Consider the following 56,658-nt stretch of genomic DNA (forward strand, 5'->3'; position numbering starts at 1 on the left):
TATGGCCACCCGCTGCGCGATATGGAAGCTGCGCGTGCGGCCATAACCTGTCGGCAGAACATGTTCCCGACGTGCTATGGCCCAGAGTTCATCGCCAAAGCCTTGAGAAAATGGATTGCGCTTGTTGGCGCCAAAACGGCTTACATCATGCCGGGCAGCCCTTGGGAGAACGGGCCTACTTGAACTCCGGCAGTAGCGGTCAGGCCGAGCATGTACTAACACTGAAACCGGATCACCCCTTGGGGGCAGGCCATGGTGCCGAAATTTTAGGTAGGTGCGCCTAATGGCCAAGGTGACGTTTGAGCCTGGCTACTCACCCAGAATGCCCAAGCTCCCGGCTCAGCTGAGCGAGAGAAGTTTGCGATCGCTGTATTGCAACTCTGACGGCGTGCGTGGTCAGAGGCACCCCCGTGAGGAACTTGTCCCATAATGCCTCTTCCATTCTTTCGAAAGGAAAGCACCATCAAACCATGAGATCAAACACCTAATTTTGCACCGCCGCTCTCATTAGCGGGCGGCAGGCCTCGCCATTTCCCGTTCCAGCGCCTTGCGGTCCTTTGTCAGGCGCTCCAGCCAGAGACGGGACTGTGGATCGGGGTAAACATCTTCATGGCCATTTTGAAGTGCAGCAACCAGAGCTGAGGCAAAGCTGCTCCAGGACAGCGTGCCGCCGGCAATGGAGTGATGTGGCTTGATGCCGAGTTTCGCCGGATAGGCAGCAACCAGGCTTGCGCCCTGTTCCTGCAGTCTTGCACGCAAGGAAGTCGCCAGAGCATGAGCCGCAGCCATCTGCGCTGAATGCAGCGGTTCCTCCGGGTAGGCGGAAAGCGCCGCGAAAGAGAGCGCTGAAATCCAGGTGCCTTTGCGGGCTGCCAGAGCAGGGGCAAGGCGGTCGACCAGTGCCAGATGCGCTTCGATGTGCCGGCCAAGAGAAGTGCTGTCTCCGGTCTCTGCATACCAGCCGGTATCAATCACCAGATCCATCTCGCTGTCCTTAAGGTCCGGCGAGGCGCTATCCCAGACATTTGTTGCGCCGGCCTCCAGCAGGACAGCCTTGCAGGCCTGCCCGAGCGGGATGTCACTGTCTGTCAGGTAACAGTTCAGTCCGGCAAGCGGACTCGGTGCTGATGTCATGCCGTAAACCTTTTTCTTGTCGTTGGCGGGTGGATCCGCCTGCACCACGACGCTGCCGCCGGGCGCAAGAACGTAAGACAGATGGACATTATCGCCCACGCGGCAGTGGTCGTTGAGAAATGTCACGAGCACCACGCCCGAAACATGCCTGACCAGCCCGGTGTGGCGAGCCGAGGCGTTGGTGAAAGCCGGTTCAAGACTGTGATAGACCGTGGCTTCGGCCAGCACCTCTCCCTGACGAGGCTGGTCACGCCAGACCAGAGCGCAAGACAGGCACGCCCGGCAGAACTCCTGAGGCGGATATTGCACGCTTGAGCAATCCTCGCATGTCTGAAGCGCGAAGCGTCCGGTGGCAGCGGGGCCGGTCATGCCAAGGGCAACGCGGCTCCTCCGGACGGGCGGCAGGGTGGGAATGTTTTTTTTCATCATGCCGCCGCCAGAATTGCAGCGCCGCAGCTCAATCCGCGGTCGTAGACGATCATGCCGAAGCCTGAAACCAGACCGACGGCGGCACCGGTGACCTGATGGCCGTCGGCAGTGCCAGTCAGCTGGCGCAGGGTTTCGGTGACACCAAGGAAGCCGCCGGCAAAGCCTGCCTGTCCTGCTGACAATTGCCCGCCTCCTGTGTTGACCGGAAAATCTCCACCGAAGCTCAAATCGTGCGACGCGACAAATTCGGCGGCAGCCCCTTTTTTGCAGAAACCAAAATCTTCGAGCTGCAGGAAGCTGATCACCGGATAGTCGTCATAGGTCTGAAAGCAGTCGATGCCGGTTCTTTCAATGCCGGCTGCTTGAAACAGGCGATCGGCATCAAGGGCCCATCCGGACCTGTCCTGCACCGGATCATCTGGAAAGCTGTTATGGCGCTCGGAAGAGGCAAGCAGGGTGCAATGCGCCAATTCCAGCCGCTCCGCCTCCTGCCGGCGCATCACCAGAAACGCCTCGGCGCCAGCGCAGGGCATGACGCAGTCAAACAGGCGCAGAGGTCCGGCAATCGGGCGCGCCGTCAGATAGGCATCCATCGTCAACACCTTGCGGATCATGGCCCGAGGATTGTTGAGACCGTTGTGTCGCTGGGCGATGCACAAGCGGCCGAAATCCTCCGCACGGGCACCGTAACGGTGCATGTAGTGATCGGTGAGGAAGGCAAAGCTCTGGTTGGGACCGCCTGCGCCATAAGGATAGACCGCGTCCTGGGAGGCTTGCGAAAACCGGGCAGTGTTCTCGCGAAAACCTGTTGGCGTGTTCGTGTCGGCTCCGATGCAGGCGACGATCGTGGCGTCGCCGCCTTGCACCGCTGCGGCCGCTCGCCTGATCGCGGCAATCGCACTGGCACCGCCCAGCGGTATTGTGTCGAGCCAGCCCAGTTCCAGGCCAAGGGCATTGGCCAGGCCGATGCCGCTGTCGGGCGCCATGGTGAAGCTGGAGATGCACATGCCGTCAATCCGGTCCCTGGCTATACCGGCCCCGTCGAGCAACCCGCGCAACGCCCGGGCAAAAAAGGCCGCGGCGCTGTCGTTGGAAAACCGTTCATACGGCACGGACACCGGAACGGTCAGAACAATGTCGTCATAGCTGCGTGCGCTCATGCCAGCGCCTGCCGCAAGGCCTGTTTGCGGGTGCGCAGATCGAAACACGCTGCAGCACTGAACGGGTCGTCCGCCAGCGGCTTCAACAAGGCTTTCTGGACTTTCTGCGTGGATGTGGTGGGCAGAGCGTCAACAAGGACAATGTAGCCGGGCACCTTGAAATAGGCCAAGTGTGCCGCGCAATGGGTGAATACAAGTTCCGCCAGTTGCTCTGCCGGCTTTTGGCTGTCCGTCGGCACAACCACTGCCAGCACTTCCTGTTCTCGCAGCGGGTCATCGGTTGCCAACACGGCAATTGCCGACACTTCAGCCAGCGAGGCGATGGCCGCCTCGACTTCGGCGGCAGCGATGTTCTCGCCAGAGCGGCGAATGATGTTTTTCTTGCGCTCGACGAAGAATAGCGCGCCACTTTCATCCTGGCGCATCACGTCGCCGGTATGCAGCCACCCACCGCTCCAAGCCGCCTCAGTCGCTGCCTCGTCCTTCAGGTAGCCGCTGAAAAAACCCAGCCGCGGATCGGGGCCGGGGGCACGCAACAAGAGCTCGCCGGCCTCTCCGTTTGCAACCACCGCACCATCATCGCCGATCAGTCTGACCTCAACCGCCGGACCAGGCCGGGACGGCCGGCCAATGCAGCGCTGCCCGACGTGCCGCGGTTCGGTTGTATCGCACATGGTTCCCGCGCCGCCGGTTTCAGTCATCGCCCAACCCTCCAGAAGCGGAACGCCGAACCGTTTTTCAAACCTGGCATGATGATCAGGATGCACGCCCCCTCCCAGCCCGAAGCGCATCTGATGGCTGCGCTCGAACTCGGTTTCAGGCAATTCATGCAGGATTGCCGGCATCACGCCGAGATAGTGGAAGCAGGTGGCTTGCGTCTGCACCGCATCCTGCCACCAACTCCGCGGGTGGAAACGGTCAATGATGATCTGCGCGCCGCCGCATGACAGCATGCCCATGAAGGAATGGCCCATCGCGTTGACATGGAAGGTGGGCAGCGGCGTCAGCAATCGTTCCCGTCCCGGCCGTAAGGCGACCAGCCCTTGCTGACGGCTGTACCAATCGGCCCAGTTGAGGAAATACCGGTTGGACAGAATGCACCCCTTTGGCCGTCCGGTAGTACCGGAGGTGTAAATCAGCGCGCATTCCGACTGCGTGTCAGGCACACCCGGCTGCTTGGGTTTCGCTCGCGGCGGAATTGCATTGCGCGGACCGCAGCAGGAGATGTTCAGTTCTGCCGCTATCGGATCCGTGCGGTCTGCGTATTCAGGCAAGCGTACCAGAAGGCAGGCCTCGCTGTGCGACAACAGGTAGCCCAGTTCATCGGCACTGGCCTGCGGATTGACAGGCACGACACTTATCGCAATCGCATTCAGCGCCAGCCAGTGCAGAAAATGCGCGGGGCGGTTTTCCAGCAGCAGCGCTATGCGGTCTCCGGCTCCGTATCCGGCCGAGACATACTGCTCCGACAGGCTGCTGACAGCGGCCTGCATCGCGGCGTAGCTGAGGCAGGCTGGCTCTGCGGGCCATAGCGCCTGCACCGATTTTGGAAGCACCAGCATGTCATGATCGGCAAATCGCTCCGCCTGTTGTCTCAGCAGCCCGGCAACACTCCGGCACGCCATGTACCGGTCGTCAATCGGCGGGGTGACTTGTTCTTCATCCATATTCTGGTATCGCCATGTTGTTTTTTGAATGGAGGGCCCGATCATGTCGACACAGACACCGAAACGCTCGGACGAAGAAATCCTCGCCGGATTTGAATATGCTCTGTGGCATCTCGGCGCTGCGTTCTCGCGCTGGCGGCGTGATTGTTTTGCGGCAGTCAGTGACCTCGGCCTCAGCGGCTCGGAAACCTCGATCCTTCATGCGGTGGAAATGAATGACACCGCAAAGGGCCTGATGGACATCAGCCGCCTTCTGCACCGGGACGATCTGCCCAATCTTCAATACGGGCTGAAAAAACTTCTGCAGATCAAACTGATCGAAAAGCGCGGCACATCGCGCAAGACAACCAACTACGTGATCTCCGACTCCGGCAAGGCGGTTGTCTTGGCCTACAAAAAAAGGCGCCAGGAAACGCTGCTGCGGCTTTTCAAGCAGTTGCCGCAGGATGCGTTCGACCTGGAAAACATGGTGGCGCTGATGCATGTGATGACCGGGATCTATGACCAGTCCGGTGACCTGCTGCTGCACCATCAGGACTGAACGGCGCCCGGGGGCGCCTGCTGCACTTGCCGCATGAGAACGATTGTCCGTCATTGCATGCGATAGCCCCCGTTGACATCCAGGGTGGTTCCTGTGACCCAGCGCGCTCCGGGGCTGACCAGATATCGCACGGCCGCGGCTATATCATCGGTGGTCCCTATCTTGCCAAGGGGGATCCTGGACGATAGCGCCGCGACGCTTTCCGGGGTTGTGGCTGCCTCCAGCATCTGGGTTCTGACCGGCCCGGCGGCCACGCAGTTCACCGTCACGCCATGGCTGGCTGCTTCGCGGGCGGCTATCTTGGTCAGGCCCAGCAGGGCCGCCTTCGACGCCACATAGGAAGCACTGCCACGGTATCCGCCCAGTTGTGCCGCGGCAGACGACATAAGCACAGCTGTGGCACCCGGGACAGGCGCCTGCTCGCGGCGGCGCAGGAACTCGCGCAGGCACAGGAACGTGCCACGGCTGTTGACTGCAAAGACGCTGTCCCATTCCTCCACCGTCATGTTTGAAATCCGCGCGGGTTCCGTGCCCGAAGGCATGATGCCGGCACAGGTGACGAGAACCGAAATCGGGCCGTTGAGGGCTTCGGCCTGATCGAAGGCGGTTGTTACCTGACCCTCGTCGGTCACATCCATGGCGTGAATACCCTCACCAGCCTGCATGTCACATCCAAAGATCGTCATGCCGTCTGCTGCCAGTGCCGTGGCTATGGCGCTGCCAAACCCGCCTGCCGCGCCGGTGACGAAGACTGATCGCATGTGACGTTCCTCCGGAATTCGTGGTTATGTTAGTCGCATTTTTTGCTAAAAAACAGTCTTTTTAAAATACATTTTTTGTTATAGCGTTTGGATGGAGCGTGGAACATCCTGCTTTCTGTTTGTTGTGGGCGGGGTCAATTACAAGTGGAAGGAACAGAGACAATGAGATCATCAGCATTTTTGCGGAGCCTGGCACTCGGCGCCGCGGCAGCCCTCGGCGCAACATTTGCCGGAACTGCGCATGCAGACACCGCCAACCTCACCGTACAGAGCGCCTGGCCGCTTACCCTGCCGGCAAGCGGGCGGGACGCACAACATTTCAGTGACGCTATCAACGAGGCATCCGACGGCCAAATCAAGGTTCGCCTGATGAACGCCGGTGCGCTGGTGCCGTCGCTCGAAATCTTCGATGCCGTGCGCAATGGCACACTCGACGCCGGTTACACGTCACCGCTCTATGTCGCCGGCAAGTTCCCGGCCGTCCAGCTTTTTGGCGGCGTGCCTTTCGGTCCGGACGCGATGGGATATATCGGCTGGATCTACAATGGCGGCGGCCTTGATATCTGGCGCGAAATCTATGCGGAGCAGGGCGTTGTCACCGTTCCTTGCGGCTTGATGGCCCAGGAGGCCGGCGGCTGGTACAAGACAGAAATCAACAGTGTTGAAGACCTCAAGGGTCTCAAACTGCGTTTCGCCGGTCTGGCCGGAGAAGTGATGAAGAAGATGGGCGCATCCGTCGTGCTGCTGTCGGGTGGAGACATTTTCCCCAACCTCGAGCGCGGCGTCATCGACGGCACCGAATTTTCCATGCCTGCCATCGACAAGCAGATCGGTTTCGACCAGATCGTCAAGAACTACTATCTGCCAGGCTGGCACCAGCCGGCCGCGATCAACGAGTTGATCATCAACAAGGCCAAGTGGGATTCGATGTCAGAAGGCCAGCAGGGCTTGATTGAACTGACCTGCCGCGAGACGATGCTCTGGGGTCTGACTTCCACATATGTGGAAAATGCCCAGGCCATCGATGCATTCAAGGCCAATGGCGTTGAGATCCGCCAGTTCCCCGAAGAGGTGCTGGCAGGCTTTCAGACCGCAACGAATGAAGTGATGCAGGAACAGTCGGCAAAGGACGAAAGCTTTGCCCGCGCCTGGAATTCGCTTCAGGCATACCGCGACAGCGCGGCAAGCTGGGCGGCTGTCCAGTAACCAACGACGAAAGGGGCAGGCAATGAACGGATTTCTCGATTGGCTGCCCCGCTCCATTGAACGCGTCACCGAAACCGCGGGCATCATCGGGGCGCTGTTCCTGCCGCTGCTGATCCTTGTGGTGGTCGGAAACGTGGTGCTGCGCTACGGCTTTGGCCTGGGGCTCGTGGAACTGGAAGAACTGCAATGGCATCTCAATGCCGTGACGATCATGCTCTGCCTTGGCTACGCATACCGGCATGACGCGCATGTGCGCGTCGATGTGTTGCGGGACGGGTGGAGCGCCAGCCGCAAGGCCTGGGTCGAGGTCATCGGAATCCTGCTTTTATTGCTGCCGTTCACCATCGGTATCCTTTGGTTCAGTTGGAACAGCTTTGCCTATTCCTGGAAGATCGGGGAAGGGTCGCCGATGCCGAGCGGTTTGCCTGCCCGCTATCTGGTCAGACTGTTGCTGTTTGCAGGCTTTGCGCTGCTTGCAGCCCAGGCGCTCGCTTCGTTGTGCCGGGCCATCCAGGTCATCAAGTCTGAAACGGCGGGGGACCGGACGTGACAACAGATGCTCTGCTGGTTCTGGCGATGTTCGCCACCTTCGCCCTTGGCCTTTTCGCCGGTTTTCCTGTGGCCTTTGTGCTTGGCGGCGTAGGGGTGCTTTTTGCCCTGCTGGGCGAAGTGCTGCCCCTTCTCGGCATTGACGTCTTTGCCGGGGTCAATTTCATCGGCTTTGCCAATGACCGGATCTTCAGCACGTTGACCAACTATTCGCTGATCCCGATGGCGCTTTTCGTGTTCATGGGATTCATGCTGGACCGTTCAGGCGTCGCCGAGCGCCTGCTCAATGCCATGGCGCGCAGCCTTGGCCGGACACCCGGCAGCCTTGGCATCTCCGTCGTTGTGATCGGCGTCATCCTGGCCGCCTCAACCGGGATCATCGGCGCATCGGTGGTGCTGCTGGCGACCGTTGCACTGCCGGCGCTGCGAAAGGCGGGCTACGACATGCCCCTCGGCCTTGGCACCGTGGCCGCCTCCGGATGCCTGGGGATCCTGATCCCGCCCTCGATCATGCTGATCGTCATGGGCGACCAGTTGCGGCTTTCCGTGGGCGATCTGTTCATGGCCGCGGTGTTCCCCGGCATCCTGCTGGCAACACTTTATGTCGCCTACCTGGTTGTCATCTCGCTGCTGCAGCCGCACAAGGCGCCGCCTTCCCCTGACGCCGGAAAGTTTGATCTTGCCGCCTTGAGGGACATCGTGGCCGCGCTGTTCCCGCCGATGGTTCTCATGGTGTTGGTGCTAGGCTCGATATTCTTTGGCATCGCATCGCCCACCGAAGCGTCGGGCCTCGGGGCGCTGGGGGCAACACTTATCTGCCTGGCAAACCGGACTTTGACACCAGGCGTGCTCTATGAAGCCTGCACCGCGACCGCAAAGACCGTGGCCTTTCTGTTTGCGATCATCTTCGGCGCCACCTGTTTTTCGGTGGTGTTGCGCGGCTATGGCGGCGATGCTCTCGTAGAAGAACTGCTCACCGGCTTGGGCTGGTCCCGCCTGTCGATCCTGTTGCTGGTCTTGGCGACGGTTTTCGCGCTCGGCTTCGTGCTCGACTGGATGGAGATCATCCTGATTGTCGCGCCCTTGACCGTGCCGGTCATCGTTTCGCTGGGATATGATCCGGTCTGGGTGGCGATCCTGCTGGCAATCTGCCTGCAGACCTCGTTCCTGACGCCCCCGGTGGGTATGGCGCTGTTCTATGTGAAAAGCGTTGCGCCGGCCGATGTGACAACCCGTCAGATCTACCGCGGCATCGTCCCTTTCGTGCTTCTGCAGCTGACCGGGCTGCTGGCAGTCGGCCTGTTTCCCCAGATCGCCCTCTGGCTGCCAAGAATCGCCTATTAGGGGCACGGCCCGCAACTTGCGTCGATTTGGCGAGGTGCGGTTCAGCGGGGCAACCGCTTAAGGATTTCGCCGCCATCCGAGATCCTGTCACATCTCCCAAGCCGCCAATGCTTGGGCACCTGTCCGGACTGCGGGCGGTCAAACCGAAGATTTCAAAGTCGGTATCTGCGGCGTCCAGCTTAGGGATGGCCAAGTTGTTCAGCCATATTAACCTGGCAAAGGGGGGAGTGCCTGAAGATACCGTCGTCAATGCAGCGCCTCAAGGGCTATCGCTTCCCCTTCGAATCACCATCTCGCGGTCTGGACGTACCATCGGTTCTCGCTGAGCGCGGCGGATATGGAGGATCTGCCTGCCGGGTCTGGCGTGAAACATTGGCAATGGCGGGCAGCAGACCCCAGCGGCGACGCGAGGAGATCATGGTGCGGATAAGTCGCCAAAGCGGTCACAAGGGTTGCTTGCCGCCCATGACCAGATCAACTCGATCTTACGCCCACGGCACTATCGCCTCACCGCAACATCCTGGCGACACTCCAGTGATCTGCCCCCATCAGGTGGTCCGGTTTGATTGTTAGTGCATCATGGGCCTCTGGTCCATCGGGACAATGCTTTCCGGCGTGGGCGGGCGGTAGCCCAGAGCGCTATGCGGCCTGATGGCGTTGTAGTAGACACGCCATTGCTCGATGAGGATTTGCGCCTCCCTTAGGCTGTAGAAGTTTTCGCCGTTCAGCAGCTCGTCGCGGAAACGGGCGTTGAAGCTTTCGCAGTATCCGTTCTCCCATTGTGAGCCTGGCTCGATGTAGGCCGTCTTGGCTCCGACAGCTGCAATCCAATCTCGCACTTTCTGGGTGATAAGTTCCGGCCCATTGTCTGACCGAATGTATTCCGGTGGGCCGCGCAGGATGAACAGGTCTGTCAGAGCATCCAGCACGTCCGTTGAGTTGAGCTTGCGGTCCACGCGGATCATGAGTGTCTCCCTGGTATATTGGTCGATGATATTCAGTGTCCGATAGACGCGGCGGTCAGCGGTTCGATCCTGGACGAAGTCGTAGGACCAAACGTGGTTTGGCCGTTCCGGTCTGAGACGCACACATGATCCGTCGTTCAGCCAAAGCCGCTCCTTTTTCTTCTGCTTTTGTGGAACTTTCAGCCCTTCACGCCACCAGATGCGCTCGACCCGTTTATGGTTCACGCACTGCCCGGCAGGCGATTGCGCAGCAGTCTGCCGAGAGGGGGCCAGCCCGCGTTGTTCAACAGGCCGGTGACCATCCGATATCCATAACGGCCGAATCTGTCGGCCAGTTCGATGATATCATCGGTCAGCCGTTCTTCATCAGCGCGGCAGAGTGTGCGTGGCAATGTCATTTTCGGAGGCGGGCAGGGGCATATCGATCCGGGCGGACTTCGCAGTCGGCCTGACGAAACAACCTTTGCCAGAACCCCCGCCTTGATGCGCAACCTGATCCCCGCACTCACTCATACCGCCCTGCTGCGGTCATGGACCGGGCTCGAGGCGAACACGCCGGACGGGCTGCCGGTGATCGGCACATCCGCAGGCCACGACGGCTTCATCCACGCCTACCGGTTTTCCGGCCACGGCTTCGCCACGGGGCGAGGCGTCGGCGGAGCTCATTGTCCGCGGGCAAACCCGGATTGATCTGACTTCCTTCCATCCCGACCGTTTCACCGTAACCGCGCGCCCAGCTGCCCTTTGACCCCGCCACGGAGCCACGCCATGACCGAGACCCTCGATCCCGCCAGGCACAGTCATATCTTCCACCGGTCGGCGCGGCACATACCGCCGCGCGCAAGCCACGGCGAGGGCGTGTGGATCTTCGACCAGACGGGTCGCCGCTATCTGGATGCTTGCGGCGGTGCAGCCGTATCGTGCCTGGGGCACGGCGATGCCGAGGTCGTCGGAGCTATCAGCGACCAAGCCGCTCGGCTGGCCTATGCCCACACCAGTTTCTTCACCACCGACGCCGCCGAAGACCTTGCAGATCTTCTCATCTCCGGCGCCCCGGAGGGATTGACGCGCGTTTACTTCCTTTGCGACGGATCCGAAGCAATCGAGACTGCGTTAAAAATGGCGCATCAATATCACAGGGAATGCGGCCAGCCGGAGCGTCAACACATCATTGCGCGGGAGCAAAGCTATCACGGCAATACGCTCGGGGCCCTGTCGGCGGGTGGAAACGCCTGGCGCAGAGCGACCTACCAGGGCGTAATGCTGCCCTCGACCTCGCATATCGCGCCTTGCTGGGACTACCGGCTCAGTGGCGTTGACGAGACCCCCGAAGATTACGGCCGGCGCGCCGCTGATCTGCTGGAGGCGGAAATCCTGCGCGTCGGGCCCGACCGAGTGTCGTGTTTCGTGGCGGAAACGGTTGTCGGCGCCACGCTTGGCTGCGTTACGCCTGCGCCGGGCTATTTCGCTCGCATTCGCGAAATCTGCGACCGCTATGGCGTATTGCTTATCCTTGACGAGGTCATGTGCGGCATGGGCCGTACCGGCACATTGCATGCGTGTGAACAGGAGCAAGTGCGGCCGGATATCCTGGTTGTAGCCAAGGGTCTGGGGGCGGGCTATGTGCCGCTCGGCGCAGTTCTGTGCTCGCAGCAATTGTTTGATGCCTTTGCACAAAGCTCCGGCGCGTTCATGCACGGCCACACCTTCGTGGGCCATCCCGTGGCCTGTGCGGCAGCTCTCGCGGTCCAGCGCGCGATCATGAACCGTGATCTTCTGGCCAATGTCCGGCTGCAGGGCGAACGATTGCGTGAGGGGCTGGAGGCGGCGCTGGGATTCCACCCGAATGTTGGCGACATCCGAGGCCGCGGTCTGTTTCATGCAATCGAACTGGTCGCCGATCGACGGACCAAGGCCTGCTTTGAACCGTCGCGGCGGATCCATGCCGAAATACGCAACGCCGCGATGGCCCGTGGACTGATGGTCTACGCGATGGGAGGCACACTTGACGGTCAGAACGGAGATCACATCCTGATCGCTCCACCCTATATCGCGACATCACAGGACATTGATAGAATCGTAGCCGAATTGGCGGATAGCGTCACAGCCATAGTGGGTTGAGCGAAGGTGCCGGATGGTGGAATTGGTGCAGGGATGAAGTTTCAACATTTTGCATCTCTCCACCGCACCGCAGGCGCAAGGGCCGTCTTTCCGCGGCGCTCGAACGCAGTTGAACAGCCCAACACCCAGGAAACCTGCCGGAGAGACGTCACTTCGCATCCATGCAAATGGACGGTCAGATCAAAAGACTGGCATCCAAAAGCTATGGCAAAATATTTTTGGCTGAAAAACGATGGGTCACTACAAAGGCGTCATTGGACCGCTTTTTCGCGCCCGGTCATTCCCCACTCAACAGACAGAAGCTGCTATCGGCATCGCGATTTACAACCGAACGCTTGCCCAGCCGTCGTGATGCATTCCTTGACGCGACGGCGCAGGACGCCGGCGCGCAGGCGAAACCAAATGGCCACTGATGAGCTATGAAAAACCCTGCCGTCACTCACCGGGATCCGGATCTAGCGTGAGGCTTCAGAACATGCGGCCGTCACGATGATCTCGACCTTGAGCGTATCGCGTGCCAGTCGCGCTTGCCCGCAAGCGCGGGCAGGCGCATGGCCGGACGGGACCCAGGCGTCCCATACCGCGTTCATCTCGTCGAAATCCCGCATGTCGGACAGCCAGATGATCGCCTGCAGGATACGGTCCGGGGAAGATCCCGCGCTGGCCAACAGCCGTTCGATCCGCGACAGGCAGTCGCGTGTCTGCTCGGCGACGGTTTCGCCATCTCCGACCTGCCCGCACAGATAGGCGACGCCGTTGTGCCTGACGATCCTGCTCATGCGTTGCCCGGTTTCCAGCCGTTCGATCATTTTCCCACCTCAACTGTTTCATGCTCCGCCAATGCGGCGATTTCGCCCAACGTCACCGGTTTGAGCGGCGGGCGGATCCTGTAATAGCCGGTCGCATCCGGCGGAATGCCGTTCATGTCCGACAGGATCCGCGTCACCGAAAGTCCGCAGTAGCGGCCCTGGCAGGGTCCCATTCCGGCGCGGACAAAGGCCTTGGCCTGGTTGGGACCGAGACAACCCAACCCGGCCGTGCGCCTGATGTCGCCCGCGGTGACTTCCTCGCACCGGCAGACAATGGTGTCGTCGGCCGGCGCGAGGGCGCCCGGATAGGGTGGGTAGGCGCTGTCAATGAAGGGGCGGGCGGCGCGCTCCGCACCGAGACCGCTTCGCAGCGGGCGGGCCTCGGCATCGCGCTCCTCCTCCGTCATCCTGCCGAGGTCACGGGCGATTTCCAGCGCGGAGATCTCGCCTGCGAGCGCTGCAGCCCTGGCGCCGCCGATCCCGGCGCCGTCGCCCGCGATGAAAACGGTCGAGACGGCCGTGCGTCCCCACTCGTCGCATTCCGGCGCAAAGCAGCCTTGTGCATCATCCCATCGATGCGGAATGTCGATGGATCGCGCAGCCTGGGTGTTGGGCACGACGCCGTGATGCAGCAGCACGGTGTCGCAGGCAATCCGGTGCCCGATGCCGCCAACGCGGAATGTCACGCCGCTTGCGTTCCGGTCGCCTTCGACAGCGATGTCAGAAGCACCAACATGGCGGGTTATGCCGGCGCGGCGCAATTCCCATAACATCCGGAGCCCCTTGAGCAGATAGGGCCAACCGCGCAACGCGCCGCCGAGATGGCGAAGCGATCTCGCCAGATCGGCCTTCGTTTGCGTTTCGACAAGGGCGAGAGGCGGAACACCGGCCCGCACCATCTGGGTCGCGACGAGGTAGAGAAGCGGCCCCGACCCGACCAGGACGGCGCGTTCGCAGGCAATGTCCGATTGCTTGAGCATGATCTGCGCCGCGCCGGCGGTCATCACGCCGGGCAAGGTCCATCCCGGCACCGGCATTGGCCGCTCCAGCGCGCCCGTGGCCAGCAGGATGCGCCTGCCTTCGGCGAGTTCAGCCTTGCCGTTCCGGGTGAAGTTGACGCGGGTTGCCTCCTCGATCTGCCACACGACCGCGCCTCTCAGGTGGGTGATGTTCTCGTGCGCCAGCCCCCGGGTGAGGGCCCGGCCGTCGGTGAAATCGCTGCCAAGAATGGCGCCGCGGGTTTTGCTGGCGCGATCCACATCGCGGTAGATCTGCCCGCCCGGCGTCGGCTGTTCGTCGAGCAGCAGGACAGACAATCCGGAACCGGCGGCGCGGCGGGCCGCCGACATGCCGGCCGGTCCGGCGCCAATGACGATCAGGTCGGCGCTATGCATTGCCAGCCCCCTTGATCGCTCGGTTGATCGATGGCCTTTCGATCTGCAGCCCCTCGGTCACCTGCAGCATGCAGGCCTGGCGGTTGATCCCGTCGATTTCGACCAGGCAATCGTAGCAGGCGCCCATCATGCAGAACGGGCCACGCGGCGCGCCCGATAAGGGCGTATGGCGAAACGGCATCACACCGGCCACCAGCAGAGCGCCGGCAAGGTTTTCGCCCCGCGGCAGGGAAAGCTCGGAGGATCCGAAGCGAACGGTCACCCGGTCGGTTTCCGGGTCGATTTCACGAAACGGTGAATCGGGTTTCACTGAACACCTCCAAATCGGGCGCGGCGTCCGCCCCTTCGAGCCAGGCCGGCAGGAACCGGGCATGGGCCGCGGCAAGGGTGACGCCGCTGTGGCAGGTCACGAGATAGGCGCCCGGCATGTCCGGGCTTTGCTGGTAGATCGGCAATCCGTCAGGCGACAGGATCCGCAAGGCCCCCCAGCTGCGCACGAGTTGGGCCTTTGCCAGCACCGGAAAGGCGGCAATCGCTTCCGCTGCGAGCCCGGACAGGCCGGGCTGCGTGACCGTGTCGTCAAGGCCCACTTCCTCGTTGGTGGCGCCGATCTGAATGCCGCCTTCGTCGACCTGACGCGCTATCAGCGAGGGGCGGTTGATGAGTTTTGGAAGTTTTTCGGTGACCATCACCTGCCCTCGCTGCGGCCTGATCGGTGCCTTGAAGCCCATCATCGGTCCCAGCGCGGCAGCGCCAAGCCCGGCGGAGAGAACCGTCTTGCGGGCCTCGACTTCAGTGCCATCGTCACAGGAAATGCGGAACAGGTCGGTCTTGTCGACGCGTGTCACCCGCTTGCCGTTGAGGATCACGCCGCCAAGCCGGCGGACATCGTCGGCCAGCGCGCGCAACAGCCTGAGCGGATTGGCATGGCCATCCTGGTGATGCAGGATGGCGCCGACGACCCTGGGACCGATTGCCGGTTCCTCAAGCCGCAGGGCGTTGTGGCCGAGCACCTCGTAGGGGTAGTTGCCGCCAAGTTTTTGCTTGAGGATCTCGTATTTCGCGACGGTGGCTTCGAGACTCTCCTCCGAGAAATGGAGGTCGTAACCGCCCCTTTGCTCAAGGCCCAGATCATGCCCTGTGGCATCGCCCAGTTCGGCGGCGAAATCGGCCCAGGCGGCGGCAGAGGCTTGCGACCATTGCGCATAGCGCGGCTGGTTCATGCCCTTTGACTGCACCCAGACGAGACCGAAGTTGCCCCGGCTGGCGCGGAAAGACCCGTCATCGCCGTCGAGGACGGTCACCCGGAGACCGCGCTTGAGCAGGCCCCAGGCTGTCGAAAGGCCGACAATCCCGCCGCCGATTATGGCATAGTCCGAAGTCATGGAATTTCTCTCACCGGTTCACCGGGGTGACGGCAATCGCCACCCCGGTATTGGCTGTCACTTGGAAGCAGCCGCGACTTTGTCCAGGATCGCCTGACCCCATTCGGCGCCGACATCCTCCAGCACGGACGGCCAGACATCGGCGCGGACCTTTGCAGACATCGCGGCAAGATCTTCGTCCGAGAGCTTGGCCACGGTGGCGCCCAGTTCGTCAACCAGACGCTGCTCGTTGCGGGCCTGATCGGCTTCGGCAACGGTCCAGCGGGTTGCCTCGAATGCAGCCGCCTGCTCCTTCAAGGCGGCCTGATCTTCCGCGGAAAGGGCCGCGAGGCTCTCATTGGAGATGATCATGTACCAGACCTCGAAATGTGTGTTGGCGGGAATGTAGGTCTTGGTGACATCGCGGAACGACGCATAGTAGCCTTCGGCGCCCGAGCCGATGACGCCATCCACGACGCCTGTCTGAACGGCGGTGAAGGCTTCGGAGAACGGGATCGGCGACGGGATGTAGCCCAGCGCTTCGCCGGTCAGCTGGAACGACTTGATGCCAGGCACTCGCACCTTGATGCCGTTCGGCTCGGTGCTCGCCGGATTGGGGTTTTCCACGTTGAGCGAAATGCCGCCGAAATAGACCGGATAGGCAGCCAGCATGGTGATGTCCTGCTCCGCATAAAGGCCGGTCATGACGTCGCGCACCACGCCACCGGGACCGTAGATCTTGCGCGCCTGCGCCCAGGTTTCGGCCATGTAGGGAAACGAGGAGATCTGCATGCGGCGGTCGGCGGCAGCCGCCGCAGGCTGTGTCGCCATATCGAGCGCGCCGACGCTGATCCGCTCCTGCACGGTGGTGTAGTCGCCAAGCGCCGAGGCCGGGAACAGCTGGATTTCAACATCGCCGCCGGTGGCCTCAGAAACCGAGGCCGCAAAGGCGCGCAGCTCGACATCGACGGTGGCGTCCTGCGGGCGCACATGGCTCATCTTGAGGGTTTCGGCCAGGGCGGGCGAAGCGGCCATCAGGGTCGCAAGGGCGGTGGCAAGGATTGCGGTTTTCATGAATTTCTCCTTTTGGTGGGTTGATGGGCTGAAGAAGGTCGGCCTCAATATCCGAACAGGCGCGGCAGATAGAGGGACAGGTCGGGCCAGAACGAGGTGAGGAACACGACGGGCACATAGCCAGTGACGATCAGGAACATCGCCGGCGGGATGACCTTGGTGACCTTGACCTTGCCGATCCGGGCGCCGAGGTAGAGGATCGAGGCATAGGGGGGCGTGACGCCGCCCATCGCCGTGTTGACACCCATGATCGCGGCGAACTGGACCGGACTGACCCCGATGGCGGTCATCAGTGGCAGCAACAGCGGCGCGATCAGGATTATCGCCGTCACGTCGTTGACGACCATGCCGACCAGGAACAGCAGGATGTTGATGAAGATCAGCAGCAGGACCTTGTTTTCGGTGATCAGGAAAATGCTCGACACGATCTGCTGCGGGATGCTTTCGTAGACGAACATCTGGCTCAGGATCATGGAAAAGAGGATCATGAACATGATCGCGCCGACGGCGGTGGCGGCCTCCTTGCCTGCGGCGAGGAAATTGGAGAGACGCAGGCCCTTGTAGACCAGGAAGCCAACCGGCACCGAATAGATCACGGAAACCGCGGCGGCCTCGGTCGGTGTCATGATGCCACCATAGATCCCGCCGAGAATGATGACGGGCATCAACAGCGCCGGAAATGCGTGAATGCCGCGCCTGGCGACTTCGGTGGACAGCTCACCGAAGGTTGGCTTGTCATCGAGGATCAGGTTGAACTTGCGGCTGATCCACAGGTTCATGATCGAGAAGCTGAGCATGATCAGAAGACCCGGCCCAAGCGTTGCAAGAAAGCAGGCAAGGATCGAGGTATCGGTCACCCAGCCATAGACGATCATCGTCACCGAAGGCGGGATCAGCAGTCCCAGGATCGACGAGTTGGCGATCAGCGCGGTCGCGTATTCCCGCGGATAGCCACGCTTTTCCATCTCTGGGATCAGGATCGGACCAATGGCGGCAATGCCGGTGAGACCCGACCCGGAAATGGCGCCGATGACGGCACAACTGACTGCCGCCACCACACCCAGACCGCCGCGGACGTGGCCGACGAATGCGTTGACAAATCGCAGGAGTGACGCCGCGATGCCGCTTTCGGACATGATCGTGCCAGCCAGCACGAACAGCGGGATTGCCAGCAGGATCGGGTTGCCGTGCTGCTGTACGCCCCACAGCATCATGCCCTTCATCGTCACATCGCCGATGAAATACATGACCATCAAGGCAGCCCCGAAGCAGTAGGGCAGCGGCACGCCGAGGGTCAGCGTGACCACCAGAACAGCGATGGCAATGAGCGCGATCTCGATCATGCGACAGTTCCGTTCTTCAAGGTGAGGATGTGCCGGATGAGATGCCAGGCCGTGTAGACCATCATCAAAGTGACGCCCACGAGCAGCGCGACATCGGAGTAGAAGGTCGGGATGTAGAGCGTCGGGCTTTCGCGCCAGACGCGCCATGCGTACCTGGTGTAGTCCCAGGCCCAGCCGAGAATCCAAAGGCCGACGGCCAGGCTGATGATTTCTCCGACAATGGCGAGGATGGTGTGGGCCCGTTCGGACTTGAGGAAGATCTCGAGCACGTTGGCGCGGATATGGGTGTTCTCGCGCGACGCATTGATCGCCCCGAAGATGTAGAGCCAGATCGTCGGATAGAGCATCGTTTCCTCAAGGCCCATCACCGGGATCTGGAAAACGTAGCGTGTAATGACCTGGACAAACTGTCCAAGCGCCACCAGACAGATCAGCCCGGTCAGCAAGACGGCTGCGAAACGATCCATCGTGTCCCCCCAATTGAAAACCGCAGGGAGACGATCATCCAGGACTAGCCATAAAGCCAAATCCAAAATATTGTTCAGGCTATAAATTGGATTTATATCGTGCTGCCCAACCTGACCATTCGGCAACTTCAGACCTTCCGCGAAGTGATGCGCAGCGGCTCAATCTCGGAGGCAAGCCGCACGCTTTTGCGCACGCAGCCTGCGGTCAGCACGATGATTGCCAATATCGAGAAGGAGCTTGGGTTCAACCTTTTTGTCCGCGAGCACGGGCGGCTTACGCCATCGCCGGAAGCGCACTACTTCCTGGAGGAAGCCGAGGAGGTTCTCGACCGGCTGGACCGGACCGTCCGGACGATGTCGGAGTTTGGAACGCTCGACCGGGGCAGCCTCCGGATAGCCTGCCACCCCGCATCTTCCGGCTTCTTCCTGCCCAAGGTGCTGGCCGAATTCCTCAAGGGCAGGCCCGACGTGAAAGCAGACCTCGTCATGCGCAGCTCGCAGGTCATCGAGGACATGATCGCCTCGCAGGAATTCGACATCGGGCTGGCCGAAACCCCGCGTCAGCGCAGCTCCATCAGGATCGAACCCTTCAGGCTTGAGTGTGTGATTGCGCTCCCGGAACAAGACCCTCTTGCAAGCAAGGATGTTCTCACTCCGGCCGATCTGGAAAACTATCCGATGGCGATGCTTTTCAGCGATCACCCCGACACGCTGGCAACGCAACGGGCGTTTGCCCAGTGTGGCGCGACGCTGAACCGGCGTTTTGTGCTCAGAACCTCTCTGCCCGCTCTTCCGCTTGTCGGTGCGGGCCTGTGCGGCGCGATCGTTGACCGGATTACGGCAGCCACCAGCCCGGCCCCGGGGGTCGTGTTTCGCAGATTTACGCCCGTGATCGCAAGCAGCATCGCGCTTCTGCTCCCGGCACAGCGGCCTGCATCCATCCTGACAACCGCATTCAGGGACTACCTGCGCCAGCACCTCGTGCAGGTCGAGAACACCTTGATCTCGACAGGTTGATCCATCTGCTCGACCAGCACGGACCGCACCGGGGTACCTGCGCCATTCGACCAGGGTCCGAATGCAAGCAGCGCCCCTGCGGGCGCTGCCGTGTGCGATGCATGCTGCTGGATTGGGTGTGGAGCCTGACGGTCCGGAGCTAGAGAGCCGCGATGCAGATGATCTCGACCTTGTAGTCGGGCGTCGCCAGCCGGGATTCGCCGGTGGCGCGCGCCGGGGCGTTGCCGGGCGAAACCCAGCCGTCCCAGACGGCGTTCATCTCGGCGAAATCGTCCATCGACGCCATCCAGATCGTCGCCTGCAGGATCTTGCTCTTGTCGGAGCCAACCGAAGCCAGCAGCCGGTCGATATTGGCGAGAACATCCTGGGTCTGCTGCGTGACGCTGGCGCCGGCAGTGCCGACCTGGCCAGCCAGATAGACCAGTCCGCCGTGGACAACGGCCTGGCTCATGCGCGGGCCTGTTTCGAAACGTTTGATGTCGCTCATGTGTTTTATCCCTGTTGAAGATTGAGTGCAGCCCGTCCTGGGCCGAGTGCTTCCAGTACGGCCGGGTCCAGCGACGATGGCCGCCCCAGGCACAAATCCGCGGCCAGCTGCGACAGCGCCGGCGCCGTCTGCATGCCATAGCCGCCCTGCCCAGCGAGCCAGAAGAAGCCTTCGGCGTCCGGCGCGAAACCGACCACCGGCGTCCTGTCCGGCGCAAAGGTGCGCATCCCGGCCCAGGAGTGCTCGACCCTCGTGACCGGCGTGGTCACGGCCTGTTCGTAGCGGTGCAGCCCCTCGGCAATCACCATGTCGTCGGCCCAGACGTCATGCGGTTCGACCGGGTCCTCGTCGGCCGGCGAGATCATCAGCTTGCCGGCTTCGGGCTTGGCGTACCACTGGTCGCCGGCATTGGCGAACAGCGGCCAGCGATTGATGTCATGGCCATCGGGCGCCGGGATCAGCGCCGCCGAGCGGCGCAAAGGGGTCAGTCCCAGCATTCTCAGACCAGCCATATGCGCGACAGCATCGGCCCAGCCGCCAGCGGCGTTGACCAGCACAGGGGCTGAAAACTCTCCAGCCGGCGTCACAACCGTCCACAGGCCATCGCGGCGGGTGATCGACTGCGCCGGTGCAGCGTTGACGATGCTGCCGCCACACCATCGCAACAGGCGGGCAAAGCCCTGCAGCATGCGATCGACATCGATGTCCTGCGCGTCCCATTCGATCGCCGCGGCGGCGATGGCGTCGGATCGCAGGATCGGCACCAGCTCCAGCGCCTGGGCGGGGGAAAGCCGTTCCAGCCCGTCGCTGCCATCGAGATAGGCGTCGAACTTCGGCAGATCATCATCCGTCGCCAGCAGCAATTCGCCGCGCGGCGACAGCAGGCTCGAGTCCGATACGCCTTCGGGTTGCGCCAGAAACGGCGCCGAGGCGGCATTGAGCGCCCGCAGGGTGGCATTGCCGTAATTGCGGATGAAGATCGCCGCCGAACGCCCGGAGGAGTGATGGCCGATCATCGGCTCGGCCTCGAGCACGGTCACCTTCGCCTCAGGCGCCAGCCGGGCCGCGGCACTGATGCCGGCAATACCGCCACCGATCACCAGAATGTCTGAGAATGTGCTCATCCTGACTGATACCCGTTGAGAAAGCTGGTCAGATTGTCGCCCAGGTCGGAGGACAGATAGCCGCCTTCCTGCACGATGACTGACGGCAGGTCCAGCCCCGCGATCGCGGATGCGATGCTGGCAAACCCTGGCGTTGTTACCTTGAAGCCATGGAACGGATCGTTCTCGTGCGCATCGAGCCCCAGCGCCAGCACCAGAACATCGGCGCCGAACGACCGGATCCGGGCGAGTGCTGCTTCCAGTGCGTCAAGATAGTCCGCATCTTCGGTGCCGCGAGGCAGCGGCAGGTTGAGATTGTATCCCATTCCCTCGCCCTCGCCGCGCTCGGCCGCATGGCCCCAGTAGAACGGGTAGAAACGGGCCGGATCGGCATGGATCGACACCGTCAGCACGTCGCGGCGATGATAGAAGATTCCTTGCGTGCCGTTGCCGTGATGCACGTCGATATCGAGAATTGCCGGACGGTGACCGGCGCGCAGCAGCGCCTGCGCGGCAATTGCGGAATTGTTGAGAAAGCAGAATCCGCCGGCCAGATCGCCAAACGCATGGTGGCCGGGCGGACGGCAGAGCGCATAGGCCGTGCGTTCACCGCCAAGCACAAGGTCGGCAGCGCTCAACGCCGTCTGTGCCGACCAATAGGCGGATTGCCAGGTTCCGGCGGCGATCGGGCAGGACGTGTCCGCCTGGTGGAAGCCGGCCTGGCCGGCCGCGGAACTCGGATAGCTGGCGGTGCGCCGGTCCGGATGGATGTTCGGGACCACCTCTTCGGAGGCGCCTTCGGTGCGCAGCCAGCGATCGTGGATGGTTTCGAGAAAGCTCAGATATTCGGGCGAATGGATCTCGGCGATCGGGCCGGCGCCGTGATCGGCCGGCGTGGCGAAGTCGCACCCGGCAGCCCGGGCGCCGCGAGTCAGTTCCGCTATCCGCTGCGGCTGCTCCGGATTGGCGGAAAGCCTGCCATTCGCCATGAAATGCTTCGGATCATGCGCCCATTGACGCTCGTCGAATATCGCCTTCATGCCTCGTCTCCCAATGACTCACAGGCCTTCATGCCGGCCGACAGATCGGCCAGCGCTCGATTCAAGCCAGCCACATCTGCCGGCACGGCGCGCCTGATGTTGGTGTCATCCATGTTCAAAATCTCACCCTGTCCCTGCCTTTCAGCTCCAGCATCGCACGCGCCTCGTCGGGCGTTGCCACCTCGCGGCCGGCCGATTCGACGATTTCGCGCACCATCTCCACCTGCTCGGCATTGGATTTCGCCAGTTGACCGCGGGCGATGTAGAGATTGTCTTCGAGACCTACCCGAACATGGCCGCCCATTGCGGCGCCGAGCTCGGCCAAGGCCATTTGCCGGCGGCCGGCGGCAAGCACGGAGAACATGTAGTCGGCACCAAACAGGCTGTCGGCGGTTTGCTTGAGATAGGCCAGGTGCTCGGGTTCGGCGGCGACACCACCGAGAACCCCCATGACGAACTGGATGAAGATCGGCGCTTGGACGAGACCGCGCTCGACAAAATGATGCAGCATATGCAGATGGCCGAGGTCATAGCATTCGAACTCGAACCGCGCGCCGCGCTCGCGTCCCATCAGCCGCAGCACGGTTTCGATGTCGCGGGGCGTGTTCTTGAAAACCAGGTCATCGGACTCGCGCAGGAAGGGCTCTTCCCAGTCATGCAGCCACTCGGTGCGCTTGCCGAGCATCGGGTAGAGCGCGAAATTCATCGTGCCCATGTTGAGCGAACACATTTCCGGCTCGGCGGCCATCGGCCCGGCGAGGCGCTGCTCCATCGTCATCACCGCGCTGCCGCCGGTGGTGAGATTGATCACCGCATCGGTCGCCGCCCTGATGGCGGGAAGGAACGTCATGTAGTCGGCGACGGCGGCCGAGGGTCGCCCGTCCCGCGGATCGCGGGCATGCAGGTGCAGGATGGCCGCCCCGGCCGCCGCCGCGCCGATGGCCTGTTCGGCGATCGCCTCGGGAGTTACCGGCAGATAGGGCGACATCGACGGCGTGTGGATGGAGCCGGTGACGGCGCAGGAGATGATGATCTTCGACATGCAGATCCCCGGTCAGACCGTCTCGACCGCAAGCCCGGCATTGGCGGCGAACCTGTCGAGTGCCGTGGTCAGCATGTCGATGAGTTCGTCGACCTGCCCTTCGGTGATGATCATCGGCGGACAGACCAGGAAATGGTCACCTTCGATGCCGCCGCGGGTGCGCCGCGAATAGATGATCAGGCCTTCGGCATAGGCGAGTTCCACCAGTTCGAGATAGGCATTGAGCGCCTTTGGCAGCGGCTGCATCGTCTCCCGGTCGGACACCAGCTCGAAGGCCAGCAGCAGACCTTCGCCGCGCACATCGCCAATAAAGGAAAACCGCTGCATCAGATTTTCAAGCCGGGTCTTGAGCAGGGCGCCCATGCGGGCGGCATTCTGCATCAGACCGCCGGTTTCGATTTCCTCCAGCACCGCCAGGCCCGCGGCACAGGCCTGCGGGTTGCCGGCATAGGTGTGACCGTGCAGGAACCCGCCGGCATCCAGCACCGGATCGATCAGCCGGTCCTGCGCAATCATCGCGCCCAGTGGTGCGTAGCCTGCGCCAAACCCCTTGGAGATGGCAATGATATCGGGCTCGACGCCGAAATGCTCCGCGCCCATGAACTTGCCGGTGCGCCCGCCGCCCGACATCACTTCGTCATGGATCAGCAGCACGCCGTAGCGGTCACAGATCTCGCGCACCGCCTGCATGTATCCGGCCGGTGGCACCAGCGCTCCGGTTGACGCGCCACCGATCGGCTCCTGGATGTAGGCCAGCACCGTGTCGGGTCCTTCTTCGAGGATCCTGGCTTCGAGCATGGCCGCGTAATGGGCGCCGGTCGCGGGATCCTCCATCGCCAGGCCATCGAGATAGGCGCGCGGCGCCGGGATCTTCGGCATCGCCTGCATCATCGGCAGGAACGGATCGGACAATGGCGCGTATCCGGTCAGCGCCAGGGCGCCAAGGGTGGAGCCATGGTAGCTCGGGTCGCGCGAGATCACCTTCCAGCGCGATCCCTGGCCGACAGTCACGGCATATTGCCGCGCCAGCTTGATGGCGCTTTCCACCGCCTCCGATCCGCCGGAGACAAAAAAGACCTTCTCCATGCCTTCAGGCGAGAGCGATGCCACCCTGGTGGCGAGTTGTTCGCTTGCCTCGGTTTCGAAATGCAGCCGGTAGCCGAAGGTCGACTTTTCCATCTGCCGGCGCATGGCCTCCAGAACCCTGGGATTGGAGTGGCCGATATTGGAAACCATGGCGCCGGACGAGCCGTCGAGATAGCGCTTGCCGTCGACATCCCACATGTAGACGCCGTGGGCTTCGGCCAGAACCGGGCGGCGGGCGCGGGTCTGGTAGAACAGATGGCTATCGGGTTTCACGAAAGGCTCTCCACCGGAAGCGCGGCGCAGTCCCTGGCGCGGAACTGCAAGGCCACCTTCGCTCCCGTGGCAAAGGGGCGGTCCTCGATCATGTTGATGGCCTGCATCTGATGATCGCCGACACGGACGAAATAGCGGGCGGACTGGCCCTGATAGTCGACGTTCTCGACAACCGCATCGACCGTCAGCATGCCCTCCGCCGGCGTACCTTCAGGTTTCAGATGCAGTTTCTCGGCACGGATCACCAGCCGCACCGGGCCGGGCCCGGATACTCGCGGCGCCCGATCCTTCGGGATTGCGATTTTCGGAAAGTCCGGCAGTTCGAGCGCGATGTCACCGCCCGCCATGTCCGAGCACCGGGCAGAGAGCAGGTTCGAGGCGCCAAGGAACTTCGCGACAAATTCGGTCGCGGGCGTGTTGTAGACCTCTTCCGGCGCGCCAACCTGTTCGACGCGGCCTTCGGACATGACGATGATCTGGTCCGACATTGCCAGCGCCTCGGTCTGGTCGTGTGTGACAAACACCGTGGTCACGCCGATGCTTTGCTGGATGCGCTTGAGTTCGACCCGCATGTCCTCGCGCAGATTGGCGTCGAGCGCCGACAGCGGCTCGTCGAGCAGCAGCACGTCCGGTTCGATGACGATGGCGCGCGCCAGCGCGATGCGCTGCTGCTGGCCGCCGGAAAGTTCCTTCGGATAGCGCGCCCCGAGATCGGGCAATTGCACCAGTTCGAGTGCCGCGGCGACCTTGCGCCTGGCTTCATCCTTTGGGACATTGCGATAATTCAGGCCGAAGGCGACGTTGTCGGCAACCGTCTTGTGCGGAAACAGCGCATAGTTCTGGAAAACCAGGCCGAGATTGCGCTTGTGGATCGGCACATCGTTGACCCGTTTGCCCTTGATGGCGATTTCGCCTTCCGTCGGATCCAGCAGGCCGGCGATCATGCGCAAGGTCGTGGTCTTGCCGCAGCCCGACGGTCCGAGCAGGGTGACGAAACTGCCCTCTTCTATCTCCAGCGACATCTGGTGCACGGCGGTGTAGTCGCCAAAGCGCTTGACGATATTGCTCAGGGATACGGCGCTCACAGCATCATGCCTCCGGGTTTGCAGGGAGCCGGCCCCGCCACGACGGCGGGACCGGGGGTTGGCTTAGTAGCCGCGCTGGACGCGGCCGAATTCCTTCGACCAGTCCGCCTCGTTGCCGTTCCAGTAGGCCGGATTGGCAAAGGTCAGGCCGGCAAGCGTGCCGGTCGGATCGAAGGCGGGAAGTTTCGGAATCTTGGTGCCAAGATCGACCTTGGTCGGATCGAGCGCCGGCGGATAGCTCTGGCCTTCGGCCACGGCAATCGAGGTATCCTTGTCGAGCATGAAGTTGAGCAGTTCCTCGCAGGCCGCCATCGGGCTGCCTCTCAACACGAACAGGCATTCCTGCCAGCCGAACCCGTTCGGCGGATCGTAGTAGCCGATGTCGTGGCCCTGTTCCTGCAGCGCGTAGATGCGGCCAGACCAGCCCTCGGTGACGTGGATTTCCTCCTCGGCCAGGAGGCTCATCAGCTCCGCGCCGGACGCCCAGTATTTCAGCGCCAGGTCGCGGTGCTTGCGCACGGCGTCCCACGCGGCTTCGGTGTCCGTGATGTTGTTGGGATCCTGTCCGGTCTGCAACGCCGCGTACCACATGCGGGTGCGCCAGTCGCTCCAGCCGCCGATCTTGCCCTTGTATTTCTCGTCGATGAGGATCTTTGCGCCCTTTTCCTTCATCTCCTCGTCGGAGATGAACTTGCGGTTATAGGCAAGACCCGTGGTGCCGTAATCGTAGGGCGCGGCACTGAGGCTGTCGGGCGTAATCGTCTTGAAGGCGTTCATCAGCGCCGGCATGACATTGGCCATGTTCGGAATGTTGGCGACGTTGAGTTCGCTGGTCAGGTCGAAGCTGGCGTAGCGGGCATAATCGAACACGCCTGACAAATGGGCGATGTTGTATTCGCCGGGCTGGCTTGCGCGCACCAGCGCGAGATACTCGTCGCCGCCCGGGAAGGTGCCGTCGATGACCTTGATGCCAGTCTTTTCGGTGTAGGGATCGAAGGCATATTTGCGGAAGGCTTCCGACACGACGCCGCCCCAACCGTCAAAGCGGACCTGGCTGACATCGGCCGCGGCAAAGGCCTGCCGGGCAAACGGCATCTGCAGGCCATAGGCAGCGCCGGCGGCGCCAAGCAGGCCAAAGAAATTGCGGCGGCTGATATCGCCGTTCTGGAACCGCTCGCGCAGTCGTTCATAGCGTCTTGTGTCGTCCATCTTGTTCTCCATCTGGTTCAGGTTCACTTGGCGGTTTACCCACCGCTTCTTGTTGCAAGGCTTCGGGCGATCGCCGCGCCAATCAGCGGCAGCCCGACCGTCAGCACGATCATGACCGTGCCAAGAGCGTTGATCTCGGGAGAGATCGAATTGCGCAGCATCGAGAAGATCTGCGTCGGCACGGTCTCGATCCCGCCCGGCTTCCAGAACAGCGTCCCGGTGATGTCGTCGAAGCTGATGGTGAAGGCGAACAGGCCGCCCGCCGCGACCGCCGGCATCAGCAGCGGCAGCGTGATCGCGAAAAAGGTCTGCATCGGCGAGGCGCCGAGGCTGAGCGCCGCCTCCTCGACATCGCGCTTGATGCTGACCAGCCGGGCCTGCACCACCAGGATGACGAAGGGCAGCGTGAAAATGACATGGCCGGCGAGCAGCAGCGTGAAGCTCTTGCCGATATCGAGGAAATTGAGAAACAGGAGCAGCGCCACCGCCAACACCACTTCCGGCACCAGGATCGGCGCGATCAGCAGCGTGGTGATCAGGTTGCGGCCCGGAATCTTGTATCGCACCAGAGCCAGACTGGCCAATACTCCGAGTACGGTCGAAATCACCGCCGTCATCAGGCCGAGAACGATCGAGGTCCGGAAGGCGCGCATGATCGCGCCGTTGTTCCACAACACCTCGAACCAGCGGGTCGACAGGCCGGTCATCGGGAAACTGCCGAACTGGTTGGCGTTGAACGACAACAGCACCACCACCGCGATCGGCAGGAACATGAACAGGTAGACCAGGATCGTGTAGGTGCGGATCAGACGCCAACCCATCAGCCAAGCCCCTTCGCCAGTTGCGCCATGCCGAGATAGCGGTTGTAGATCAGCACCAGGACGCCGAGGACTGCGAGCAGCAGCAGCGAAAGGGCTGAGCCGAGCGGCCAGTTGAGCTGGCGGATGATGGCCTCGTAGACAAGGTTGGCAAACATCGCGTCGCGCGGCCCGCCGAGGATGACCGGGGTGATGTAGGTGCCCGCGGCGAGGACGAAGCAGAGCAGCCCGCCGGCGGCGAGGCCCGGCAGCGACAGCGGCAGCGTGACCTGCAGGAAGCCCTGCCAGCGCGTCGCTCCCAGCGAGGATGCCGCGTCTTCGAGATTGGTGTCGATGCCGTCGAGGCTCACGAAAACATTGAGAACCATGAAGGGCAGCAGGAAATGGGTGAGGCCGAGGATCACGGTGGTCTCGTTGTAGAGCATCTGGATCGGCTCGTTGATGAGACCGAGCCAGATCAGCGCCGAATTGAGCGCCCCGGAGACGCCGAGAATGTTGATCCAGCTCATCGTGCGAATGATGTAGCTGATCCAGAACGGCAGCATCAGAAGCACGAGAAGCACCATCTTGTTGCCCCTGGACCGGGCGATAAAATAGGCCGCCGGATAACCAAGAAGCGCACAGGCGACGGTGGTTATGGCGGCAATCTTGAGGGTGTTGAGCAGGATGTCGCGATAGAAGGGATCGGTCAGCGTTTCCTGCCAGTTGTCGAGAAAGAAGCCAGGCGTGTCGGCGCCGGCCGCGCTCTTGAGCCAGAACGAATAGACGACGATGAACACCAGCGGCACGATCAGCAGCAGGCCAATCGCCGTCAGTGCCGGCGTCAGCAATATCCAAGGCTGTCGCGCCTCGCGTTGCTCGATGCTCATGTTCCCAACGCTCCCCGGCGTCTTTTTGTTGGGATCATGATGTTGGCTTAATTTACATTGATCAAATAGATAATTGATATTCCGAGCATTGATGATATCAATAATGAAATGACCAGCCTCACTCCACCCGAACGATTGGCCCGTGATCTTGACTGGAATCTGCTGCGCACATTCCTCGTGCTTGCCGATTCCCGCTCGGTCACGGAAGCAGCGGAACGCCTGAGTTTGAAGCAGCCGACCGTCTCAAGCGCGCTCAAGCGGCTCGAGGACCGGCTCGGCAAACGGCTTATCAACCGCAAGCCCGGGCGGTTCGAGCTCACCGCCGCCGGCCGGCTTCTTTATGACGAGGCAATCGATATCCACGGCGCCATCCTTCGGCTTGGCACGGCGATCAGGGATGTCGAAGACGAGGTCAGCGGCCATGTCCGCATCGTCATGGCGAGCCACGTCATCAGCCCCCTGTTCGACCAGACGCTGAACAAGTTCCACAAGGATCACCCGCGTGCCACCCTGTCGATCGAGGCGATGGCAAGCCGCAGCGCCTTGACGGCGGTTGCCGCGCGGCGCGCCTCGCTGGCCATTTGCCTGGTCATGGACCGAAGCCCGCAACTGGAGTACCGGCGCCTGTTCCGCGAGTATTTCGGCCTGTTCTGCGGGCCTACCCATCCGCTCTACGGCCGCGAAGGCGTGACCATTGCCGATCTCGCCGGCCATTCATCGGTCAGCTTCGTCACCGACCAGATGGATGACGCGCTCAGGCCGGTGGCGCAGATGCGGGCCGAGGCGCAGCTCGATGCCCGCATTGTCGGTACGTCGCCGAATCTCGAGGAGGTGCGGCGGATGATCATGGCCGGTCTCGGCATCGGCCCGTTGCCGCTGCACGTGGTGCGCGAGGACGTGGAGCGCGGGCGGCTCTGGCGGCTGCCGCCCTATGAGGCCCCCCCGGCCATCGATGTGCATGTGGTCTGGAACCCGCATGCCAAGCACAACCGCGCGGAAGCTGCCATGCTGACCGGCCTGACCGATCTGATCGCCCGCACCCCGATGGAAGAGCGCATCTACAATTAAGCTGTGTGTTCCGGTGTGACACTTACCCGGGAGTGCCCGGAGACCGGATCGGCTCCTGCGAACCGGCACTCCCAAATGGGATTCAGGTCCTGACGATGAAGCCCCTGGCGATATGGTTCCTGACGAAATAGATGACGGCAAGTCCGGGGATCAGTGACACAAGCGTCATTGCCATGACCAGGCCGATATCGGTTCTAAACCCGTAGAGCGAACTGATGGCCATCGTGATCGGCTTGCCGGCAGTGACTGTCAGGATGCGCGCGAAGACAACCTCGACCCACGAGAACATGAAGCAGAAGAAGGCGGCGACACCGACGCCGGGCGCAATCAGCGGCAGCAGTTGCCTGAGGAAGAAGCGCGGCAGGGAATAGCCATCGAGGAACGCGGTTTCATCGAGTTCCCGTGGAACCGCGGAAATGAAGCTTTCCAGGATCCAGATGGCGATGGGGATGTTGAAGACACAATGCACCAGCGCGATCCCGACGGGCGAATTCACCAGGCCGACCTTGGCAAACAGGATGAAGACCGGAAGCGTCAGCACGACCGGCGGGGTGATCCTGAACGCAATCAGCAGCAGGAAGAGATGCCTGTCTCCGACAAACCGGTAGCGCGCTATGGCATAGGCCGCGGGAACCGCGACGAGGATCGTTATGACCACATTCAAGGTGACATAGATCACCGAGTTGACGATCGAGCCCGACAGCAACGGCGACGCGACGATGTTCTGGAAGTTGATGGTGCTGAACTGCCCCTGGACGATGCCGTCTCGCGGCAGCGTGGAGGTGAAGCTCAGGATGAGCATCTGCAGGAACGGCAGCAGGATGAAGCCGGCGATGGCCGCCAGGAACAAGGCTGCCATCCAGGCTCTAAATCGGCTGGCTCGTGACGTGGCGCGCACCATCAGCGATCACCCTGCTGTGTCTCGTTCTGCCTGGCGTTCATGACGGTCTTGAATGCCCAGGCAATCGACAGGATGATTACGAAATAGATGATCGAGCGTGCCGCCGCAGGCCCGTAGTTGAAGGCGGCGATTTCCTCGCCCAGATCGAGCGACAGGAACGTGGTCTTGTGATCCGGACCGCCGGCGTTGACGCGAAATGCCTCGGTGTAGATCATGAAGCTGTCCATGAACCGGAGCAGCAGCGCCATCATCAGCACGCCGCTCATCTTCGGCAGTTCCAGAAAGCGGAAGACCTGCAGGCGCGACGCCCCGTCGATCGCCGCGGCCTGATAATAGGCCGGGGAAATGGTGGAAAGGCTGGAATAGCACAGGATGACCACCAGTCCGATCCAGTGCCAGGTGTCCATCACGACGAGCAGAATCCATGTGTGAATGGCGTTGAACTTGTAGCCGAGCTCAAGGCCGAGCAGCGCCAGCGCGCGGCCGCCGAAGCCTGCGTCACTGCCGATGAAGCTGACCCACATCGAGGGCACGGTGTTCCAGGGCACCATCAGGGGAAGCGCCAGGATCATCAGCATGGCCGTCCTGAACTGGCCCTGCCGCGGCAGCAGCAGGGCGATGTAGATGCCAAGCGGAATCTGGATCGACAGTACGATCATCGAGAACAGCAGGCTGCGCCCCAGGCTGTGCAGAAACCGTTCTGAGGAGAGGATGTCGCGATACCATTCCGTGCCAACCCAGAAGCGGCTTTCGAGCGTGAAGATATCGAAGAACGAATAGTTGAAGATCGTCACCAGCGGCAGCACGCCGACAAAGGCGAGCACGCACAGTGCCGGCATCACCAGCCACCAGGCCGCATTGGATCTTGTTCTGGACTGTGTGGAACTGGTCAAATCACGAAACCGGTCATGTCATGTCTGCGGCACTGTAGAACTTGCGATCGATAGCGGGCAATTGTCGGCCAGCCCCGAAAAACAGGGGCCAGAACGGTGTGTTCCGGCCCCCTTTATGTTCAGCCAGATGCAGGCAGGTTCCCGAGAGCTTATTGCCAGCTCTTGATCAGCTCGTCATAGGAGACGGTCTTGGGCTCTTCGTCCTCGTTTTCGAGCTTCGGATAGGGCGCACCCGGCTGTTCCAGCCAGTAGGAAGCTTCCCGTGGCTCGTTCATCTTCGGGCCGATGTCGCCCTGGACGCCTGCACGCTCAAGACGCTCCATGACCTTTTCCTGCGCTTCGCAGAGGCTGTCGAGGGCTTCCTGAGCGGTCTTGGCGCCGGACATGGCGTCACCGATGTTCTGCCACCACAGCTGAGCCAGCTTCGGATAGTCAGGAACGTTGGTGCCGGTAGGGGACCACTGAACGCGCGCCGGCGAACGGTAGAACTCGATCAGGCCGCCGAGCTTGTCGGCGCGCTCGGTGAAGTGATCCGAGTTGATCGTCGATTCACGGATGAAGGTGAGACCGACATCGGACTTCTTCAGGTCAACCGTCTTGGAGGTGACGAACTGGGCGTAGAGCCATGCGGCCTTGGCCCGGTCGACGGGGGTCGACTTCATCAGCGTCCAGGAACCGGCGTCCTGATAGCCAACCTTCTGGCCTTCCTTCCAGTAAACGCCGTGCGGAGAAGGCGCCATGCGCCACTTCGGCGTGCCATCCTCGTTCATGACCGGAAGACCCGGCTCGACGGTCGCCGCGGTAAAGGCGGTGTACCAGAACATCTGCTGGGCGACATTGCCCTGGGCGGGGATCGGGCCGGCTTCACCGAAGGTCATGCCTGCGGCTTCCGGCGGGGAGTACTTCTTCAGCCAGTCGATTGCCTTCTCGACGGCATAGACGGCTGCCGGCGCGTTGGTGGCGCCGCCGCGGGTTACGCAGGAACCCACGGGCTGCGAGTTTTCGTTCACCCGAATGCCCCATTCGTCGACCGGAAGGCCGTTGGGCTCGCCAACGTCGCCCATGCCGGCCATCGACATCCACGCATCGGTGTAGCGCCAGCCGAGCGAGGGGTCCTTCTTGCCGTAGTCCATGTTGCCATAGACCGCACCGGTGACGCCCAGGTGCGACAGATCGCGGCCGGTGAAGAACTCGGCGATGTCTTCGTAAGCCGACCAGTTCACCGGAACGCCCAGGTCGTAGCCGTACTTGGCCTTGAAGTCGGCCTTGTTCTTCTCGTCGTTGAACCAGTCATAGCGGAACCAGTAAAGGTTCGCGAACTGCTGGGTCGGCAGCTGGTAGAGCTTGCCGTCGGGACCGGTGGTGAAGGACGTTCCGATAAAATCGGCGACATCGAGCGTCGGGCTGGTGACGTCGGCGCCTTCGCCGGCCATCCAGTCGGTCAGGTTGCGGACCTGCTGGTAGCGCCAGTGGGTGCCGATCAGGTCGGAGTCATTGACGTAGCCGTCATAGATGTTCTCGCCCGACTGCATCTGGGTCTGCAGCTTTTCAACCACATCGCCTTCGCCGATCAGGTCATGGGTGACCTTGATGCCGGTGATCGCGGTGAATGCCGGGGCAAGCACCTTGGATTCATATTCATGCGTGGCGATGGTTTCCGACACCACCTTGATCTCCATGCCCGCGAACGGCTTGGCGGCATTGATGAAGAACTCCATCTCGGCCTTCTGATCGGCTTCCGAAAGAACCGAAAGTCCGCCGATTTCCTCCGCCAGGAATTTTTCCGCGGCAGCCATGTCGGCATGGGCGGAGCCCGTGGCCAACATGATCGCGGCGCATGCCGTCGTGTTCAGTAGCAGATTTCGCATATTATCCTCCCTTTAAAGACTATGCGCGTCCAAGAGATGCAGAAGATCCACATCTCCATTTCGATCGGAATCAGACTGTTCGAAACACGCCAACGGCGTAGACCAGAGAGATTCCAAGTGCCCACCACAGATTGGGTCCGACCAGACCCAGCCATGCGAGATGGATGAAGGCGCTGCCAAGCAGCGATATGAAAAGGCGGTCGCCGCGGGTTGTCTCGAACCGCAGGATTCCGACCCGCGGGTTGCCGCCCGGCGAGAAATACTCCCAGACGCCCATGGCGATCAGCAGCCCGGCGAGACACACCCAGAAGAGGCTTGTGGGCAGGGTCCAGGCCATCCATGACAGGTCCATGATCTTCCTCCCTATACCCGGCCCAGGGCAAAGCCCTTGGCGATGTAGTTGCGAACGAAATAGATCACCAGCGCGCCGGGAATGATGGTCAGCACGCCGGCGGCGGCGAGCACGCCCCAGTCGACGCCGGAGGCGCCCACTGTGCGGGTCATGATCGCCGAGATCGGCTTGGCGTCCGTGGTGGTCAGCGTGCGCGCGATCAGCAGTTCCACCCACGAGAACATGAAGCAGAAGAAGGCGGCGACGCCGATGCCCGATGCGATCAGCGGCATGAAGATCCTGACGAAGAACTTCGGGAACGAATAGCCGTCGATATAGGCGGTCTCGTCGATCTCCTTGGGCACGCCGGACATGAAGCCCTCAAGGATCCACACCGCCAGCGGCACATTGAACAGGCAGTGGGCCAGCGCCACGGCGATGTGCGTGTCGATCAGGCCGAAGGCGGAATAGAGCTGGAAGAACGGCAGCACGAACACCGCGGCCGGCGCCATGCGGTTGGACAGCAGCCAGAAGAACATGTGCTTGTCGCCCAAGAACCGGTAGCGCGAGAAGGCGTAGGCCGCAGGCAAGGCCGCGCAGATCGAAATCACCGTGTTCATGCCGACATAGATCAGCGAGTTGATGTAGCCCGAATACCAGGACTCGTCGGTGAAGATCACGGTGTAATTGTGCAGGGTCGGCTCGGCCGGGAACAGCGTGAATGTCGACAGGATTTCCTGGTTGGTCTTGAAGCTCATGTTGATGAGCCAGTAGATCGGCAGCATCAGGAAGAAGATGTAGAGGCCGGGCACCAGCCAGCGGGTGACGCTCTTCCTGGCAAAACGATTGCTGGCCCGCACATTGCTCGTGTCGATGACGTTTCCGCGCTGGTTCATCCGAGCCTCGCTTGCGTCCATGGGGTTTGGCTGACCGCTCATTAGTCTTCCACCCTCGCATCGGGTTTATCGACACCGACATTGCTCATGACCGTGAAGAAAACGTAGCAAACGGTGAGAACGATGAGCTGGTAGACCAGCGACATGGCCGCCGCCGGGCCAAGGTCGAACTGCCCGATTGCCTGCTTCACAAGGTCGATCGACATGAAGGTGGTGGAGTTGCCCGGTCCGCCGCCGGTCAGAACGAACGGTTCGGTGTAGATCATGAAGGAATCCATGAACCGGAGCAGGAAGGCGATGATCAGGACACCGCGGATCTTCGGCAGCTGGATATAGCGGAAGACCGACCATTTCGACGCGCCGTCGATTTTCGCGGCCTGGTAATAGGCTTCCGGAATCGAAACCAGGCCGGCATAGCACAACAGCACAACAAGGCTGGTCCAGTGCCAGACGTCCATCAGGATGATGGTCAGCCAGGCATGCAGCACGTTGCTGGCATAGTTGTATTCAAACCCGAGCTGTTCGATCGTGTGCCCGAGCAGGCCGATATCGGCACGGCCGAAGATCTGCCAGATGGTGCCGACCACGTTCCACGGGATCAGCAGCGGCAGGGCCATCAGCACCAGACAGACGGGAACCCAGATGCCCTTCTTCGGCATGGTCAGGGCGATGGCGATTCCAAGCGGGATCTCGATCGACAGAATGATGAACGAAAACAGCAGGTTTCGCGCGAGCGCGTCCCAAAACCGGTCCGACCTCAACACATCCTGGAACCACTCGGTCCCCGCCCAGAAGAACTGGTTGTTGCCGAACGTGTCCTGGAACGAATAGTTGATCACCGTCATGATCGGGATGACTGCGCTGAGCGCCACCAGGACGAAAACCGGAATGACGAAGAACCAGGCCTTGTTGTTGTAGGGCTTGTCCATCCTCAGCCTCCCGCTCTGACCAGGTGGGAATTCTCGTAAACATTGATCCGCGCCGTTTCGAAACTCAGCGTCGGATCGGCGGGGACGTTCTCGTGTTCCTTGAGCAGGGCATTGATGGCGTGCCCCTGAAGATTGGCCCTGACGATCTTGAAGCGGCCGATGTTTTCAACGGCATCGATCTGAACCGGAAGGCCGCTGCCGTCCGATGACAGCGAGACGAATTCCGGCCGAATGCCCAGTTCGCTCTTGCTCGCCGAGGTCTTGTAGCCGGCCGGAAGATCAATCCGGAGATCGCCCACTTTTGCGGTTTTTCCGTCGATCTCGCAGGGAATGACATTCATGCCCGGGGAGCCGATGAAGTAGCCGACGAAGGTGTGGGCAGGCTCGTTGAACAGCTCTTCGGGCGTTCCGATCTGCACCACTTCGCCTTCATACATCACCACCACCTTGTCGGCGAAAGTCAGCGCCTCGGTCTGGTCATGGGTGACATAGATCATGGTGTGGCCGAGTTGGCGGTGCAGGTCCTTCAGCTTGGTCCGCAACTGCCACTTCATGTGCGGGTCGATGACCGTCAGTGGCTCGTCAAACAGGATTGCGTTGACGTCGTAGCGCACCAGACCGCGTCCAAGCGAGATCTTCTGCTTCTCGTCGGCGGTCAGCCCGCGCGCCTTTCGGTCCGCCTTGTCGGAGAGATCGAGGACGTCGATCATGTCGCTGACGCGCCTGGCGATTTCATCCCGCGGCACACGGCGGTTGATGAGCGGGAAGGCCAGGTTTTCGCGCACCGTCATGGTGTCGTAGATCACCGGGAACTGGAAAACCTGCGCGATGTTGCGCTGCTCGGGCTGCAAGTGGGTCACATCCTGGCCGTCGAACCTGATATGCCCCTTGGAGGGGACCAGCAGGCCGGAAATGATGTTGAGCAACGTGGTCTTGCCACAGCCCGAAGGTCCCAGCAGCGCGTAGGCTCCGCCGTCTTCCCACTGATAGTCGATTTCCTTGAGCGCAAAATCCGCGTCCGTCTTCGGATTCGCGGAGTAGGAATGGGCCAGTTTGTCGAGTGTGATGCTTGCCATAACCGGGCCTCAATTCTGACGGTCAGAACCCGGTGCGGACACCAGGTTGTTGTCACGGTCGAAGACAAACAGCTGGTCCTGCTCGAGATAGGCGGGGATCTCATCCCCGATCCCGACCCGATGCACGCCGTGCATCAGGGCGACCATGTGAATGCCCTTGCTCTTCAGGTGGATGAAGCTCTCCGAGCCGGTTATCTCCGTGGTCGAAACAGTGCAGTCGAGCTTCATCGATTTACCATCGGGCTGATGCAACGACATGTGATGCGGCCTGATGCCGATCGTGTAGTCCCCGTCCTGGAGGCTCAAGACGGCGTCGGGAACATCGATGCGGTTGGCGTCAAAGACAAACTCCGAACCGGTTTTCCTGACAGGCAGGATGTTCATCGGCGGGTCCGAGAAGGTTTGTGCCGTAAGCAAGTCAGACGGCCGGTTGTAGACATCGATGGTCTGATCGAACTGAGTGACCCGCCCCTCGTGCAAGGTCGCGGTCTTGCCGCCCAGCAACAGGGCTTCCTGGGGTTCGGTTGTCGCGTAGACAAAGATCGCACCGGTCTCGGCAAAAATCCTGGGCAGCTCCACCCGCAACTCTTCGCGCAGCTTGTAGTCCAGGTTTGCCAGCGGCTCATCAAGCAGCACCAGTTCGGCATCCTTGACCAGGGCTCTCGCGAGGGCGGTGCGCTGCTGCTGCCCGCCGGAGAGGTTCAGCGGCGTCCGGTCGAGATAGGGGGAGAGCTTCATCAGGTCCGCAGCTTCGCGCACGCGGCGGTCGATCGTGGCCTTGTCCACTCCGGCTACCCGCATCGGGGAGGCGATGTTTTCATAGACCGTCATGGCCGGATAGTTGATGAACTGCTGGTAGACCATCGCCACGTTGCGCTTCTGAACCGGCATGCCCACGACATCGGCGCCGTTCATCAGGATCTGTCCTGACGTGGGACGGTCAAGCCCAGCCATCAGGCGCATCAGCGATGTCTTGCCGGACAAGGTCGGGCCGAGCAGAATGTTCACCGACCCTTTCTCAAGCGTCATCGACACATCATTGATGTGCAGGCTTCTGCCGACCTTCTTGCTGACGTTTTTCATTTCCAGCATCTAGAAATCCTACTCCGCTGCAATTTCTTGCAGTTGCTTGTGCTCGCGCATGAATGTGTCCAGACGGGCGGTCTGTTCCGGCGTAAAGCGTATGCCGAGCTTGCTTCTGCGCCACACCACATCGGCAGCTGTCCGGGCCCATTCGTTTTTCATCAGGTAGCGCACCTCAGCCTCGGTCAGCCCGTGACCGAAGTCTTCACCCAGGTCCTCGCTCGACCTGGCCTCACCGAACATCTCGAAGACCTTCAGCCCGAAGGAGCGCACCAGGCGCTCGCTTTGGGAGGTTTCCAGGAACGGATACTCGGCGCGCACTTTCGAAAGGAGAGCGGGGAACCCGGAGACACCGAACTCGCCGCCCGGAAGCACGCTTTTCCTTGTCCACGGCGCACCCTTGCCGCCGATTGCCGCCTCCACCTTTTCCAGCATCGATTCCGCCAGCCGGCGATAGGTGGTTATCTTGCCGCCAAAGACATTGATGACCTTCGGACCCGCGGCGCCATCAGTCCGTAGCACGTAGTCGCGGGTTGCTTCCTGGGCCTTGGAGGCGCCGTCGTCATAAAGCGGGCGCACGCCGGAATAGGTCCAGACGATATCGTCCCGGGTCACCGGCTCTTTGAAATAGTGGCTCGCGCCATCGCAGAGATAGGTGATTTCCTCGTCGGAAATCTTCACATTCGAGGGATCGCCATGAAAATCCTGATCCGTCGTGCCGATCAGCGTGAAATCCTGCTCATAGGGAATGGCGAAGAAGATGCGCTCATCCGAATTCTGGAAAAAATAGGCCTTCGGGTGCTCGAACTTCTTGCGAACGACAATGTGGCTGCCCTGAACCAGGCGGACATTGCGGGCTTCGTTGTCGCCGATCGATGTCCTGAGAATGTCATCGACCCATGGCCCGCCTGCATTGACGATCACCCGGGCGGAAACCCGGCGCCGGGCTCCCGTATCAGTGGACTGCAGATCGATTTCCCACAGCTCGCCGGCCTTCTTCGCCGAGACGACCTTTGTCCGCGTGGAAATCTCGGCGCCTTTTGCCCTGGCATCCATGGCATTGAGCACGACCAGCCGCGCGTCATTGACCCAGCAGTCGGAATATTCGAACGCCGTCGTGAACTCGTCTTTCAGCGGCCCACCGGCGGTGTCGCTTCTCAGATCCAGCACCCTGGTCGGGGGCAGGATCTTCCGCCCGCCCAGGTGGTCATAGAGAAACAGGCCAAGGCGCAGCAGCCATGCCGGCCTCATGCCCTTGTGATGCGGCAGCACAAACCGTAGCGGCCAGATGATGTGGGGCGCCATGTTGAGAAGGACTTCGCGTTCGATCAGGGCTTCGCGAACCAGGCGGAATTCGTAGTGCTCAAGATAGCGCAGCCCGCCATGAATCAGCTTGGTGGACCAGGACGAGGTCCCGGAACCCAAGTCGTTCATCTCGGCAAGGCAAACGGAATAGCCACGGCCTGCCGCATCGCGCGCTATGCCGCATCCATTTATGCCCCCGCCGATAACGAAGATATCGAAAACCTGAGACAAGAAATCCTCCCGGACCCGGCATCGCCTCCTCCAAAGCGAAACCGTTAACCAATGAAATCGAAGATCATCCGAATGTCAAACGAAATTCACCGAAGATGCCGGATCTCAGCTGCCGCTGTTCCGGATTCCGAAGGAAACCGGTCTGCTGAAGGCGCAATTGCGAGAGTTCGCCACTGCGCGCCGTACAGGTCATCCGAGCCCCGCCCCATGCGTTAAAGTTTTGTTAACCATAACGGCGCACACTTTGACTGGAACGGATGTAGCGATCACGCGGCCATTGGCCGATCCGCGACCGGCACGGCGCGGATGGATCGAGCTTGGGAGCACCGGCTGATGACTTTCTTGTTCTTGATGTTGTGCATCTTCGGCGGCATTGCCGCATGGCCCAATCGAAAGCATGGAAACAAGCCGAGCCAGTATGACTGGGATCGGGCCATCTGATTTCCCCCGGCGGCAGCGCCACCGGACGCCACCGGACGCGCCCACTTCGATAAAACGCACTTCCCCGAATGCGGCCCATGTCGGGGACATCCGTGATCATTGTCATTGACACCGGATTGAACCCGGCACGACATCACCGCCGTGATCGAGACTGGGCGTCTCGCGGCGGCTGCAGAATCTGCTGGCACCCAGGCCATTGATTTGACAACATACGGGACAGGAGGATTTGGCCGGAAGCGATCGTCGCCCGGTTTGGACAGAGCCGACAGGCGGAGCTTTCAACCGGGATGTCTGACCGCAGGCGAAAATTCTGACGATGGAAAACTGGCACGTTGAGCACCCTGCCCCCCAACGACAAGAACCAACCGCCAGCCGCGCATGCCGGCGTGGCAAGAGACAGCACGGCGCGGGTCATTTCCGCAATCAACACCGCCGACTTCTTTCCGGCAATCCTCGATTACATGCGGTCGGCGGTGCCGTTCAGCGGGGCCTTCATCACGCACCTGCACCCGAACCGGCCGCCGGACCACATCTATGACAATGTCAGGGCCGAGCGGCACCGCGATGTCGTCGACCAGTATCTGGACAGCGCCTATCTTCTCGATCCGGTGTACGACGTCTTCCTGTCGGGCCGGACCCTGGGCGCGATGCGGTTGCGCGACGTGGCGCCGGACCAGTTCATGCGCTCGACCTACTACCAGCGCTATTACCGGAACATCGCGCTCAGGGACGAGATGGCCATTCTGGTCCCCCAGGGCGAGGGTGCAGTCTTCTTCTCGCTTGGCCGGCTCGGGGACGAGCCTCGTTTCAGCATCCGGTCGGTGCAAGCATTTGAGGCCAGGATCGATGTCATAGCCGCCCTCACCGGCAAGCATTTCGAGCGCGGGCATACAACCCCGGTTCATGCGGGAGAGGCACCGGCCGATCGGACGCTGACCGCGGCGCTGGATGCCTTCGGCGAAGGAACCCTGACAGCCCGCGAACGCGAGGTGGCAACGCTCATTCTCAAAGGCCACTCGTCCGCGTCGATTTCGACGGTAGCCGGCATCGCCGTCGGCACCGTCAAGATCCACCGCAAGAACATCTACCGGAAGCTCGAGATTTCCTCGCAATCCGAACTGCTGTCGAATTTCCTGCGCTCGGTCCTGAGCTGATCGGCCTATCCCCTTCGGGGTATTTACCCGCGCACACCCGGCTCATAGCCTTCAGGCATGAATGGTGAGCCAGATCGGCGGGGGCAGATTTATCGGATGACCGGAACAGAAATCGCCAGAGACCGGAAGGCCGCGGTGTCGGCAAGGGCGCTGTCAAAGACCTTCGGACAGGGAGACTACGCGATTACCGCGCTCGACAGCGTCGAACTCGACATCCTCGAGAACGAGTTCTTCACGCTGCTCGGTCCGTCGGGATGCGGAAAGACAACCCTGCTGCGACTGATTGCAGGGTTCGAGCTGCCGACACAGGGGTCGATATCGCTGCAGGGTCAGGATATCACGGACAAGCCTCCGCACCGGCGTCCGATCAACACGGTTTTCCAGAACTACGCGCTGTTTCCGCACATGACGGTGGCCGAGAACATCGGTTTTGGCCTCAGGATGCTCGGCAAGCCGACCGCGGAGATCAAGCAGACGACCGAGCGCATGCTGGCGCTGGTCCAGCTCGAAGCCATGGCCGGCCGCCGGACGGACCAGCTTTCGGGCGGCCAGCAGCAGCGCGTGGCGCTGGCCCGGGCGCTGGCGCCGGCGCCCAAGGTGCTGCTGCTCGACGAGCCGTTGGCAGCACTCGATCTCAAGCTGCGCAAGAACATGCAGCTTGAGCTGAAAAGCCTGCAGGCCGAGACCGGAATCACCTTCGTGTTCGTCACCCACGACCAGGAAGAGGCGCTGACCATGTCGGACCGGATCGCCGTGATGAAATCCGGCAAGATCCTGCAGATCGGCACGCCGCGCGATATCTATGACCGGCCGACGCACCGGTTCGTGGCCGATTTCATCGGCGACATCAACATTCTCGAGGGAACCGTCGAACACACGGACGGCGACCTGGCGACGGTGCGGCTGAAAGACGGGAGCATGGTCTCGGCGCATCTCGGACCAGCCTCGGCACGGTCCGGGGATGTCAGCGTGGCGATCAGGCCCGAGAATGTCCGGCTGGCAAGCGCCGGAGAGACGCCGACGCTCACCGGCGTTCTAGAGAACATCGTCTATTTCGGCGCGGCGACAAACCTCCACCTTCGACTTGGAACCGGCGAGGAAATCGTGATCCGCAATCCGGGCGCGGTTGACGAAGGCCGGTACCAGCCCGGCGCCACGATCGGCGCCATCCTGCAGCCCGAGCTGATCCGGGTGCTGGAATGAGCGACCGGGAACCGCAATCGGCGCTTGCCGCCGCGATCGACCAGAACAAACGCAACGAGCGAGTCACCCGCGCGTGGCTGCTTGCACCGGCGCTGGCAATCATCCTGGCCATCAGCATCCTGCCGCTCGGGATCACCGTCGTCTATTCGTTCCTGACGCCGGGCACCTATGGCGGCGTGACCTGGGAATTCAGCACCGACAGCTATGTGCAGTTCCTGTTCCAGCGCGACATCTTCGATGACACGCTGGTCTTCAACTCCGCCTATGTGTCGATCTTCCTCAGGTCGATCGGGCTCGCCCTGGGCGCCACGCTGGGCGCGCTGATCCTCGGTTTTCCGACCGCCTATTTCATCGCGACGAAGCCGCGCGAGCAGCGCAACATCTGGCTGTTCCTGATCACGCTGCCGTTCTGGACCAACCTGCTGATCCGCACCTACGCGATGCTGCTGATCATCCGCGACGAAGGCATCATCAACATCATGCTGATGAAGGCCGGCATCATCTCCTCGCCGCTGACCATCCTTTACACCGACACCGCGGTGTTCATCGGCCTGATCTATTCCTTCCTGCCGTTCATGGTGCTGCCGATCTACGCAAGCCTCGAGAAGCTCGACTTCAGCCTGGTCGAAGCCGGCTACGATCTTTACGCAAACCGGCTGAAAGTGCTGTTCCACGTCATCGTGCCGCTGGCCAAGCCCGGTATTGTCGCCGGCTGCATCCTGGTCTTCATCCCCGGCCTTGGCGCCTACATCACGCCCGAACTGCTGGGTGGCGGCAAGAAGCTGATGATCGGCAACATGATCGCCATGCAGTTCGGCGCGTCGCGCAACTGGCCTTTCGGCTCGGCGGCCGCGCTGATCCTGATGGCGCTGGTGATTGTCGTGCTGCTGGTCAACGCGCTCGCCGCCAGAAGGGGAGCCTCGAACAATGGCTGAGCCCATGACAGCAATGCCGGCATCGCCCCAACCGCGCCAGCGCCGACGGCTGGTCCGGGATCTGAAAGCCATGCCCGGGTTCACCGCGACCGCCTGGCTGTGCATCGTCACGCTCTATCTGCCGATCCTGGTGCTGATCGCGTTCTCCTTCAACGAGAACCGGTCGGTGGTGCTGTGGACGGGGTTTTCACTCGACTGGTACGCCAAGGCGCTGGAGAATGACGGGATCCGCAATGCGGCCTGGGTGTCGGTCAAGGTGGCGCTGTTTGCCACCGTCATTTCGACGATCGCCGCTACCATGGCGGCACTGGCGACGACCCGGACGAAGCCGTTTATCGGGCAGGGGCTGGTCTACGGCATCATCAATCAGCCGCTGATGATCCCTGAAATCGTCACCGCGATCGCCACTCTCTCGCTGTTTGCGTTGGTCAAGAAACTCACTGGACTGAACGGCATCGGCTACCTGATGCTGGCGCATGCGGCCTTTTGCATTCCGTTTGCCTACATGCCTATCCGCGCCCGGCTCGAAACCATGACGCTGACGCTGGAACAGGCCGCGGCGGATCTCTACGCGCCACCGCTGAAGGTCTTCACCCTGGTGACCTTGCCGCTGCTGGGACCCGGCATCGTTGCCGGAGCGATGCTCGCCTTCGTCGTCTCGCTCGACGACGTGATCATCACGCTGATGATTGCCGGACCGGGGGAAACCACGCTTCCCATCTACATTCTCGGCGCCATCAGGCGCGGGATCACGCCCGAGATCAACGCCGTCTCGACCATCCTGGTCGCGGTCTCGGTGCTGCTGGTCATGCTGCTGTTCATCGTGCAGCGGCGCATGCAGCGATAGGACGGAAAAAGAAAGAGAGGAACAACCATGAAAACCGTATTGAGGCTTCTCGCCACCGCATCGGCCGTGGCATTCGCATCGTCGGCGGCAATGGCCGCGGGCGAACTGAACGTCTACAACTGGGGCAACTACACCTCGCCCGAAATGATCAAGAAGTTCGAGGAAAAGTTCGACGTCAAGGTCAACCTGGACGGATACGATTCCAACGAGGCAATGCTCGCCAAGGTCAAGGCCGGCGACACCGGCTACGATATCGTCGTGCCGGGCGATTACATGATCAAGGTGATGATCGGCGAAGGGCTGCTCGAGGAAGTCAAGCCGAACGAGATGGAGAACTTCAAGAACGTCGATCCGAACTGGGTCGATGTCTGGTGGGATCCGGGCCGCAATTACTCGATCCCCTACCAGTGGGGCACCACCTCGTTCACCGTCGACACGGCTGTCTATGACGGGGACGTCGATACGCTGGCGCTGCTGTTCGATCCGCCGGAAGTGCTCAAGGGCCGGATCAACATGCTCAACGACATGAACGACGTGATCAATGCCGGCCTGCGCTACCTCGGCTACGGGCGCTGCAACGGCAACCAGGATGAGTTGCGCGAAGTGCTGGCGCTGCTGTCCAAGGCCAAGCCGCACTGGCGGACGATGGATTACGCGGTGATCGAGAAACTGACGTCCAAGGACGTCGACATCAGCCAGAGCTGGAACGGCGCCGCGATGCGGGCCCGGGCGCAACGGCCGACACTGAAATACGCCTATCCGAAAGAGGGCTTCACCGGCTGGATGGACAATGTCGCCGTGCTCAAGGGCGCGCCCAATCTCGACAATGCCAAGCTGTTCATCAACTTCATGATGGACCCGGAAAATGCCGGCCTGACGTCGAACTTCGCGCGCTACGCCAACGGCATTCTGGGCAGCGACAAGTTCATGGAGCCGGAAATGCTCTCCGCGCCCGAGATCGTGATGCCTGCCAGTGCGCCGGCGCCCGATTTCGTCACCCCCTGCCCGCAGGAAGTCGTCGATCTTTACAACAAGATCTGGACCCAGCTGAAGCAGTAGGCCCGAACCCGGCGCGCGGCCACCCCCGCGCGCCGTCCCCCACCAGAGAAAGATTGTCCATGTCCGACACCGGAAAGGTTGAACCGGCTATGCCCAAGACCGCCCGGCAACTGGGGATCATGCAAGGGTTTCCACCCCCGCCGGAGAAGCGCCCGACGCTTGCGAACTGGGACCTTCCGCCGTTCAACCGCTGGGCATTCCAGAATGTGCGAAGCCTGATACCGACCGTGGATGTGTTCCGCGGCTTCGGACCGGCGCGTGCGCTGGAAGAAGCGCCCGTTGATTTCGCCGGCATCCGGTTCGAACGCGAGAACGGCGCGACCATTTCCATCGACCGGTTCCTGGGCGAGAGCTATGGCGACGCCTTCCTGGTGATGCATCGCAACCGTATCGTCTTCGAGCGCTATCTCAATGACATGGCGCCGGAAACGCTGCACCTGTCGCAGTCGGTGGCGAAATCCGTCGTCGGCCTGCTGACCGGGATTCTGGCTGCCGATGGCATGGTCGATCTGCATGCACCGCTGGCAGACATCGTGCCCGAGCTGGCGCAGTGCGGCTATGCCGATGCGACGCTCGATCAGGTGCTCGACATGCGTTCGGGCGTGCGGTTTACCGAGGACTACAACATGCCGGGCAGCGACATGACCCGGATCGACATCGCGTCCGGCTGGCGCCCGCATGTCGTCAGCGTGCCGCGCCCGACAATCCGCGAGGTCATTCTCAGCCTGCCGAAGCTCAGGCCGCATGGCGGGGCGTTCGAATACCGCTCGATCGAGACGGACGTCGTTGCCTGGGTGCTGGAGCGCGCGGCCGGCAAATCCCTTGCCGAGCTGGTCAGCCAGCATCTGTGGCAGCCCATCGGCGCCGATCGCGACGCCTATTTCACCGTCGACGAAGCCGGCACCGCGCTTGCCGATGGCGGCTTCAACGCGACGCTGCGCGACTACGCGCGCCTGGGGATGCTGATGCTCGGGGGCGGGCGGGTCAACGGACGGCAGGTTGTCCCGGCAGCCTGGATAGACGGTATTCGCAGCGGCAACCGGGAGGTTTTCGGCGATCCCTACACAGCCGTCCTGCCGGGTGGAGCCTACCGCCGCTTCTGGTGGATCCGCGACGCGGACAGAGGCGATATCTGCGCTCGCGGCGTGTTCGGACAGCTGATCTACGCCGATCCGCAGACCGAATTGCTGGTGGTGAAGCTGTCGACCTGGCCGGATTACGTGATTCCGTCGCTGACCCGCGACACGTTCCGCGCCATCGACGCGATCCGGTCGGCTCTGAGCAATCGGTAGGCCGTCGGGATCATGAGCTGACAAAGACAACAACCAAGGGAGCAGAGCAGTGGCAACCGCAGATCTGATCATTACCAACGGTGCTGTGCTGACGATGGACCCGGTCCTGCCACGGGCGGAGGCGGTGGGGGTCAAGGACGGGCGCATCATCGCGGTCGGCTCGGCTTCCGACATCGCTGGCCTTGCCGGACCAGACACGCAGGTCCTGGATGCCCGCGGAGCGACCGTGCTGCCCGGCTTCATCGAAAGCCACATGCACCTGTTTGCCGGCGGGGCGGAACTTCAAAACCTGCAGCTCGACGGATGCGCCGACCCGGACCTGCTTGCCAGGGAGTTGACCGCTTTCGCGGCCAGCAGACCGGATGCGCCGCTTCTCGTCGGGCAGGGCCCGGATTACGGCATCTTCGGCGACACGGCGCCGCGCCTGGTTCTCGACAAGATCCTGCCCGGTCGGCCGGTGGCGCTGATGGCGCATGATCATCACACGGTCTGGGCCAACACCGCAGCACTTGAGGCGGCGGGCATACTGCACGGGCTCAAGACCTCCGACGGGCACGAGGTGGTGATGGGCGCCGACGGTCTTGCCACGGGCACATTGCTGGAACCGGAGGCCTACAGCCCGGTGATGCGGCTTGGCGGACAGGAGCGGACCATGCTGGGCCTCGCCAGCGGCCGCGAACCGGACCCCGCCCCGTCGAAAGCCGAACGCGCCGTCGACCTGGCCCATCTCAGACGCGGGCTGGCGCACGCGGCGAGACACGGCATCACCTCGATCGTCAACATGGACGGCAATGTCTACACGCTGGACCTGCTCGAAGAGCTCCGTTCCGCGGGGGAGCTGACCGCCCGCGTGCGGGTGCCGTTCCACTATGTCCCCGACATGAAGCCCGATGACCTTGAGACCGCGCTTACCATGCGCGCCCGCTGGTCGGACGAGTGGCTGGCGTCGGGGTTCGTGAAATTCTTCATGGACGGGGTCATCGACAGCCGCACCGCCTTCATGAAGCAGGATTACCCCGGCCAACCCGGATACCGCTCGCACGGGCGGTTTTCGGCGGAGACATTCGCCGGGCTTGCGACGCGGATCGATGCGATGGGACTGCAGATCGCGGTGCATGCGATCGGTGACGCGGCAGTGGCCCGGGTGCTGGACGGCTACGCAGCGGTGCGCGCGGCGAATGGCGCGTCGGGCCTGCGTCATCGCATCGAGCATCTCGAGCTGGTCGATGACAATGATTTCGCCCGCATCGCCGAGCTCGACGTGGTTGCCTCGATCCAGCCGCCGCACGCGCCGGGATGCAGCGGCCTGCCGCTGGAGCCGACCCTGAGCAATATCGGCCGCGACCGGTGGGGCGACGCCTTTGCCTGGCAGAAGATCGCCGCCACTGGTGCCGCGATCGCACTGGCCTCGGACTGGCCGGTCTCGGACATCTCGATTCTCAAGGGGATCCACGCGGCCGTGACGCGGGCCGCATGGACGCCGGAGGTGCCGGATCAGCGGTTCTCGCTCGACGCCGCACTCAGGGGCTACACGATCGGCGGCGCCTATGCCGAGCGGAGCGACAGCTACAAGGGCTCCCTCGAAACCGGCAAGGTGGCGGATCTGGTGATCCTCGACCGGGATATCACGGCCATCGCCGATCACGACGAGATCAAGGATGTCGCGGTCGTCTCGACGATCTGCGGCGGACGGGTGGTGTTCCGGGCCGACGACTGAGAGCCGGCAGAAAGCCCGGAGGTGGAACCGGCGGAACCTTTGCCCGCCGGTCCTGCAATGTCAGTCCGCCAGGCCGCGGAAGGCGCCGTTCCAGTAGATCATCGCACCCTGGCCTGGCCGTGTCCGGATCTCCTGCACGCGCCCGATGACGATCGAGTGAGTGGCGCGGTCGATCATCTCCTCGACCGTGCAGTCGATGCCGACCACCGCGTCCTCGAGCAGAAGCGCACCGGTCCTTGCCGTTGCCCAAGACGCCCCTTCGTATCGCTCGGGGCCCTTGGCACCGCCGAAACCGGTGAAGCGTTCGGCAACCGCCTGGTGACCGGCGCCGAGCACCGACCAGCCAAAGCAACCGTATCGCTCGATCAGCGGCCATGTCGACGAGGCGCGGTTGACGCAGGCCAGCAGCAGTGGCGGATCCGCCGACAGCGAGATGGCGGACGTCACCACCAGTCCCGACCGGTCGTCACCCGTGCCCGCGGTCAGGACGCTGACATTGCCGACGAAATTCCGCATGGCATCGCGGAACTCGCCGGCGGAGGGCAGACGCTCGATGACGGCGTCCACGCCTCCCGCGCGCTCAGCGGATGCCTGCGGCATCGAGCTTGGGCAGGACAGTGTCGCGGAAATAGGGGAATTCCTTGACGTAATCGACGAACGACAGGGTGGTGCCGGCGAAGCCTGCGCGATGCAGCGACAGGATGCCTTCGGCCACCTGGTCGGGCGTGCCGATCAGCGGGAAACCGCCATGGCCCATGGCGAAGCGGTCGCGGATCAGTGCCAGCAGATCATGCGGGAAGCTGTGCGCATGGGCGAATTGCAGGCGCACGAGATTGTCGACGGCTTCCCAGTCGGCATTGGTCTTGGCGGTGTGCTCGAGATAGGCGAGCGCCTCCTCCTCGGTCGGACGGCAGATGACATGGGAGAAGGTCAGCACATCGACCTTGCGGTTCTTGGCCTTCGCCTGGTCCTTGAGTTCCTTGATCTCTTCGGTCGAGCGGGCCAGGTCGATGGCCGGGGTGAACAGGAAGTTGGCGTTGTCGGTGGCAAATTCCCGGCCCTGCGGCGAACCCGCGGCATTGATGATCGGCACATTGCCGCGGACCGGCAGCGGGTCACCGTGCACGCCCTTGAGCTTGAAGTATTTTCCGTCCCAGTCGAAATAGTCGGTCGACGCCCAGAGCTTGCGGACGACGTCAAACCATTCCTGGGCATAGCCGTAGCGGGTTTCGTGATCGTCGGGCAGGCTGAGGCCGAGCGCCTCGTATTCCGGCTTGTTCCAGCCCGCGACGATGTTGAGGCCGGCGCGGCCGTTGCCGATGTGATCGATCGTGGCGATCTGCTTGGCCACCACCACCGGGTGATTGGCCGCGGTATGGATGGTGGCAAACACCGAGATGTTGCTTGTGGAGGCCAGCAGGCCGGCCGCCCAGGTCATGGTCTCGAGCACACCGCCGTGAAAATCGGTTTCGCCGCCATAGCCGATCCAGCGGGCGATCGGCAGCATGAAATCAATGCCCGCATCATCGAGCAGGCGGCCGAGGGCGAGATTGTTTTCCCAGGAGTTGACCCACCGCTCCTCGACCTTGGTCACGCTCATCCCGGATGAGCAGTTGGATGAGAATGTGCCGAGAAAAAAGCGGTCATCCGCCAGCATCATGTTCCTTGTCATAGTCGCTGTTCCTTTTTGGTTTTAATTTATGATAGAAATCCTATCTTAAAATGGCATTGCGTCAATATGCTTTAAGAGTAAAATTTGATGGAGATTAGGGAGTGCTCCATGATGAACGGCTCAACGCCACCCGACGACAAACCAGCCCATGGCGAACTGGACTATCGCTGGCACCTGGCCAAGAGCGATGTCGAGGTCAGCACGACCGAGCTGGAGTTTGCGCTGATGCGCACGTTCGAGGGCTTCGGCCGATGGCAATCGGAATGCCTGGCGGGCGTGGTGGATGTAGCTGCCTCGGGCCCGGAGAATGCGCTGCTGCACATCATCCGGATGAACGAGCGCCCGAAGACCATCAAGGACCTGGCGCGGTTGACCAACCGGGATGATGTCCCAAATATCCAGTACAGCCTGCGAAAGCTGATCGGCGCCGGGCTGGTTCACCGGGAAGGGTCAGGCCGGTCGGGTGTGACCTACCAGGTCACTGACAAGGGCCGCGCCGTCACCGAGGCCTACGGCGACTTGCGCAGGCGCCTGCTCATCGCAGCCGTCGCCGATGTTCCGGATCTGGCCGAGCGATTGCGCGCGGCCACGCAGACGCTCAATCTGCTCTCGGGCATTTACGAGGAAGTGTCACGCGTCGCGGCAACCCATCGCCGCCGCTGAACCGGGCAATGCATGCCGCCCACAAATGGGTTCATTTGAGTAATAACGTGCATGCATGCATTCAATCGTTTGCAGCGAGTTTTGCGCATCTGATCAGATCCGCGGCGCTGCAGCGCCAACGGCGCGGTCCTGGCACCTGATACGGATCCGCCGGGTAGGGAGTCATCATGAAGGTCAACCATGTTGAAACGATCGTTGCCATTGCCGAGGCGGGCAGTTTGCGCGCGGCGGCGCGAACGCTGCAGAAATCCCAGCCGGCACTGACGAAGACGCTGAAGCAGGCTGAGGAGGAACTGGGCGCCAAGATCTTCGCCCGCGCGGCGCGCGGGGTGGAACCGACCGAGATCGGGCGCAAGATCATTGCCCGGGCGCGCATGATCAGCGCCGAGTTCCGCAAGCTTGACGAGGATATCCGCCAGATCCAGGGAGACGGCTCGGGCAATCTGCACGTCATCGTCTCGCCGCTGGCTGCGGTCCGCATCGTGCCGCAGGTAATGGACCGGTTTCGCAGGCAGTTCCCGCATGTGCACCTGCAGGTGGCCGGCGGACATCCTCCGGCAGCACTTGCGGTGCTGCGCTCGGGAGAGGCCGACCTGGTGATCGGCCCCGTCCCGGGCAAGGACGACCGGGCGGGCCTGACGATACGCAACCTGTTGAAAACACCGCTGGCGGTCATCACCGGCAAGGGATCGCGGTATGCCGCGGCCACCAGGCTGGCCGAACTCGGCGGCGCCGAGTGGATCATGGTCGGCCCCAGGAAGCGCAGCTTCGGCATAGCGGCGGATTTCGTCGCCGCGGGCCTACCGGTGCCAGACCCGATCACCACCTCGGACTCTATCACTTCGCTCTTGGCGATGATCGAGGGGAGCGACAGGCTGTGTTCCTTCCCGGCATTGATGCTTGAGGAGATCCTGCCGCGCTGGCAGATCGTCGCGCTTGCGCTCGCCGATCCCGTCGGACCGGTACAGATCGGGCTGATTTCGCTGGCCGACCGGCCGCTCACACCCGCGGGTCAGGCTTTCGCCGACGCGGTGGTCAACCGGGCCAGGCTTCTCGTGCCGGCGTCGAGCGATAACCAACAGTGATACGAATGAACAAAATTCGTTTCAAGGCTATCGGTATCCTTGCTAAGGTTTTTCACCCCGGGCGCAGATCCGGACGTCTCGGGAGGACACATGAACATCCTGTTCATCATGTATGACCAGCTCAGGTTCGATTACCTGAGCTGCGCGGGACATCCGCATCTTCACACGCCGAATTTTGACCGGCTGGCGGCAATGGGTGTGCGCTTCACCCAAGCCTATGTGCAGTCTCCGATCTGCGGTGCAAGCCGGATGAGCTTCTACACCGGCCGCTACACCTCCTCGCACGGGGCGCAATGGAACGGGTTTCCGCTGCGGGTGGGCGAAGTGACGCTGGGCGATCATCTGCGCAAGCTCGGCATGGACTCCTGGCTGCTCGGCAAGACCCACATGAAGGTGGACGCGGAAGGCATGACCCGGCTTGGCCTGAGCCCGGACACGATCATCGGCGCGCGCCAGTCGGAATGCGGCTTCGACGCCTTCATCCGGGATGACGGATTGTGGGGTGCGGGACCGGATGGGTTCTACGATTCCAAGCGCTCGCCCTACAACGAGTACTTGAAGTCCAAGGGCTATGACGGCGACAACCCCTGGGCGGATTACGCCAATGCCGGTGTCGACGCGGACGGCAACATGGCCAGCGGCTGGATGTTCATGAATGCCGACAAGCAGGCCAACATCCGCGAGGAAGACAGCGAAACGCCGTGGCTGACCTCCGAGACGATCCGGTTCCTGGACCAGGCGGAAGGCAACTGGCTGGCGCATGTGAGCTTCATCAAGCCGCACTGGCCCTATATCGTACCGGCGCCCTACCACGACATGTTCGGTCCCAACAACGTGCCGGCGGCGCAACGTCATGAAGCCGAGCGCCAGGATCCCCATCCGGTCTACGGCGCGTTCATGAACAACAAGATCGCGCAGGCCTTCCAGCGTGACGAGGTCCGCGAGAAGGTGATCCCGGCCTATATGGGCCTGATCAAGCAGTGCGACGACCAGCTCGGCCGGCTGCTCGACCATCTTGAGGCGACCGGGCGGATCAAGGACACGATGATCGTGGTCACATCCGACCATGGCGACTATCTCGGCGACCACTGGCTCGGCGAGAAGGACCTGTTTCACGAACCGTCGGTGAAGATCCCGCTGATCATCTACGACCCGCGCCGCGAAGCCGACGCCACCCGCGGCACCATTTGCGACGCGCTGGTCGAGAGCATCGACCTGGCGGCAACCTTCGTCGAAGCCGCCGGTGGCAAGGTGCCCGGGCACATCATCGAAGGCCGTTCGCTGATGCCGTGGCTCAATGGCGAGACGCCGGAGGACTGGCGCGATTTCGTGATCAGCGAATACGACTACTCGGTCACGCCGATGCGCACGGTGCTGGGCGTCAGCGCCGACGATGCGCGGCTGTTCATGGTCCATGACGGGCGCTACAAGCTGATCCACGCCGAAGGCGGGTTCCGGCCGATGCTGTTCGACACACTCAATGACCCGGACGAGTTCTTCGACCTCGGTGGCAAGCCCGGGCATGAGGCGGTGATCGCGGAGCTTTACGAAAAGCTGGCGCGCTGGAGCCGCCGTAACGCCCAAAGGGTGACGCGGTCCGACGACGACATCGAAGCGATGCGCGGCGCCTCGGCACGCAAGGGCATCCTTCCGTTCCTGGTGGATGGTTCGGAGGTGCCTGAGGAACTGACGGCAAAATACCGGGGGCCGGCACGGCAGATCCACCTGGAGACGGAGCCGGGCGACCATGACTGAGCCCGCGCCGCCTCATCGCACCGACAAGCGGATTGCCGATCTGGTGGCAATGGGGTTCGCGCTCATCATCGTGCTCTATGCGGCCTCGGGTCCGCTGAGCGAATTCGTCCGCTGGGTGATTGCCAACGCCACCGACGGATTTGCCGAGCTGTCCCGGCGCGATCAGCGGCTGGTGCTGCGGGAGCACTGGCTGGGGGCGGCGCATCGCGCATTCGAGCAGGGCTTCCTGCTGCCGACCGGGCTGATCATCGGCCTGCCGATCATCCTGTCGTTCGTGGTCTCGACGCTGACATTGCACAAGACGCCCGGCCTGCGCATCCTCAACTGGGCGATGGCCCTGCTCTCGGTCGCGGTCTTCGGGGTCTGGATCGCCAAGATCTTCGTGTCCGACGCCGGCGTGGTGCCCTCGATCAACGACCTCGACTACCTTGCCTTCCCACTTGCGGTGCTGCTCACACTCTACCTCACCTACCGCATGTATGGCGGCTTCATCGTCGGCTTCTCAGTCTTCTGGATCGTCTATTTCTTCGCCCGCGGCTGGCTTCCGGAGTGGAGCGGGCTGCTGGCCGGTTCGGAGGCCACGTTCGAGCAGAATTTGCGAACCATGGCGCTCAATTTCTGGGCCCAGACCGGCGGCATGTTCGGGCAGCCGGTGCAGGTGGTGACCGGCAACGTGCTGATCTTCATCGTCTTCGGCGCCATCCTGATGGGATCGGGAGCGGGCGACCTCTTGATGAAGATCGCCAACCGGTTGACCGGCGGGCTCACCGGCGGGGCGGCCCATGCGGCGGTCGCCAGTTCGGCGCTGTTCGGCACGCTGTCGGGTGCTGCGATCTCCAACGTGGTCTCGACCGGGGTGATGACAATCCCGGTGATCAAGAAATCGGGCTTCAAGCCGGCCTTCGCCGGGGCGGTCGAGGCCGCCGCCTCCACCGGCGGCCAGATCATGCCGCCGGTGATGGGCGTGGTGGCGTTCTTCGTCGCCGGCCAGATCGGGCTCGAATATCGCTACATCGTGGTCGCGGCGATCATTCCGGCGATCTTCTACTATCTCGGAACCTTCCTGGCAGTCTATTTCGAGGCCCGACGGCTCGGCATCGGCACGCTGCCGGAGGAAGCCCGGTCGCGCCTGACGCGGGCGGAATGGGTCCAGACGCTGGTCTTTCTCATCCCGCTCGGCGTGCTTTCCTATTTCCTCTTCGCGCAGCCATCGGTACCCAAGGCCGGCTTTTACGGACTCATCGCCGCGCTCGGCTCGACGCTCGTGCTGTTTCCGGACTTCCGGTCGTCCAAAAAGGTCCGGGACGCTTTCGTTCAGGCCGGCCGCATGGCCGCCTCCATCGTCGTCATCGTCACCGCGATCGGGCTGATTGTCGGCCTGATCCAGACATCCGGTTTCGCAGGCCGGTTGTCGTTGCTGCTGGCGCAGGTGGCGGACGGGCCGTTGTTCGTCGTGCTGATGATCGTCGCCTTCGGTGCGATCGTGCTCGGCATGGGCCTGCCGCCGGGAGCCACCTATTTCATCATCGTGATCGCGCTGAGTTCGGGAATCGACACGGTCGGCATCGCGCCGCTGACGCTGCACCTGTTCGTGGTGTTCTTCGCCATGATGTCGACGGTGACGCCGCCGGTGGCGCTAGCGGCCTTCGCCGCGGCGCCGATTGCCGGGGCTGATCCGGTCCGCACCGGTTTCGAGGCGGCGAAAATCGCGCTCGCGGGTTTCATCATTCCCTTCGTCTTCGTCTATCACCCGGCGGTGCTCTACAAGCTCCAGGTGCTGTTCGAGTGGTTCGGCGAGGACAGGGCCAACTCCCGCGCGATGATCGACATCGCAACGGTCAGCTTTGCGGATCTGGGATGGATCATGATCGCCTTCACCCTGGCGATGTGGCTGATCGCCTCGGCGCTGGCCGGATTTGACCGGGCCAGGCTCTTGCCGCCCGAGCGGCTGGTGCGGGCCGCGGTGGGCCTCGCCTGCCTGTTCCCGCAGATGATCATTGCAGGCCCTGCGGCGCTCGCCGGGATCGGCCTGATTGCCAGGGAGCGCGCGGCGCAGCGGAAAACCGTCGAGGCCGTGACCTGACGGAACAAGAAGCAAAACAAGGAGGAAGAGACATGAAACACAAGACACTGGCGGCGGCAGCCGCGCTTCTGATCGGCATGGGAACCGCCCAGGCCGAAACCCTGAAGATGGCCACCATCGAGCCGAGCCTCGGCCAGGCCATCACCATGGCGACCTTCGCCAACCTGGTGACCGATGCGCTCGGCGATGTCGAAATCGAAGTCGCCGGCGGCGGAGCGGCGACGTTGCACATGCTCGAGGTGGGACGCGGCAACATCGACATGGCGATGGTCTCGCCGACCATCTACCGGCTGATGCAGAACGGCAAGGCCATGTACGCCAAGGAGCCCGAAGCGCCGGAACTGTCGAAAAACGTGCAGTTGATCATGTGGTTCCCCTATGGCCAGTATCACTACACGGTCCGCGCCGGCAGCGACATCGAGACGCTGGACGACATCGCAGGCGCGAGCGTGTTCCTGGGCCCTGCCGGCGGCGGCGCCTTCAATACCGCCAAGGCGTGGATCGAGGCGACCACCGGTCTCGTCGCCGGCCAGGATTACGAGGCGATCACCGCCAACTGGGCGACCGGGTACCAGTCGTTCCAGGACGGCAAGATCGACATGTATGTCAACGGCTGCATCGATCCGTGCCAGCAGTTCATCCAGTTCACCGAGACCGAGGATGTCCGCTTCATCGGCCCCGAGGACCATTCGGGCGAGGCCGTCACCAAGTTCCTGGGCTCGGACCGGACGCTGTCGGAAGTGCCGGCCGGCATGTACAAGGGCCAGAAGAACGAAAGCCCGGTGATGTCGCATGACACCGCCGTCGGCATCGGCGTGCGCGCCGATCTCGACGAGGAGACCGTCTACAGGATAACCAAGGCGTTCTGGGACAATATCGGCAACATCACCTCGGAAGCGCCGTGGGCCAAGGCGCTGAGCATCGACTACGCGGTCAAGCCGCTTGGCGACATGCAGATCCATCCGGGTGCGGCGCGCTACTACAAGGAAGTCGGCAAGCTCTGATCAACAAAAGACCGCCCGGTGGGAGAGAACCGGGCGGTCTTGTTGAGGCAATCGCGAAGGAAGCGAGCCGGACCGGGCGATAGCGTCGGCCAGACCGGCACTTGCGTTTCAGAGCGGTTCGAGCCGGTGGAACCGGGACTGGCCATAGACCAGCGGCGCGCCTTCGCTGATCCTGATCTGCATGATCTCGCCGATGAACACCGTATGGCTGCCGGCCTCGACCATTTCCGACACATCGCAGGAAAAGCCGATCAGGGCTTCATCCAGAAGCGGCAGGCCGCGCTCGTCCTCGACCCAGTGACCTTCTGCGAACTTGTCCTCGCCGGTGACTCCCTCGGCGCCGGCGAACCGCATCGCCAGCGGGCTCGCCGGATCCGGAAGAAGGTTGACGTTGAAGGTTCCGGTTTCGCGGATGGCGGCGCAGGTGCCGGTCTTGCGGTTGACGCAGGCCAGAAGGCTCGGCGGCTCGGCCGAGACCGAACAGACCGCCGTGGCGGTGATGCCGCGCCGCTCGGCCCCGTGGCAGGCGGTGATGATGGTCACCGCCCCCGGGAAACGGGCCATGGCCGCGCGGAATGTGGCGTGATCGATGCCCATGCCCATCTTACGCCGCCTTGAGCTCGGTGAGGTAGGCCTCGGCCGCGTCGGGATCGGCGAACCAGGGGAAGAAATCGCGCGGATCGTCAAAGCCGTTGGCCATGCGGTGCGCCAGCCGCGGCTCGGCGCAGGCGGTGCCCATGATGTTGAGGATGAACGGCGGCGGCGGCTGCAGCATCATGTTGGTCCAGGAGACCACCCACTGCGCGTAGT

54 protein-coding genes and 3 pseudogenes (1 of these 57 only partly in view) are annotated in these 56,658 nt (G+C 62.3%); 23 read left to right on the forward strand and 34 right to left on the reverse strand.

What is annotated here, in order from left to right; all coding sequences use genetic code 11:
- On the forward strand, positions 1-183 hold a 183-nt coding region (locus tag O4H62_RS10430), incomplete at its 5' end, for a hypothetical protein (protein WP_269388620.1).
- Positions 184-507: 324 nt separating this feature from the next.
- Here O4H62_RS10430 and O4H62_RS10435 read toward each other — a convergent pair.
- The 3 genes from O4H62_RS10435 to O4H62_RS10445 are packed head-to-tail and all read right to left on the reverse strand — an operon-like array spanning position 508 to position 4,435.
- Positions 508-1,563 carry a zinc ribbon domain-containing protein gene (locus O4H62_RS10435; protein WP_331284458.1) on the reverse strand — a complete coding sequence of 352 codons (1,056 nt, stop codon included), beginning with the start codon at positions 1,561-1,563 and terminating at the stop codon, positions 508-510.
- Entirely contained in the window at positions 1,560-2,723 is a 1,164-nt protein-coding gene (locus O4H62_RS10440; RefSeq protein ID WP_269387603.1) for a thiolase family protein, read from the reverse strand. The genes O4H62_RS10435 and O4H62_RS10440 overlap by 4 nt, the downstream gene beginning before the upstream one ends.
- The gene (locus tag O4H62_RS10445; protein WP_269387604.1) at positions 2,720-4,435 is read right to left on the reverse strand and encodes an AMP-binding protein; all 1,716 of its coding nucleotides are present in this window, start codon (positions 4,433-4,435) and stop codon (positions 2,720-2,722) included. Before O4H62_RS10445 ends, O4H62_RS10440 begins: the two co-directional genes overlap by 4 nt.
- On the opposite strand from O4H62_RS10445, the gene O4H62_RS10450 reads away from it, so the two are divergent.
- Positions 4,434-4,931 (forward strand): winged helix DNA-binding protein, encoded by a 498-nt coding sequence (locus O4H62_RS10450; RefSeq protein ID WP_269387607.1) that lies wholly within the window; start codon positions 4,434-4,436, stop codon positions 4,929-4,931. The two genes, O4H62_RS10445 and O4H62_RS10450, sit on opposite strands and share 2 nt — an antisense overlap.
- A 50-nt stretch (positions 4,932-4,981) precedes the next feature.
- Here O4H62_RS10450 and O4H62_RS10455 read toward each other — a convergent pair whose 3' ends face one another.
- A complete protein-coding gene (locus tag O4H62_RS10455; protein ID WP_269387611.1) occupies positions 4,982-5,692 on the reverse strand; it encodes an SDR family NAD(P)-dependent oxidoreductase in 711 nt (236 codons plus the stop codon).
- A 162-nt stretch (positions 5,693-5,854) separates the two neighbouring features.
- Here O4H62_RS10455 and O4H62_RS10460 point away from each other — a divergent pair, with 162 nt between their 5' ends.
- The 4 genes and pseudogenes from O4H62_RS10460 to O4H62_RS26510 all read left to right on the forward strand — a co-directional run bounded on the left by O4H62_RS10460 (position 5,855) and on the right by O4H62_RS26510 (position 9,357).
- A complete protein-coding gene (locus O4H62_RS10460; protein WP_269387613.1) occupies positions 5,855-6,898 on the forward strand; it encodes a TRAP transporter substrate-binding protein in 1,044 nt (347 codons plus the stop codon).
- A gap of 22 nt (positions 6,899-6,920) precedes the next feature.
- A complete protein-coding gene (locus O4H62_RS10465; protein ID WP_269387614.1) occupies positions 6,921-7,448 on the forward strand; it encodes a TRAP transporter small permease subunit in 528 nt (175 codons plus the stop codon).
- Entirely contained in the window at positions 7,445-8,791 is a 1,347-nt protein-coding gene (locus tag O4H62_RS10470) for a TRAP transporter large permease (protein ID WP_269387616.1), read from the forward strand. The genes O4H62_RS10465 and O4H62_RS10470 overlap by 4 nt, the downstream gene beginning before the upstream one ends.
- 231 nt (positions 8,792-9,022) lie before the next feature.
- A pseudogene (locus tag O4H62_RS26510) lies at positions 9,023-9,357 on the forward strand (hypothetical protein).
- Positions 9,358-9,360: 3 nt separating this feature from the next.
- Here O4H62_RS26510 and O4H62_RS10475 read toward each other — a convergent pair.
- Positions 9,361-10,124: pseudogene (locus O4H62_RS10475) on the reverse strand (IS3 family transposase); the annotation flags it as partial.
- On the opposite strand from O4H62_RS10475, the gene O4H62_RS10480 reads away from it, so the two are divergent.
- The 3 genes and pseudogenes from O4H62_RS10480 to O4H62_RS10490 all read left to right on the forward strand — a co-directional run.
- Positions 10,096-10,446: an FAD-dependent oxidoreductase gene (locus tag O4H62_RS10480; RefSeq protein WP_269387618.1), complete on the forward strand. Its 351-nt coding sequence runs from the start codon at positions 10,096-10,098 to the stop codon at positions 10,444-10,446. The pseudogene O4H62_RS10475 and the gene O4H62_RS10480 sit on opposite strands and share 29 nt — an antisense overlap.
- A 78-nt stretch (positions 10,447-10,524) precedes the next feature.
- A complete protein-coding gene (locus O4H62_RS10485; RefSeq protein ID WP_269387619.1) occupies positions 10,525-11,877 on the forward strand; it encodes an aspartate aminotransferase family protein in 1,353 nt (450 codons plus the stop codon).
- Between the two features lie 66 nt (positions 11,878-11,943).
- Positions 11,944-12,229 (forward strand): annotated as a pseudogene (locus O4H62_RS10490) (IS5/IS1182 family transposase); the annotation flags it as partial.
- A 103-nt stretch (positions 12,230-12,332) separates the two neighbouring features.
- Here O4H62_RS10490 and O4H62_RS10495 read toward each other — a convergent pair.
- The 7 genes from O4H62_RS10495 to O4H62_RS10525 are packed head-to-tail and all read right to left on the reverse strand — an operon-like array spanning position 12,333 to position 18,328.
- Positions 12,333-12,686, reverse strand: coding sequence for a RidA family protein (locus O4H62_RS10495; protein ID WP_269387620.1), 354 nt, complete (start codon positions 12,684-12,686; stop codon positions 12,333-12,335).
- Positions 12,683-14,080: an NAD(P)/FAD-dependent oxidoreductase gene (locus O4H62_RS10500; RefSeq protein ID WP_269387622.1), complete on the reverse strand. Its 1,398-nt coding sequence runs from the start codon at positions 14,078-14,080 to the stop codon at positions 12,683-12,685. The genes O4H62_RS10495 and O4H62_RS10500 overlap by 4 nt, the downstream gene beginning before the upstream one ends.
- Positions 14,073-14,390, reverse strand: coding sequence for a (2Fe-2S)-binding protein (locus O4H62_RS10505; RefSeq protein ID WP_269387624.1), 318 nt, complete (start codon positions 14,388-14,390; stop codon positions 14,073-14,075). Before O4H62_RS10505 ends, O4H62_RS10500 begins: the two co-directional genes overlap by 8 nt.
- On the reverse strand, positions 14,365-15,465 hold the full coding sequence (locus tag O4H62_RS10510; RefSeq protein ID WP_269387626.1) for an NAD(P)/FAD-dependent oxidoreductase: 1,101 nt from the start codon (positions 15,463-15,465) through the stop codon (positions 14,365-14,367). The genes O4H62_RS10505 and O4H62_RS10510 overlap by 26 nt, the downstream gene beginning before the upstream one ends.
- 57 nt (positions 15,466-15,522) lie before the next feature.
- Positions 15,523-16,518 carry a TRAP transporter substrate-binding protein DctP gene (dctP, locus tag O4H62_RS10515; RefSeq protein ID WP_269387627.1) on the reverse strand — a complete coding sequence of 332 codons (996 nt, stop codon included), beginning with the start codon at positions 16,516-16,518 and terminating at the stop codon, positions 15,523-15,525.
- A gap of 44 nt (positions 16,519-16,562) precedes the next feature.
- Positions 16,563-17,861, reverse strand: coding sequence for a TRAP transporter large permease (locus O4H62_RS10520; RefSeq protein WP_269387630.1), 1,299 nt, complete (start codon positions 17,859-17,861; stop codon positions 16,563-16,565).
- The gene (locus O4H62_RS10525) at positions 17,858-18,328 is read right to left on the reverse strand and encodes a TRAP transporter small permease (protein WP_269387631.1); all 471 of its coding nucleotides are present in this window, start codon (positions 18,326-18,328) and stop codon (positions 17,858-17,860) included. The genes O4H62_RS10520 and O4H62_RS10525 overlap by 4 nt, the downstream gene beginning before the upstream one ends.
- Positions 18,329-18,427: 99 nt before the next feature.
- Here O4H62_RS10525 and O4H62_RS10530 point away from each other — a divergent pair, with 99 nt between their 5' ends.
- A complete protein-coding gene (locus tag O4H62_RS10530; RefSeq protein WP_269387632.1) occupies positions 18,428-19,345 on the forward strand; it encodes a LysR family transcriptional regulator in 918 nt (305 codons plus the stop codon).
- Between the two features lie 139 nt (positions 19,346-19,484).
- Here O4H62_RS10530 and O4H62_RS10535 read toward each other — a convergent pair whose 3' ends face one another.
- From O4H62_RS10535 to O4H62_RS10575, 9 genes are all read right to left on the reverse strand, one after another.
- A complete protein-coding gene (locus tag O4H62_RS10535; protein WP_269387633.1) occupies positions 19,485-19,832 on the reverse strand; it encodes a RidA family protein in 348 nt (115 codons plus the stop codon).
- A gap of 5 nt (positions 19,833-19,837) precedes the next feature.
- Positions 19,838-20,956: an NAD(P)/FAD-dependent oxidoreductase gene (locus O4H62_RS10540; RefSeq protein ID WP_269387636.1), complete on the reverse strand. Its 1,119-nt coding sequence runs from the start codon at positions 20,954-20,956 to the stop codon at positions 19,838-19,840.
- Entirely contained in the window at positions 20,953-21,975 is a 1,023-nt protein-coding gene (locus O4H62_RS10545; RefSeq protein ID WP_269387638.1) for a histone deacetylase family protein, read from the reverse strand. The genes O4H62_RS10540 and O4H62_RS10545 overlap by 4 nt, the downstream gene beginning before the upstream one ends.
- Before the next feature lie 115 nt (positions 21,976-22,090).
- On the reverse strand, positions 22,091-23,017 hold the full coding sequence (locus O4H62_RS10550) for a 3-keto-5-aminohexanoate cleavage protein (RefSeq protein WP_269387640.1): 927 nt from the start codon (positions 23,015-23,017) through the stop codon (positions 22,091-22,093).
- A gap of 12 nt (positions 23,018-23,029) precedes the next feature.
- Positions 23,030-24,376, reverse strand: coding sequence for an aspartate aminotransferase family protein (locus tag O4H62_RS10555; RefSeq protein ID WP_269387641.1), 1,347 nt, complete (start codon positions 24,374-24,376; stop codon positions 23,030-23,032).
- The gene (locus O4H62_RS10560; RefSeq protein WP_269387643.1) at positions 24,373-25,461 is read right to left on the reverse strand and encodes an ABC transporter ATP-binding protein; all 1,089 of its coding nucleotides are present in this window, start codon (positions 25,459-25,461) and stop codon (positions 24,373-24,375) included. The genes O4H62_RS10555 and O4H62_RS10560 overlap by 4 nt, the downstream gene beginning before the upstream one ends.
- 63 nt (positions 25,462-25,524) lie before the next feature.
- Positions 25,525-26,670, reverse strand: a complete 1,146-nt coding sequence (locus tag O4H62_RS10565; RefSeq protein WP_269387645.1) for an extracellular solute-binding protein — start codon at positions 26,668-26,670, stop codon at positions 25,525-25,527.
- A gap of 35 nt (positions 26,671-26,705) precedes the next feature.
- Entirely contained in the window at positions 26,706-27,491 is a 786-nt protein-coding gene (locus O4H62_RS10570) for an ABC transporter permease (RefSeq protein WP_269387647.1), read from the reverse strand.
- The gene (locus O4H62_RS10575; protein WP_269387649.1) at positions 27,491-28,357 is read right to left on the reverse strand and encodes an ABC transporter permease; all 867 of its coding nucleotides are present in this window, start codon (positions 28,355-28,357) and stop codon (positions 27,491-27,493) included. The genes O4H62_RS10570 and O4H62_RS10575 overlap by 1 nt, the downstream gene beginning before the upstream one ends.
- Before the next feature lie 108 nt (positions 28,358-28,465).
- Here O4H62_RS10575 and O4H62_RS10580 point away from each other — a divergent pair, with 108 nt between their 5' ends.
- Positions 28,466-29,425, forward strand: coding sequence for a LysR family transcriptional regulator (locus O4H62_RS10580; protein ID WP_269387650.1), 960 nt, complete (start codon positions 28,466-28,468; stop codon positions 29,423-29,425).
- An 82-nt stretch (positions 29,426-29,507) separates the two neighbouring features.
- Here O4H62_RS10580 and O4H62_RS10585 read toward each other — a convergent pair whose 3' ends face one another.
- The 9 genes from O4H62_RS10585 to glpD form a co-directional block, all read right to left on the reverse strand.
- Complete coding sequence (locus O4H62_RS10585) at positions 29,508-30,284, reverse strand: carbohydrate ABC transporter permease (protein ID WP_269387652.1); 777 nt, start codon at positions 30,282-30,284, stop codon at positions 29,508-29,510.
- 41 nt (positions 30,285-30,325) lie between these two features.
- Positions 30,326-31,165 carry a carbohydrate ABC transporter permease gene (locus O4H62_RS10590; RefSeq protein ID WP_269388543.1) on the reverse strand — a complete coding sequence of 280 codons (840 nt, stop codon included), beginning with the start codon at positions 31,163-31,165 and terminating at the stop codon, positions 30,326-30,328.
- Between the two features lie 203 nt (positions 31,166-31,368).
- Positions 31,369-33,087 (reverse strand): ABC transporter substrate-binding protein, encoded by a 1,719-nt coding sequence (locus O4H62_RS10595; protein ID WP_269387653.1) that lies wholly within the window; start codon positions 33,085-33,087, stop codon positions 31,369-31,371.
- A 70-nt stretch (positions 33,088-33,157) separates the two neighbouring features.
- Positions 33,158-33,439 (reverse strand): DUF2160 domain-containing protein, encoded by a 282-nt coding sequence (locus tag O4H62_RS10600; protein ID WP_269387654.1) that lies wholly within the window; start codon positions 33,437-33,439, stop codon positions 33,158-33,160.
- A gap of 11 nt (positions 33,440-33,450) precedes the next feature.
- A complete protein-coding gene (locus tag O4H62_RS10605) occupies positions 33,451-34,356 on the reverse strand; it encodes a carbohydrate ABC transporter permease (protein WP_269387655.1) in 906 nt (301 codons plus the stop codon).
- Positions 34,356-35,243: a carbohydrate ABC transporter permease gene (locus O4H62_RS10610; RefSeq protein ID WP_269387657.1), complete on the reverse strand. Its 888-nt coding sequence runs from the start codon at positions 35,241-35,243 to the stop codon at positions 34,356-34,358. Before O4H62_RS10610 ends, O4H62_RS10605 begins: the two co-directional genes overlap by 1 nt.
- A 2-nt stretch (positions 35,244-35,245) precedes the next feature.
- Complete coding sequence (locus O4H62_RS10615; protein WP_269387659.1) at positions 35,246-36,319, reverse strand: ABC transporter ATP-binding protein; 1,074 nt, start codon at positions 36,317-36,319, stop codon at positions 35,246-35,248.
- Positions 36,320-36,328: 9 nt separating this feature from the next.
- Positions 36,329-37,411: an ABC transporter ATP-binding protein gene (locus O4H62_RS10620; RefSeq protein ID WP_269387661.1), complete on the reverse strand. Its 1,083-nt coding sequence runs from the start codon at positions 37,409-37,411 to the stop codon at positions 36,329-36,331.
- A 9-nt stretch (positions 37,412-37,420) separates the two neighbouring features.
- The gene (gene glpD / locus O4H62_RS10625; RefSeq protein WP_269387663.1) at positions 37,421-38,938 is read right to left on the reverse strand and encodes a glycerol-3-phosphate dehydrogenase; all 1,518 of its coding nucleotides are present in this window, start codon (positions 38,936-38,938) and stop codon (positions 37,421-37,423) included.
- Between the two features lie 773 nt (positions 38,939-39,711).
- On the opposite strand from glpD, the gene O4H62_RS10630 reads away from it, so the two are divergent.
- The 7 genes from O4H62_RS10630 (at position 39,712) to O4H62_RS10660 (ending at position 47,586) form a co-directional block, all read left to right on the forward strand.
- Positions 39,712-40,533, forward strand: a complete 822-nt coding sequence (locus O4H62_RS10630) for a helix-turn-helix transcriptional regulator (protein ID WP_269387664.1) — start codon at positions 39,712-39,714, stop codon at positions 40,531-40,533.
- Positions 40,534-40,629: 96 nt separating this feature from the next.
- Positions 40,630-41,736, forward strand: coding sequence for an ABC transporter ATP-binding protein (locus tag O4H62_RS10635; RefSeq protein WP_269387666.1), 1,107 nt, complete (start codon positions 40,630-40,632; stop codon positions 41,734-41,736).
- Complete coding sequence (locus tag O4H62_RS10640; protein ID WP_269387667.1) at positions 41,733-42,671, forward strand: ABC transporter permease; 939 nt, start codon at positions 41,733-41,735, stop codon at positions 42,669-42,671. The genes O4H62_RS10635 and O4H62_RS10640 overlap by 4 nt, the downstream gene beginning before the upstream one ends.
- 13 nt (positions 42,672-42,684) lie before the next feature.
- Positions 42,685-43,518 (forward strand): ABC transporter permease, encoded by an 834-nt coding sequence (locus O4H62_RS10645; protein ID WP_430538428.1) that lies wholly within the window; start codon positions 42,685-42,687, stop codon positions 43,516-43,518.
- Between the two features lie 27 nt (positions 43,519-43,545).
- Positions 43,546-44,577: an extracellular solute-binding protein gene (locus O4H62_RS10650; protein ID WP_269387668.1), complete on the forward strand. Its 1,032-nt coding sequence runs from the start codon at positions 43,546-43,548 to the stop codon at positions 44,575-44,577.
- Positions 44,578-44,636: 59 nt separating this feature from the next.
- Positions 44,637-45,869, forward strand: coding sequence for a serine hydrolase domain-containing protein (locus O4H62_RS10655; RefSeq protein WP_269387670.1), 1,233 nt, complete (start codon positions 44,637-44,639; stop codon positions 45,867-45,869).
- Between the two features lie 49 nt (positions 45,870-45,918).
- Complete coding sequence (locus O4H62_RS10660; RefSeq protein WP_331284459.1) at positions 45,919-47,586, forward strand: amidohydrolase; 1,668 nt, start codon at positions 45,919-45,921, stop codon at positions 47,584-47,586.
- Between the two features lie 60 nt (positions 47,587-47,646).
- On the opposite strand, the gene O4H62_RS10665 is transcribed toward O4H62_RS10660, so the two are convergent.
- Complete coding sequence (locus O4H62_RS10665) at positions 47,647-48,153, reverse strand: flavin reductase family protein (protein WP_331284460.1); 507 nt, start codon at positions 48,151-48,153, stop codon at positions 47,647-47,649.
- A 13-nt stretch (positions 48,154-48,166) separates the two neighbouring features.
- A complete protein-coding gene (locus tag O4H62_RS10670) occupies positions 48,167-49,258 on the reverse strand; it encodes an LLM class flavin-dependent oxidoreductase (RefSeq protein ID WP_269387672.1) in 1,092 nt (363 codons plus the stop codon).
- Positions 49,259-49,366: 108 nt separating this feature from the next.
- On the opposite strand from O4H62_RS10670, the gene O4H62_RS10675 reads away from it, so the two are divergent.
- From O4H62_RS10675 to O4H62_RS10695, 5 genes are all read left to right on the forward strand, one after another.
- Positions 49,367-49,921, forward strand: coding sequence for a winged helix DNA-binding protein (locus O4H62_RS10675; RefSeq protein WP_269387674.1), 555 nt, complete (start codon positions 49,367-49,369; stop codon positions 49,919-49,921).
- Between the two features lie 167 nt (positions 49,922-50,088).
- The gene (locus tag O4H62_RS10680; RefSeq protein WP_269387675.1) at positions 50,089-51,006 is read left to right on the forward strand and encodes a LysR family transcriptional regulator; all 918 of its coding nucleotides are present in this window, start codon (positions 50,089-50,091) and stop codon (positions 51,004-51,006) included.
- Positions 51,007-51,096: 90 nt separating this feature from the next.
- Positions 51,097-52,761 carry a sulfatase-like hydrolase/transferase gene (locus tag O4H62_RS10685; RefSeq protein ID WP_269387676.1) on the forward strand — a complete coding sequence of 555 codons (1,665 nt, stop codon included), beginning with the start codon at positions 51,097-51,099 and terminating at the stop codon, positions 52,759-52,761.
- On the forward strand, positions 52,754-54,844 hold the full coding sequence (locus O4H62_RS10690; RefSeq protein WP_269387677.1) for a TRAP transporter permease: 2,091 nt from the start codon (positions 52,754-52,756) through the stop codon (positions 54,842-54,844). Before O4H62_RS10685 ends, O4H62_RS10690 begins: the two co-directional genes overlap by 8 nt.
- A gap of 32 nt (positions 54,845-54,876) precedes the next feature.
- Positions 54,877-55,848, forward strand: coding sequence for a TAXI family TRAP transporter solute-binding subunit (locus tag O4H62_RS10695; protein WP_269387679.1), 972 nt, complete (start codon positions 54,877-54,879; stop codon positions 55,846-55,848).
- Positions 55,849-55,956: 108 nt separating this feature from the next.
- Here O4H62_RS10695 and O4H62_RS10700 read toward each other — a convergent pair whose 3' ends face one another.
- Positions 55,957-56,451, reverse strand: a complete 495-nt coding sequence (locus tag O4H62_RS10700; protein WP_269387681.1) for a flavin reductase family protein — start codon at positions 56,449-56,451, stop codon at positions 55,957-55,959.
- 1 nt (position 56,452) lies between these two features.
- Positions 56,453-56,658 carry the final stretch of a styrene monooxygenase/indole monooxygenase family protein gene (locus O4H62_RS10705; RefSeq protein ID WP_269387682.1) on the reverse strand. Its footprint extends 1,027 nt past the window's final position, so only the last 206 of its 1,233 coding nucleotides appear in the window; the start codon falls outside the window, past its right edge — the gene reads right to left on this strand; its stop codon occupies positions 56,453-56,455.

The sequence above is a fragment of the Parahoeflea alexandrii genome (assembly GCF_027214025.1).
GTDB lineage: Bacteria > Pseudomonadota > Alphaproteobacteria > Rhizobiales > Rhizobiaceae > Hoeflea > Hoeflea alexandrii_A.

Excerpts from the sequence above, each read along its gene's own strand:
- O4H62_RS10615 (WP_269387659.1), bottom strand. The coding sequence starts at position 36,319 with ATGGCAAGCATCACACTCGACAAACTGGCCCATTCCTACTCCGCGAAT.
- O4H62_RS10540 (WP_269387636.1), bottom strand. The coding sequence starts at position 20,956 with ATGAGCACATTCTCAGACATTCTGGTGATCGGTGGCGGTATTGCCGGC.
- O4H62_RS10525 (WP_269387631.1), bottom strand. The coding sequence starts at position 18,328 with ATGGATCGTTTCGCAGCCGTCTTGCTGACCGGGCTGATCTGTCTGGTG.
- O4H62_RS10465 (WP_269387614.1), top strand. The coding sequence starts at position 6,921 with ATGAACGGATTTCTCGATTGGCTGCCCCGCTCCATTGAACGCGTCACC.
- O4H62_RS10445 (WP_269387604.1), bottom strand. The coding sequence starts at position 4,435 with ATGATCGGGCCCTCCATTCAAAAAACAACATGGCGATACCAGAATATG.
- O4H62_RS10680 (WP_269387675.1), top strand. The coding sequence starts at position 50,089 with ATGAAGGTCAACCATGTTGAAACGATCGTTGCCATTGCCGAGGCGGGC.
- O4H62_RS10545 (WP_269387638.1), bottom strand. The coding sequence starts at position 21,975 with ATGAAGGCGATATTCGACGAGCGTCAATGGGCGCATGATCCGAAGCAT.
- O4H62_RS10440 (WP_269387603.1), bottom strand. The coding sequence starts at position 2,723 with ATGAGCGCACGCAGCTATGACGACATTGTTCTGACCGTTCCGGTGTCC.
- O4H62_RS10700 (WP_269387681.1), bottom strand. The coding sequence starts at position 56,451 with ATGGGCATGGGCATCGATCACGCCACATTCCGCGCGGCCATGGCCCGT.
- O4H62_RS10610 (WP_269387657.1), bottom strand. The coding sequence starts at position 35,243 with ATGGACAAGCCCTACAACAACAAGGCCTGGTTCTTCGTCATTCCGGTT.
- O4H62_RS10520 (WP_269387630.1), bottom strand. The coding sequence starts at position 17,861 with ATGATCGAGATCGCGCTCATTGCCATCGCTGTTCTGGTGGTCACGCTG.
- O4H62_RS10565 (WP_269387645.1), bottom strand. The coding sequence starts at position 26,670 with ATGGACGACACAAGACGCTATGAACGACTGCGCGAGCGGTTCCAGAAC.
- O4H62_RS10455 (WP_269387611.1), bottom strand. The coding sequence starts at position 5,692 with ATGCGATCAGTCTTCGTCACCGGCGCGGCAGGCGGGTTTGGCAGCGCC.
- O4H62_RS10640 (WP_269387667.1), top strand. The coding sequence starts at position 41,733 with ATGAGCGACCGGGAACCGCAATCGGCGCTTGCCGCCGCGATCGACCAG.
- O4H62_RS10585 (WP_269387652.1), bottom strand. The coding sequence starts at position 30,284 with ATGGCAGCCTTGTTCCTGGCGGCCATCGCCGGCTTCATCCTGCTGCCG.
- O4H62_RS10435 (WP_331284458.1), bottom strand. The coding sequence starts at position 1,563 with ATGATGAAAAAAAACATTCCCACCCTGCCGCCCGTCCGGAGGAGCCGC.
- O4H62_RS10510 (WP_269387626.1), bottom strand. The coding sequence starts at position 15,465 with ATGACTTCGGACTATGCCATAATCGGCGGCGGGATTGTCGGCCTTTCG.
- O4H62_RS10635 (WP_269387666.1), top strand. The coding sequence starts at position 40,630 with ATGACCGGAACAGAAATCGCCAGAGACCGGAAGGCCGCGGTGTCGGCA.
- O4H62_RS10570 (WP_269387647.1), bottom strand. The coding sequence starts at position 27,491 with ATGGGTTGGCGTCTGATCCGCACCTACACGATCCTGGTCTACCTGTTC.
- O4H62_RS10480 (WP_269387618.1), top strand. The coding sequence starts at position 10,096 with ATGATATCATCGGTCAGCCGTTCTTCATCAGCGCGGCAGAGTGTGCGT.
- dctP (WP_269387627.1), bottom strand. The coding sequence starts at position 16,518 with ATGAAAACCGCAATCCTTGCCACCGCCCTTGCGACCCTGATGGCCGCT.
- O4H62_RS10645 (WP_430538428.1), top strand. The coding sequence starts at position 42,685 with ATGCCGGCATCGCCCCAACCGCGCCAGCGCCGACGGCTGGTCCGGGAT.
- O4H62_RS10575 (WP_269387649.1), bottom strand. The coding sequence starts at position 28,357 with ATGAGCATCGAGCAACGCGAGGCGCGACAGCCTTGGATATTGCTGACG.
- O4H62_RS10500 (WP_269387622.1), bottom strand. The coding sequence starts at position 14,080 with ATGCATAGCGCCGACCTGATCGTCATTGGCGCCGGACCGGCCGGCATG.
- O4H62_RS10655 (WP_269387670.1), top strand. The coding sequence starts at position 44,637 with ATGTCCGACACCGGAAAGGTTGAACCGGCTATGCCCAAGACCGCCCGG.
- O4H62_RS10620 (WP_269387661.1), bottom strand. The coding sequence starts at position 37,411 with ATGCTGGAAATGAAAAACGTCAGCAAGAAGGTCGGCAGAAGCCTGCAC.
- O4H62_RS10550 (WP_269387640.1), bottom strand. The coding sequence starts at position 23,017 with ATGTCGAAGATCATCATCTCCTGCGCCGTCACCGGCTCCATCCACACG.
- O4H62_RS10580 (WP_269387650.1), top strand. The coding sequence starts at position 28,466 with ATGACCAGCCTCACTCCACCCGAACGATTGGCCCGTGATCTTGACTGG.
- O4H62_RS10605 (WP_269387655.1), bottom strand. The coding sequence starts at position 34,356 with ATGAGCGGTCAGCCAAACCCCATGGACGCAAGCGAGGCTCGGATGAAC.
- O4H62_RS10690 (WP_269387677.1), top strand. The coding sequence starts at position 52,754 with ATGACTGAGCCCGCGCCGCCTCATCGCACCGACAAGCGGATTGCCGAT.
- O4H62_RS10650 (WP_269387668.1), top strand. The coding sequence starts at position 43,546 with ATGAAAACCGTATTGAGGCTTCTCGCCACCGCATCGGCCGTGGCATTC.
- O4H62_RS10675 (WP_269387674.1), top strand. The coding sequence starts at position 49,367 with ATGATGAACGGCTCAACGCCACCCGACGACAAACCAGCCCATGGCGAA.
- O4H62_RS10495 (WP_269387620.1), bottom strand. The coding sequence starts at position 12,686 with ATGATCGAACGGCTGGAAACCGGGCAACGCATGAGCAGGATCGTCAGG.
- O4H62_RS10485 (WP_269387619.1), top strand. The coding sequence starts at position 10,525 with ATGACCGAGACCCTCGATCCCGCCAGGCACAGTCATATCTTCCACCGG.
- O4H62_RS10460 (WP_269387613.1), top strand. The coding sequence starts at position 5,855 with ATGAGATCATCAGCATTTTTGCGGAGCCTGGCACTCGGCGCCGCGGCA.
- O4H62_RS10670 (WP_269387672.1), bottom strand. The coding sequence starts at position 49,258 with ATGACAAGGAACATGATGCTGGCGGATGACCGCTTTTTTCTCGGCACA.
- O4H62_RS10590 (WP_269388543.1), bottom strand. The coding sequence starts at position 31,165 with ATGCCGGCACTGTGCGTGCTCGCCTTTGTCGGCGTGCTGCCGCTGGTG.
- O4H62_RS10685 (WP_269387676.1), top strand. The coding sequence starts at position 51,097 with ATGAACATCCTGTTCATCATGTATGACCAGCTCAGGTTCGATTACCTG.
- O4H62_RS10695 (WP_269387679.1), top strand. The coding sequence starts at position 54,877 with ATGAAACACAAGACACTGGCGGCGGCAGCCGCGCTTCTGATCGGCATG.
- O4H62_RS10535 (WP_269387633.1), bottom strand. The coding sequence starts at position 19,832 with ATGAGCGACATCAAACGTTTCGAAACAGGCCCGCGCATGAGCCAGGCC.
- O4H62_RS10595 (WP_269387653.1), bottom strand. The coding sequence starts at position 33,087 with ATGCGAAATCTGCTACTGAACACGACGGCATGCGCCGCGATCATGTTG.
- O4H62_RS10600 (WP_269387654.1), bottom strand. The coding sequence starts at position 33,439 with ATGGACCTGTCATGGATGGCCTGGACCCTGCCCACAAGCCTCTTCTGG.
- O4H62_RS10450 (WP_269387607.1), top strand. The coding sequence starts at position 4,434 with ATGTCGACACAGACACCGAAACGCTCGGACGAAGAAATCCTCGCCGGA.